This is a genomic window from Pseudomonas fragariae (ex Marin et al. 2024) (assembly GCF_059621105.1).
The window spans coordinates 792501-850171 of sequence record NZ_CM184369.1; the positions used below are offsets into that span (position 1 = coordinate 792501).

Genomic DNA, 57671 nt, shown 5'->3' on the forward strand with positions numbered 1-57671 from the left:
AAACCGGGCGATCTATCCATGGGCAGGTTGAAGGTTGGGTAACACTAACTGGAGGACCGAACCGACTACCGTTGAAAAGTTAGCGGATGACCTGTGGATCGGAGTGAAAGGCTAATCAAGCTCGGAGATAGCTGGTTCTCCTCGAAAGCTATTTAGGTAGCGCCTCATGTATCACTGTAGGGGGTAGAGCACTGTTTCGGCTAGGGGGTCATCCCGACTTACCAAACCGATGCAAACTCCGAATACCTACAAGTGCCGAGCATGGGAGACACACGGCGGGTGCTAACGTCCGTCGTGAAAAGGGAAACAACCCAGACCGTCAGCTAAGGTCCCAAAGTCATGGTTAAGTGGGAAACGATGTGGGAAGGCTTAGACAGCTAGGAGGTTGGCTTAGAAGCAGCCACCCTTTAAAGAAAGCGTAATAGCTCACTAGTCGAGTCGGCCTGCGCGGAAGATGTAACGGGGCTCAAACCATGCACCGAAGCTACGGGTATCATCTTAGGATGATGCGGTAGAGGAGCGTTCTGTAAGCCTGTGAAGGTGAGTTGAGAAGCTTGCTGGAGGTATCAGAAGTGCGAATGCTGACATGAGTAACGACAATGGGTGTGAAAAACACCCACGCCGAAAGACCAAGGTTTCCTGCGCAACGTTAATCGACGCAGGGTTAGTCGGTCCCTAAGGCGAGGCTGAAAAGCGTAGTCGATGGAAAACAGGTTAATATTCCTGTACTTCTGGTTATTGCGATGGAGGGACGGAGAAGGCTAGGCCAGCCTGGCGTTGGTTGTCCAGGTTTAAGGTGGTAGGCTGAGATCTTAGGTAAATCCGGGATCTTAAGGCCGAGAGCTGATGACGAGTGTTCTTTTAGAACACGAAGTGGTTGATGCCATGCTTCCAAGAAAAGCTTCTAAGCTTCAGGTAACCAGGAACCGTACCCCAAACCGACACAGGTGGTTGGGTAGAGAATACCAAGGCGCTTGAGAGAACTCGGGTGAAGGAACTAGGCAAAATGGCACCGTAACTTCGGGAGAAGGTGCGCCGGTGGAGGTGAAGCATTTACTGCGTAAGCCCCTGCCGGTCGAAGATACCAGGCCGCTGCGACTGTTTATTAAAAACACAGCACTCTGCAAACACGAAAGTGGACGTATAGGGTGTGACGCCTGCCCGGTGCCGGAAGGTTAATTGATGGGGTTAGCGCAAGCGAAGCTCTTGATCGAAGCCCCGGTAAACGGCGGCCGTAACTATAACGGTCCTAAGGTAGCGAAATTCCTTGTCGGGTAAGTTCCGACCTGCACGAATGGCGTAACGATGGCGGCGCTGTCTCCACCCGAGACTCAGTGAAATTGAAATCGCTGTGAAGATGCAGTGTATCCGCGGCTAGACGGAAAGACCCCGTGAACCTTTACTATAGCTTTGCACTGGACTTTGAATTTGCTTGTGTAGGATAGGTGGGAGGCTTTGAAGCGTGGACGCCAGTCTGCGTGGAGCCAACCTTGAAATACCACCCTGGCAACTTTGAGGTTCTAACTCAGGTCCGTTATCCGGATCGAGGACAGTGTATGGTGGGTAGTTTGACTGGGGCGGTCTCCTCCTAAAGAGTAACGGAGGAGTACGAAGGTGCGCTCAGACCGGTCGGAAATCGGTCGTAGAGTATAAAGGCAAAAGCGCGCTTGACTGCGAGACAGACACGTCGAGCAGGTACGAAAGTAGGTCTTAGTGATCCGGTGGTTCTGTATGGAAGGGCCATCGCTCAACGGATAAAAGGTACTCCGGGGATAACAGGCTGATACCGCCCAAGAGTTCATATCGACGGCGGTGTTTGGCACCTCGATGTCGGCTCATCACATCCTGGGGCTGAAGCCGGTCCCAAGGGTATGGCTGTTCGCCATTTAAAGTGGTACGCGAGCTGGGTTTAGAACGTCGTGAGACAGTTCGGTCCCTATCTGCCGTGGACGTTTGAGATTTGAGAGGGGCTGCTCCTAGTACGAGAGGACCGGAGTGGACGAACCTCTGGTGTTCCGGTTGTCACGCCAGTGGCATTGCCGGGTAGCTATGTTCGGAAAAGATAACCGCTGAAAGCATCTAAGCGGGAAACTTGCCTCAAGATGAGATCTCACTGGAACTTTGAGTTCCCTGAAGGGCCGTCGAAGACTACGACGTTGATAGGTTGGGTGTGTAAGCGCTGTGAGGCGTTGAGCTAACCAATACTAATTGCCCGTGAGGCTTGACCATATAACACCCAAGCAATTTGCGTCGAATGACCAGATTGCGGTGACTGTGAAGATGACACGAACCGAAAGTTTGCGTCACGAATGACACCTGAAACAGCTTGATATCACATACCCGATTTGCTGAAGCGCGCCTCAGGGCACGACTCGGTACCCGAATTTCTTGACGACCATAGAGCATTGGAACCACCTGATCCCATCCCGAACTCAGTAGTGAAACGATGTATCGCCGATGGTAGTGTGGGGTTTCCCCATGTGAGAGTAGGTCATCGTCAAGATTGAATTCCAGAAACCCTCTTCGCTTACGCGTTGAGGGTTTTTGTTTGTCTGGGGTTCCAGAAACCTCTGTCTTCTCCTGAACTCATAACTCCACCTCTCCGGCAGTCATCCAGACCCACGTGCTTATGGCAATCCGGCGCGCTTGCCCTTATGGTTCGGCATCAGGTTCCACGCACCCGTCAAGGAAGCAAGCATGTCCGTTACAACCTCTCTGAGTGCAGGCTTCATGGTGGTTCAAGGCAACCGCCCGGATGAACTGCGCAGTCTGGTTGTGTCCTGGATGCGGCGATATCCATTGGCGCCCCTGGAAAACGAGATTGCTCTGGTGCAGAGCAACGGCATTGCACAGTGGCTGAAGTTGGCCTTGGCCGAAGATGCTCAGGATGAAGATAACGGTGGCTGTGGTATCGCTGCCGCCATAGACGTCCAGTTGCCCGGCAGTTTCATGTGGACGCTGTATCGCATGGTGCTGGGTGCGGATGAGATCCCCCAGACGTCCTTGCTCGACAAGACCCCTTTGACCTGGCGCTTGATGCGCTTGTTGCCGTCGCTGATGAATCAGCCGCACTTCGAGCCGCTGCAGCGCTTCCTGACCGACGACACTGATCTGCGCAAGCGCTATCAATTGTCCGAACGCCTGTCCGATCTGTTCGACCAATATCAGGTTTACCGGGCTGACTGGCTGCAAGACTGGGCCGCTGGCCGCCATCAATTGCGCGACGTACGAGGTCAGTCCAGGCCATTGTCAGCCGCCAATTGCTGGCAAGCCGAACTGTGGCGCGCGCTGCTGGATGATGTCGGGGCTGAAGGGATGTCGCAGAGCCGTGCAGGCGTGCATCAGCGCTTCATCGAGCGCATCGGCAACATGACCGAAGCGCCACCGGGCTTGCCGGCACGGGTCATCGTTTTCGGCATTTCGTCACTGCCGGCACAAGCGCTCGAGGCGTTGGCAGGGCTGGCCAGATTCAGTCAGGTTCTGCTCTGTGTGCACAATCCGTGTCGTCACCACTGGACCGATATCGTCGCCGACAAGGACCTGTTGCGTCACCAGTACAAGCGTCAGGCGCGCAAGAGCGGCATGCCGATGGTCCTCGACCCGCAAGCGCTGCATCAGCATGCTCACCCCTTGCTCGCGGCTTGGGGCAAGCAGGGACGTGATTACATCAACCTGCTGGACAGCCATGACGACCCACGCAGCTACCGTTCCTCGTTCAAGGACGAGCGCATTGATCTGTTCAGTGACGCGGAGCCCACCACACTGCTGAACCAGTTGCAGGACGATATCCTCGAGCTGCGTCCGCTGGATGAAACCCGTGAGCTGTGGCCGGCAGTCAATCCTTCTGAGGACCGTTCGATCCGCTTCCATGTGGCTCACAGCGCGCAGCGCGAAGTAGAGGTGCTGCATGACCAGCTACTGGCGAGATTCAGCAAAGACCCTGGCCTGCGCCCGCGTGACGTGATTGTCATGGTCCCGGATATCGACAGCTATGCCCCGCACATACGAGCAGTATTCGGGCAGATCGAGCGCGAAGATCGTCGCTTCATCCCCTTTACGCTGGCTGACCAGGGCCAGCGCGGCCGCGAGCCGTTGCTGATTGCTGTCGAGCACCTGCTCAAACTCCCGGACAGCCGTTTCCCGGTCAGCGAGATTCTCGACCTGCTGGACGTTCCAGCCTTGCGCGCACGCTTCAGGATTCAGGAGCGTGACCTGCCAACACTGCATCGCTGGATAGAGGGCGCGGGCATTCGTTGGGGGCTGAATGCTCAACAGCGTGCCGGTCTGGGTCTGCCGGATGCTCTTGAGCAGAACAGCTGGCATTTCGGCCTGCGTCGCATGTTGCTGGGGTACGCGGTGGGTGCCGGCGCGGCTTACGACGGCATCGAACCCTACGATGAGATCGGCGGGCTTGATGCGGCGTTGATCGGTCCGCTGGTCGCGTTGATTGACGCCCTTCAGGTTGCCCACACAGAGTTGTCGACACCCACCACTCCGGAAGCGTGGGGTGCCCGCCTGCAATCGCTGCTGCAGTTGTTCTTTCTCGCCGACAGCGAGCATGACGACTACCTGCTTGCCCAGCTGGAAACACTGCGCGAGAACTGGCTGGAAACCTGTGCAACGGTAAGACTGACCGATGAGCTGCCGCTGACCGTTGTGCGTGAGGCCTGGCTGGCCGGGCTCGATCAAGGGCGCCTGTCCCAGCGTTTTCTGGCGGGCTCGGTCAACTTCTGCACGCTGATGCCCATGCGCGCCATCCCGTTCAAAGTGGTCTGCCTGTTAGGCATGAACGACGGCGATTACCCGCGTGCGCAACCGCCGCTGGATTTCGATCTGATGGGCAGCGATTACCGACCCGGCGACCGCTCCCGGCGTGAAGACGATCGCTATCTGTTGCTGGAAGCCTTGCTCTCGGCCAGAGACCAGCTGTACGTCAGTTGGGTTGGCCATAGCATTCGTGACAACAGCGAGCGTCCAGCTTCGGTGCTCATCGGTCAGCTGCGCGATCACCTCGCCAGTGGCTGGAAGCTGGCCGGCGAGACCGATCCGGACGGTAAACACGATGATCAGCGCTTGCTGAAAGCCCTGACTGTGAATCACCCGTTGCAACCCTTCAGCGCCAATTACTTCCACGTCGGCACAGGTTATTTCAGCTTCGCCCGCGAGTGGCGCCTGCTGCATGAAACCGACCTTCAGGTGCCCGTGCCTCAAGCGCTGCCGGCTCATGAACAGGAAGAACCGCTGTCCATTGCGCAGTTACAGGATTTCCTGAGAAACCCGGTAAAGCACTTTTTCAGTCAGCGCCTGAAGATCTATTTCGAGGTGGCTGAAGCGCCGCTCGCCGATGAGGAACCGTTCGTGCTCGATGCCCTTGAGCGTTACGGCCTCAGTGAAAGCCTGCTCAGCGCAGCGATGGTTTCCCCTGACGGTATGGATGCCGCCCTGAAAACCCAGGCGCTGAAACTGCAAGCCAGTGGACTGCTGCCGCTCGCGGGCTTCGGCACCTTGATGCAGAGCGAGCTGATCGAGCCGCTGCCTGACGTACTCAGGCGCTACCACGATCTGTTGACCCTCTGGCCCGAGACCCTGAGCAGCGCTTTACCGATCGGCTTCAGCCATGCGGGTGTGAGCATCGACGGCTGGCTGGGCGGGCTGCACCGTAACGCCCGCGGCGAGCTATTGCTGGTCACCGCCATTCCCAACAGCATCGGCTCGAAAAAGACCCGCAAGTGGCACCGGCTGATTCGGCCGTGGGTCAATCACCTGGTGGCGTGCGCCTGCGACCTGCCGTTGAGCACGGCACTGGTCGCCAGTGATGAAACCCTGATGCTGGAGCCGCTGGACAAGGCGAGTGCCGTCACCACGCTCAATCACTTGCTGACGGCCTGGCTGCACGGCATGCAGGAACCCCTTCCGGTCGCGGTCAAAACCGCCTTCGCCTGGTTGGGCCAGCCTGCCGACAAAGCCGAAGCGGCTGCCCGCAAAGCCTACGAAGGTGACGGACAGACCAGCGATGGCGAGCGTCGCGAAAGCACGGCACTGGCTCGGCAGTTCCCGGACTTTGACGCACTGATCGACAGTGAAGAATTTGCAGGCTGGTGCGAGACGCTCTACAAACCGATTTACGACGCGCCCTGGCAATCGTTGTCCGGCGGGGAGGGCGGCGCATGAGTGAGCAATCCCTTTCTCTCGCGCTGCGCTTCCCACTGCGCGGCAGCCAGTTGATCGAGGCCAGCGCCGGGACCGGCAAGACCTTCACCATCTCCGCCTTGTACTTGCGTCTGGTGCTCGGCCACGGTACCGAGCAGTGTGGCTTTGGTCGTGAACTGCTGCCGCCGCAGATCCTTGTGGTGACCTTTACCGACGCCGCGACCAAGGAACTGCGTGACAGAATTCGTACCCGGCTGGCGGAGGCTGCACGCTTCTTTCGTGACGAGATCCCTTCCCCCGATGGCCTGATTGCCGAGCTGCGTGAACAGTTTGAAGCGTCGCTATGGCCTGCCTGTGCCAGCCGTCTGGACATCGCCGCGCAGTGGATGGACGAGGCCGCGGTCTCGACCATCCACAGTTGGTGCCAGCGCATGTTGCGCGAGCACGCATTCGACAGCGGCAGTCTGTTCACCCAGACGCTGGAAACCGACCACAGCGATTTGCTCGGCGAAGTCCTGCGCGATTACTGGCGGCGCTTCTGCTACCCCATGAGCGGCGACGCGTTGACCTGGGTGCGGGAAAACCTCAGCGGCCCCGCGGCGTTGCTGCCGCGTGTGCGAGGTCTGTTCGGACGCGATCGCAGCCCACTCACCCAGGAACCGGCCGAACTGATCGCGGCGTCATTGCAAGAGCGCCGGGCAGCGCTTGCCGCGCTGAAAGCGCCGTGGGCCGTTTGGTCCGACGAGTTGTATGCGCTGTGTCAGGACGCGGTCGCTCGCAAGGCAGTCGATGGCCGCAAAATGCAGGAGCGCTATTTCAAGCCCTGGTTCGAAAAGCTCGCCGCCTGGGCCGCTGACGACACACAGGAAGCGCTGGATCTGGGCACCGGTTTCACTCGTCTGACCCCCGACGGCATTGCCGAAGCCTGGAAGGGCGATCCACCTGCGCACCCGGCCTTCGAGGCCATGGCACAGCTGAAGGCGGCGCTCGATGGCTTGCCCAAACCGGACGCTGCCGTGTTGCAGCATGCGGCGCAGTGGGTCAGTGTCCGCTTTGAAGAAGAGAAGCGTCGCCGCGCCGAGATGGGCTTTGATGACATGCTGCTCAGGCTCGACGCGGCCCTGCATGCCGCTGGCGGCGAGCGTCTGGCCACCCTGATTCGCGAGCAGTTTCCGGTGGCGTTGATCGACGAATTCCAGGACACCGACCCGGTCCAGTACCGGATCTTCGACAGCATCTATCGTCTCGAGGCCAACGATGAGCAGACCGGGCTGTTCCTGATCGGTGACCCGAAACAGGCGATCTATGCCTTTCGCGGCGCCGATATCTACACCTACCTGCGTGCCCGGCAGGCTACCGATGGCCGTTGGCATACGCTGGACACCAACTACCGCTCCAGTCATGCGATGGTCGAGTCGGTCAACCACGTCTTCACGCGGGCAGAGCAACGTGAGCAAGGTCGCGGTGCGTTCCTGTTTCGTGATGAGCACGGCAATCAGGTGCCGTTCTCCGATGCGCTGGCCCAAGGCCGCAAAGAGACGCTGCACGTCGACGGTGCACCCCTGACGGCGCTGACGGTCTGGCACCTGCAAAGTGACCAGCCGGTGTCCGGCGTGGTTTATCGTCAGCAGTTGGCAGCCAGTTGCGCGAGCGAGATCGTGCGTCTGCTCAATGCCGGTCAGCAGGGTAGTGCCGGTTTCGTCACGCCCGACAGCACACTGCGCGGGCTGCGTCCGGCCGACATTGCGATTCTGGTCCGCGACGGCAAGGAAGCGCAGGCGGTGCGTCAGCAACTGAACGCGCGGGGTGTGCGCAGCGTGTACCTGTCCGACAAGGATTCCGTGTTTGCCGCTCAGGAAGCCCACGATCTGCTGTCCTGGCTCAAGGCCTGTGCCGAGCCGGACTCCGAGCGCACGCTGCGTGCCGCGCTGGCGTGTATCACGCTGGACCTGCCGCTGGCCGAGCTGGAACGCCTGAATCAGGACGAGCTGGCATGGGAGCGGCGCGTCATGCAGTTTCGTGGCTATCGCGCCATATGGCGCAGCCAGGGCGTGTTGCCGATGCTGCGTCGTCTGCTGCACGACTTTGCCCTGCCACAGACCTTGATGACCCGCAACGACGGTGAGCGAGTACTCACCAACCTACTGCACCTGTCTGAACTGCTGCAGCAGGCCGCCGCCGAACTGGATGGCGAACAGGCGCTGATCCGTCATCTGGGCGACCACCTGGCACTTTCCGGCCAGGCCGGCGAAGAGCAGATCCTGCGCCTGGAAAGCGACGAGCAACTGGTCAAGGTGGTCACCATCCACAAGTCCAAGGGCCTGCAGTACCCGCTGGTGTTCCTGCCGTTCATTTGCTCCTCGAAACCGGTGGACGGCAGTCGCTTGCCGCTGCAGTTTCATGACGCCGACGGCAAGTCGCAGATCAGCCTGCAGCCTACCGAGGCGCTGATTCAGCAAGCTGATGACGAACGTCTGGCCGAAGACCTGCGTTTGCTCTACGTCGCACTGACCCGATCGGAACATGCCTGCTGGCTGGGCGTCGCCGACCTCAAGCGCGGCAATGCCAACACCTCGATGCTGCACCGTTCCGCGCTGGGTTACCTGCTGGGCGGTGGCGCAGCGCTGGCCGAGTCCGCGGAGTTGAACATCTGGTTGCGTGATCTGGCCCAGGGGTGTGGCGCAATTGCCTTGCAGCCTGTTCCGGAGCCCACGGACGAGCGCTTCAGTGCGCCGCGCAACGCAGCGGCGCTGGTCAAGCTGCTGGTGCCCAAACGCCGCGCTGCCGAGAACTGGTGGATTGCGTCCTACAGTGCCCTGCGTATCGGCGACACGGTGACGGCCGGTGCCGATGAATCGCCTGACAGCCCGCAGGCACAGAAACTGTTCGACGACGAGCGTCTGGACCCCGAAGCCCCGCGCGACATCCTGACCAGCGGCGGCGATATCCATCGTTTTCCGCGTGGCCCCAATCCCGGCACCTTTCTGCACGGGCTGCTCGAATGGGCTGGCAACGAAGGTTTTGCAAATACCGCGCACGCGCCGGACAAACTGCAGGACGCCGTCGCCCGTCGCTGTAATCGGCGCGGTTGGGCGGGCTGGATCAATACCCTGAGCGATTGGCTGCAGCACCTGCTGAACATGCCGCTGCGCCTGTCGCCTGATGCCGCACCGGTGGCCTTGGGCGAGCTGGATCAGCCCAATCAGTACCGTGTGGAAATGGAATTCTGGTTCGCCAGCAATAACGTCAACGTCGCGCAAATGGACGCCCTCGTGCGCCGCTTCACCCACGACAACGCGCCGCGTGCTGCGACCGAGACGGTCTCGCTCAACGGCATGTTCAAGGGCTTTATCGACCTGACGTTCGAACACGAAGGCCGGTATTACGTGGCGGACTACAAGTCCAACTGGCTGGGCAGCGACGACAGTGCGTACACCCCGCTGGCCATGGAAACCGCCATTCTCGACAACCGCTACGACCTGCAATACGTCCTGTACCTGCTGGCTCTGCACCGCCAGCTCAAGACGCGGATGGCCGACTACGATTACGACCAGCACATGGGCGGCGCGCTGTACCTGTTCCTGCGCGGTAGTCGTTCGGCCTCTCAGGGCGCGTATTTCGCCCGTCCGCCACGTGAGCTGATCGAAAGTCTGGACCTGCTGTTTCAGGGCAAACCGATAGCGCATGACCTGCCGGGAGCATTGGCATGAGCCGCTCGTTCGATGATCTGTTGCCTACCGCACTGGACGACATCAGCCTCGCTGAGTTGAGCCCGCTGACGCGTGTCAGCGATCTGCTGATCCTGCTCGAACGTTGGGTCGAGCGCGGCTGGTTGCGTGCTCTGGACAAGGCGTTCGTCGCGTTCCTCAGTGACCTCGATCCGCAGGCCGATCCGTTGGTACTGGTGGCAGCAGCGCTGACCAGCCATCAGCTCGGCCACGGTCACGTCTGCCTTGATCTGTACGAGACCCTCAAAGAACCGGACTTCGCCCTGTCACTGCCACCTGAAGGCGATCAGCAGAGCGCGCCGATGCTGCTGCCCTCACAACTTCTGGCAGCACTGGATGGCGCCGCCTGGTGCCAGGCGCTGGCAGCCAGCATGCTGGTCGCCGAGGTGGGCGATTTAAGTGCCGAAGCGCGACAAAAGCCATTGGTGCTGGCCGAGCGGCGTCTGTACCTGCGTCGCTACTGGACTTACGAACGGCGTATTGCTGCCGCCTTGCGTCAGCGCCTGGCCCAGCGTGAAACACCGCCGGAGGGTCTGCCGCAGCGGCTCGACGCATTGTTCGGCCCGGCCGATTCTTCGCCACAAGCCGTCATCGACTGGCAGAAACTTGCCTGCGCACTGGCGACCCGCAAGGGCTTCAGCATCATCACCGGCGGCCCCGGCACCGGCAAAACCACCACGGTGGTGCGCCTGCTGGCTTTGTTGCAGGCACCGGCGGTACAGAGTGGCCAGCCGCTGCGCATCCGTCTCGCGGCACCCACCGGCAAGGCGGCGGCACGTCTGACCGAGTCCATCAGCCAACAGGTGCAGAGCCTGGACGTCAGTGACGACGTACGCCAGAAAATCCCCAGCGAGGTGACCACCGTCCACCGCCTGCTGGGCAGTCGCCCCGGTACCCGGCACTTCCGCCACCATGCGGGTAATTTACTGCCGCTGGATGTGCTGGTGGTTGATGAAGCCTCCATGATCGACCTGGAAATGATGGCTAACCTGCTCGACGCACTGCCTGCGCATGCACGCATGGTTCTGCTGGGTGACAAGGACCAGCTGGCATCCGTTGAGGCGGGGGCGGTACTCGGGGATTTGTGCCGCGACGCCGAAGAAGGTTTCTACAGCCCCGACACCCAGGCCTGGCTGGAAGCCGTCAGCGGCGAAGACCTCGGCAAGGGCGGTTTGCGCCAGGGCGATGCGCAGCAGCATCCGTTGGCCCAGCAAGTGGTGATGCTGCGCCACTCACGTCGTTTCGGCCAAGGCAGCGGTATCGGCCAGTTGGCCCGGCTGGTCAACCAGCAACAGGACCAACAGGCCCGCGCGCTGCTGTCGGCGGGCAGTCACGACGACCTGTTCGCCTTGGCTCTCAAGGGCGAGCAGGACCTCAAGTTCGAACGCCTGGTGCTCGACGGTCTTGGCAGGGGCGAGCAAGGTCCGCAGGGTTACCGGCATTACCTGAACGTACTCGCCGCCGAGCGGCCCGCCGACGATTCGGCACTGGACGACGCGTGCTGGACCCGCTGGGCGCGCTCGGTACTCAGCGCCTTCGACGCCTTTCAACTGCTGTGTGCCGTGCGCAAAGGCCCGTGGGGGGTGGAGGGTTTGAACCAGCGCATCACGCACGCGCTGTTCAGCGCGAAGCTGATCGAAAGCGAACAGCAATGGTACGAAGGTCGCCCGGTGCTGATGACCCACAACGACTATGGCCTCGGCCTGATGAACGGCGACATCGGCATCACCTTGCGCCTGCCTGAGCGCGACGGCGAGGGCAAACAGGTGTTGCGCGTCGCCTTCCCCCGCAACGACGGCAGCGAAGGCGTACGCTTCGTCCTGCCCAGCCGCCTCAACGAGGTCGAAACCGTGTACGCCATGACCGTACACAAATCCCAGGGCTCGGAATTCGCCCACACCGCCCTGATCCTGCCCGAAGCGCTCAACCCGGTACTGACCAAGGAGCTCATCTACACCGGCATCACCCGCGCCAAGCACTGGTTCAGCCTCATCGAACCGCGCCAGGGCATCTTCGAAGAAGCCCTGCGCCGCAAGGTCAAACGTCTGAGTGGGCTGATGTTGGGGCTTTGATCACGTCCGGGCTGTCTGGCGATTCGTTACCGTGCATTGCAGGTACGAAGTCGAGCGCCATAATCCCTATGCGCTTCAACCGGGTTCAAGGGTCAATTGAAAAGGCCAGGGTGTAACTGCATGACGGCGGATAACGCGTGTGCTGTGGTTCTGCGAGACCGGGGAGTGCTGGAGATTCTGGCATTCGAGCATCCGTTGGCGGGCCTGCAATTGGTGAAGGGCAGTGTGGAACCAGGCGAGTCAACTTGCGCGGCTGCTGTGCGGGAGTTAATGGAGGAGGCCGGGATTCAAGCGACAGCAAAGCGAAACCTGGGTGAGTGGCACTCCACCATAACGGGACATATCTGGGCATTTCATGAATGTCAGGTGGCTCAAGACCTTCCCGATAGCTGGGTGCATTTTGCAGAGGATGATGGAGGACACGATTTCAGATTCTTCTGGCATCCGCTGATGAGTGAGCCGTCTGACAGATGGCATCATATTTTCAAGGATGCCTTGAGCTTTCTCAGGGAGACCGTTACTTGAGTCTGGGTATGGGTCAGCTCTTCTTTAGATGCCGGGAGTGTTTTCTGTGTTTACTCATTGGCTGTGCCGAGTTTGACGTGGCGCGGGTAGCACGCCTCAGGGCTGGAAGGGGTCTGGTCGCCCCGGACACTGTTTCAGACGAGCAGTGACGTCAGGGGCTGTCTTGGCGATGTCAATCTTACCGCTCCCATCAAGATAAATATCCAACATGCTCCACCGTTTTGGTGTGATGTCGATGCACCGTGGCGGGGTCTTATCAGCCCACCAATCGAACATCATAAAGAAATCCTCGTCGGGCAAAATATGACCGGTGTCACCGGTTGTCTCGCCGGGCAGCAAGTCCCGTCGTAAGATTGAATGCTGCGTATTGAGTACGTAATGAAATCCTTTTGAGCCATCGGCTGAGTAATAAATGACGACCCTTGGCAGTGCTAAATACCATCCAGCGATCAGGAGGCAAGCAAAGCCTATAATCCATCGCGCTAGGTAGAAATTTTTCTCACTTGCAGACATGCGGTTGGACCCCTGTCGCCCAGTCGCTTATAGGTACGGCCAACACTTTGTCCATAACGATCTTTCCGGTAAGGCCGCCGTTTGGATATTCCTTGTACAGATTCATCCCTATCATGATCGAAACCCTATCGGGGGTGTCATCCCATGCACGCATACCCTCAACGCCCTCAGTCCTTCGCGGGCCATCAAATCTCTTAGGGTCTTTTATGAGACGCCAAGTGTCTGACCCAATCTGCTCAATACCCGCACCGTCCAGTAACACACTTTCAGAAAACCTACCTGCCACGCCAACGTAACCGTAATGAACGTTTGACCAGATATCATAGAAATATTCGTACTCTCCTTGCTTTTGCCATATCCCACCGAAGAGTTTCGCCAATATTGGCTTGTGGTCCCATGGCCTGTCTTGGCCGACACGCTCAGTCCAAATGGCAAACGCTTTGGTCTTTTTCACCAGTGCCATAGTGTAAAAATCCGGCCCTTGGCCGAGTCGCAGGTAAAATGGCAGTGCAGCGTATTTACGTGTTTCCTCATCAGGATCAAAGCTGTTCAGTTCTTGTATCTGTAGCACTTCTGGGCTGTTGATGTTGGCGTTCATCTCTCCAGCAATATAAGTCGCCAGCTCTTCCATCCTGTCAGGGTGTTTGCAAACAACAGGTTCCGCTTTTGACTCAGGCTGCGCATCTGACTTCTTACCGGCTGCCTCAGGATCTACCAAAGCATTCGCCGCCAAGGCTTTCTCCGTGAGCTTCGGGTCAGCCAGCAAGGTCGCCATCTTCTCGTCGTCCACGGAGCCGTCTGGCCGGAAGGCCCCCAGCGCCATGAAATTGATAATGGTCGCGCCACCAGCGTCACCCATGACGAAGCCGCCACCAACATTGCTTGAGCCGGTGATGATTGTCCCGCCGTGACTGGTGGGGCTTCCCAAGTGGGCCATGGGACGGCCATTCACCAGAATGGAAGGAAAGCCTGCAGTGATGACCGCGCCACACCCGCAGGTATCCCCCACACGTGCCGCGCCCATGCCGTTGATGTTGACGTCACCGGATGCAGAAGCGATAGGCGTTGTACCGTGACCCGGCAATGGGCAGGCGTGCTTGTCGCCCAATCGGGCTGAAGAAATCATTGCATGCCGTCCTTGCGTCTTTGATCCGTAGACAACCAGCGTTTAGTTGACGCGTGGCAGGCTACCGGAGGCGCAAAAGGCGGTATGTAGGGGAAATCTTAGTTTTGTGAAGGACCTTGAGAATCTGATCGAAAAGTCGGGGTCACCTCAATGGGAGCGAACTAGCATAAGCTCCGTGCTCAGCTTGAAATCACTTTTGACATAGCATGGCTCAATGTTTAGCTTCCTCGATTCTTTCCCAAACGCAGGAGCGATGAATGTCTTTATGGACAAAGATACCCAGTTGGCTCGATATCGAGGCTTATGCAGAACGCCTATTTCGTAAGGGCGACCTCGGGGTACGCGAAAGGGGCATGAATCCTCTCAGCCCACCAAGCTCCATAAATATACTTAGTATCGATCTGATCTATCGCCGAGTCAGGTGTGTCCGTCAAGCATGTGATTTAGGCGAAAAAGAGGCCACCAACAGCATCCTCAAACGCTTTTCTGACCTTGATATTCGAAGCATCATCGACGAAATGATCAGCACAGTGGTCGACATGGCGATGATCATTATCGGCAGCGCTTTAACCGGCGCCACAATAGGTGGAGGAGTCGGATTACTTGCTGGGGGCGTCGGCGCCTTCCCAGGCGCAACGGCAGGAGCACTGATTGGAGTGCAAGCGGGAACGTGGATTCTTGGAGTACTGGGGCTGGCCTCGATTGCTGAATTCTTTACGGAAGGCCTTAAGCCTATAGCTACTGGCTATATTCGTGGGGTTTCTACCGCTTGGAACGGCCCTAGGGAGCGAACCGGTAATCCGTTAAGCTCCTTTTCCGACGACACCATGTCAGCACAACAAGGTGCGTGGGATATTGCACGCTCCCATGAGGCCGTAGTGATTCTCTTGCTAAGCGCCATCGTTGCTTATCTGACGCGAGGTCGTGGAAACCTAAGTGTACTCGCAACTGAGATGCGAGGAAGCGAGCGAGGTGCAAAGCTTGGCCAATGGATGCTAAAGCATGAAGACGCATTGAAAAAACACCCTGACCTACAAACGGCAGAACCTCGCAGAGGCGCACTTGGGCCGCAAGAACCACCACCGAACAGCCCATCTGCAAAAGACAAAGAACCGCCCAAGGGCAAGCCAAATACTATGCCGCGCCATGAGGTAGAATGCTTCAAGGCAGACAAGATGCCGGCCTCCAAAGTTGGAGAGTTCGAGCGACAGTTGAAGGGACAGGAGGACGGGCTGAATCGGCTGACGGTTGAGGAATACTTAAAAAATATAGCTAACCCCGTTAAACGCGATGCTATGGCGGCAAAGAAAGCCCGTACGGACTTAAAAGATACTTTACAAGAACGGTTTCAGAGGGAATTTCAAAAAGAGATGAGCCCTCTAGACGCGGAGGAAGCTGCAATTAAAAAGGCCAGGGAAACGATGGCAAGTCTCGCAGGTCTTCACAATCCTGACCTAACAGCTGGCGGGAAGGACATCATCGCGGATTTCGGAGACAGACAAGTTAACTCCAGCATTGGCCCTCAGTGGAGACCAAAAATCCAAAACCTCAAAGCGGCTGCTGAAAAAGTGCCAGAAACTATGCGAGATTCAACTTTCCTCAATGTTAAATTACATAAGTGTTGACTAAAGGAGATATTCGTGGATAAGGTATTTGCTAGGTTCTTAGAGAAGTTTGGTGGCCCTGTCGATCGCCAAGAAGTGCCAGCATCAAGTATTGAGCGCTATAGGGGCAAACTGCCTAGTCAGCTTCTGGAATACTGGACTGAGCACGGCTGGTGCGGATACGGTGACGGGATTTTTTGGATAGTAAACCCGCAAGAATATGAAGGAGTAGTAGCTTCTTGGCTTGAGGGAACTAAATTTGAAAAGCGCGACAATTATCATCTGATTGCACGTGGGGCGTTCGGCGATCTTTATCTATGGGGCGAAAAAACGGGATTTTCGCTGAAGATAACCAGTGTCTTCTCTCGATGCGTGATCCATGACTTTGAAATTACAACCGAAGAAATGAACAGAGAGCTACAAGGTTTTTTGTTGTCCAGAAATGTGGACTCTAACGATCTGGAAGATTTGTTCAAACCGGCAAGAAGACAGCTTGGTACGCTACGCCATGATGAAATGTATGGTTTTGTTCCAGCATTAATGCTTGGCGGATCGGCATCCCTTGATCATATTGAGAAACTAAAAGCAGTGGAGCATTTAATACTGCTTTCCCAGCTTGCAGAGCTTCAGCCTTATCGCTTTTGAGGTATTCATGCGGGCATGTCTTTAGCGTATTCAAGTCTCGCCGCCAAAAATAATAGCCTCCTTTATCGGGGGCTTTGTTTTCTGCTGGAAATATAATGAAAGAGGCTGTGTACAGAGAGGTGGCGTGAGACATGGAGCGTGGGGAAACTGGGTTTCAAGCGAGAGTTGTTAACCATTTCCTGTCACAAGTCCTGTACCAACAACTGTCACAAACCGTCGGCCAACGCCTGTCTACCTCGCTACGATACGGCCACCTGATCCCTTGAAAATCTGTCACTGAAGGAAGCGAATAGCGCGGTTTTCCCCCAACAAAAACCCCTTATTCAACTCCGTCACCTCCCGAATGTAATCCCACAGCAACGTGATCCGCTTCAACTTGCGCAGGTCCTCCCGGCAGTACATCCAGAATTGACGAGTGATGTTCACTTCCTCCCTCAGCACGGGCAGCAGCCGTGGGTCTTGAGCGGCGAGGAAGCATGGCAGGATGGCCAGTGCGCGGCCCTGCAGGGCGGCGGTGTATTGGGCGATGACGCTGGTACTGCGCAGTTGTGCCTGGGCGTTGGGCAGCAGGTTGCTCATGTACAGCAGCTCGGAGCTGAACGCCAGGTCGTCGACGTAGCTGATGAAAACGTGCTCGCTCAGGTCTGCCTTGTGTTCGATGGGCGAGTGGTTGTCGAGGTAGGCCTGGGTCGCGTACAGGCCCAAGCTGTAATCGCAGAGCTTGCAACACACGTAAGGACCGTGTTCGGGGCGTTCCAGGGCGATGACGATATCCGCCTCGCGTTTCGACAGGCTGATGAAGTGCGGCAGCGGCAGGATGTCCAGCGAAATGCTCGGGTAGCTGTCGAGAAAGTGGCTCAGTTGCGGGGTGATGAAGAAGCTGCCGAAGCCTTCGGTGCAGCCCATGCGGACATGCCCGGATAACGCGACGCTGGACCCGGAAACCTGCTCGCAGGCCATGTGCAGTGTGCTTTCGATGGATTCTGCATAGCCCAGCAGGCGCTGACCTTCGGCGGTCATGATGAAGCCGTTGTTGCGCGATTTCTCGAACAGCAGTGTGCCCAGCGAGGTTTCCAGCGAGTTGATGCGCCGCGACACGGTGGTGTAGTCGACGCCCAGGCGGCGGGCCGCGCTGCTGACTTTTCGGGTGCGTGCCACCTCGAGGAAAAACTTCAGGTCATCCCAGTTCAACAGCCCCAGGGAGGTGATGTTTTTTTGCATGTTGACCCTGCTTTTATCTGCGTTCTTGTTAGAAGTTTGCACATCTATACTCCAAAGCACGCCCTCTGACCAATTCAAAAACAAGACTGCCGGGAGGCCACGATCATCCTTCTGCACAGGCTGTGGATGCGTGGTTTGCTGAAGGGAGAATCGCTGAAATGAATGCCTCACTGAACCCCACGACGACCTCGATTGCTCGCGTGAAACTGCTGATCAACGGCGAGTGGATCGACTCGCAAAGCAGCGAATGGCAAGACATCGTCAACCCGGCCACTCAGGAAATCCTCGCCCAGGTGCCATTCGCCACGGCCAGTGAAGTGGACGCCGCCGTCGCAGCCGCGCACGCGGCCTATCGAACCTGGCGGGAAACACCCATCGGTGTGCGTATGCGCATCATGCTCAAGTTGCAGGCGCTGATCCGCGAGCACTCCAAACGTATTGCGGCGGTACTCAGTGCCGAGCAGGGCAAGACGCTGGCCGATGCCGAGGGCGATATCTTTCGGGGACTGGAAGTGGTCGAGCACGCCTGTTCGATCGGCACGCTGCAAATGGGCGAGTTTGCCGAGAACGTCGCCAGCGGCGTCGACACCTACACGCTGCGCCAGCCGATCGGTGTGTGCGCCGGGATCACGCCGTTCAACTTCCCGGCGATGATTCCGCTGTGGATGTTTCCGATGGCGATCGCCTGCGGCAATACATTCGTGCTCAAGCCTTCCGAGCAGGATCCGCTGTCGACCCTGTTGCTGGTCGAACTGGCGATCGAGGCGGGGGTGCCGCCCGGTGTGCTCAATGTGGTGCATGGTGGCAAGGAGGTGGTGGACGCGATCTGCACGCACAAGGACATCAAGGCTGTTTCCTTCGTCGGTTCGACGGCGGTCGGCACGCATGTCTACGATCTGGCCGGTCGGCATGGCAAGCGGGTGCAGGCAATGATGGGCGCGAAGAATCATGCCGTGGTGCTACCTGATGCCAACCGTGAGCAAACGCTGAACGCGCTGGTGGGCGCAGGTTTTGGTGCGGCGGGTCAGCGGTGCATGGCGACCTCTGTGGTGGTGCTGGTCGGCGCGTCGAAACAGTGGCTGCCCGACCTCAAGGCGCGGGCGCAGACTCTCAAGGTCAATGCCGGCCAGGAACCGGGCACCGACATCGGGCCGGTGATTTCACGACGGGCCAAACAACGCATTCTGGACCTGATCGAGAGCGGTGTGCGTGAAGGCGCGACGCTGGAACTGGATGGTCGGGAGGTTTCGGTGCCGGGTTACGAGGGCGGCAACTTCGTGGGGCCGACCTTGTTCTCGGGCGTCACCACCGACATGCAGATCTACACCCAGGAGATTTTCGGGCCGGTGCTGGTGGTGCTGGAGGTCGATACCCTCGATGAGGCTATCGCGCTGGTCAACGCCAACCCGTTCGGCAACGGCACCGGGCTGTTCACCCAGAGCGGCGCGGCGGCGCGCAAGTTCCAAAGCGAGATCGATGTCGGGCAGGTCGGGATCAATATTCCAATTCCCGTGCCGGTGCCGTTTTTCAGTTTTACCGGCTCGCGGGGTTCCAAACTGGGCGATCTGGGCCCGTACGGCAAACAGGTGGTGCAGTTCTACACTCAGACCAAGACCGTCACCAGCCGCTGGTTCGATGACGACAGCGTCAACGATGGCGTGAACACCACGATCAATCTGCGCTGAGCGCTGGCGGTCAATTCGCCCGGGAGAACAACCATGAACATCGCATTTATCGGTCTGGGCAATATGGGCGCGCCCATGGCCCGCAACCTGATCAGAGCCGGTCACGCCTTGCAGGTGTTCGACCTCAACAAGAGCGTACTGGCTGAATTCGCCGAGCTGGGCGCACAGGTCAGCGATTCACCCGCACAGGCGGCCCAAGGCACTGAACTGGTCGTCACCATGCTGCCCGCCGCGGCGCACGTGCGCAGCGTGTACCTGAATGACGACGGCGTTTTGAAGGGGATCTCGCCCGGAGTTCCGGCGGTTGATTGCAGCACCATCGACCCGCAGACCATTCGCGACATCGCCGCGGTCGCTGCGCAGCAAGGCGTGGTGTTGGGCGATGCGCCGGTGTCGGGCGGCACCGGTGGGGCGCAGGCCGGTACGTTGACCTTCATGGTCGGAGGCTCTGCCGGTCATTTCGCTGTGCTCAAACCAGTGCTGGAACAGATGGGCCGCAACATCGTGCATTGTGGTGACGTGGGCACCGGCCAGATCGCCAAGATCTGCAACAACATGCTGCTGGCGATTTCCATGATCGGCGTGGCCGAGTCCATGGCCTTGGGCAATGCGCTGGGTATCGACACCGAAGTGCTGGCCGGCATCATCAATACCTCGACCGGTCGTTGCTGGAGTTCCGAGGCCTATAACCCGTGGCCCGGCATCGTCGAAAGCGCGCCCGCGTCACGCGGTTACAGCGGCGGCTTTGGCGCCGAACTGATGCTCAAGGACCTGGGTCTGGCAACCGAGGCCGCGCGCTCGGCGCATCAACCGGTCATCCTCGGCGCAGTGGCGCAACAGCTGTACCAGGCGATGAGCCTGCGTGGCGATGGCGGCAAGGATTTCTCGGCGATCATTGAGGGGTATCGCCCGAAAGCGTAGGTGTCGCACGTGTCGGGGATAAGCGGGGCGTTAATGTGTATCCGGTTTTTACAGTAGGAAAACGTGGCAGAACCGGATACTTTGGACTTCGTCAGACCCGCGCCGGGATGCTCGGTACGCTTCGACGAGAAGTGCCGCATCCCTCGTCTAGAGGCTGGCGCTTCACATCAAACGTCCCTGACCCAGAAAAAGAAGAGATCGACCATGAAGTTCGAACCCCTCGCCAGATCGTTGATCGCGACGGCATTGATTGTCGCGTATTCCCCCACATTCGCCGCGTCACAAGCCCCGGTCGCAGCCGAAAACGGCATGGTCGTCACGGCTCAGCACCTGGCTACCCACGTGGGTGTCGATGTACTCAAGGCTGGTGGTAATGCGGTCGATGCGGCCGTAGCGGTTGGCTACGCGCTGGCGGTGGTCTATCCCGCTGCCGGCAACCTCGGCGGTGGCGGGTTCATGACCATTCAGCTGGCCGACGGGCGCAAGACCTTCCTCGACTTCCGTGAAAAGGCGCCGTTGGCCGCGACTGCGAACATGTACCTGGACAAGGACGGCAAGGTCATCCCTGATCTGAGTGCCAAGGGCCATCTGGCCGTCGGCGTGCCTGGCACCGTGTCCGGTATGGAAATGGCCCTCAGCAAGTACGGCACCCGCAAGCGTGAAGAAGTTATCGCGCCGGCAATCAAGCTCGCCGAGGACGGTTTTGTGCTGGGCCAGGGCGATGTCGACATGCTGTCGAGCGCCACGGATGTGTTCAAGGCGGACATGGCCGATTCCGGGTCGATCTTCCTCGACAAGGGCGAGCCGATGCAGGTCGGTCAGAAGCTGGTGCAGAAAGACCTGGCCAAGACCCTCAAGGAAGTGTCCGAGAAGGGCAGCGACGGTTTCTACAAGGGCTGGGTTGCCAAGGCACTGGTCGATTCCAGCCAGGCCGGCAAGGGCATCATCACCCAGGCTGACCTCGACCATTACAAGACCCGCGAGCTGGCTCCGGTCGAATGTGACTACCGTGGCTACCACGTGGTCTCGGCACCGCCTCCGAGCTCCGGTGGTGTGGTCATCTGCCAGATTCTGAACATCCTCGAAGGCTACCCGATGAAAGAGCTGGGCTTCCGCTCGGCGCAGGGCATGCATTATCAGATCGAGGCCATGCGTCACGCCTACGCAGACCGCAACAGCTACCTGGGCGACCCGGACTTCGTCAAGAATCCGGTCGAGCACCTGCTGGACGTCAAGTATGCCGCCAAGCTGCGCGCTGCCATCGATCCGCAAAAGGCCGGTGACTCGAACAAGATCAAACCCGGCGTCGCGCCCCATGAAGGCAGCAACACCACCCACTATTCGATTGTCGACAAATGGGGCAATGCGGTTTCGGTGACCTACACCCTGAACAACTGGTTCGGCGCGGGCGTCATGGCCAGCAAGACCGGCGTGATCCTCAACGACGAAATGGATGACTTCACCGTCAAGGTCGGCGTGCCCAACATGTACGGACTGGTGCAGGGCGAAGCCAACGCCATCGCACCGGGCAAGACGCCGCTGTCGTCGATGAGCCCGACCATTGTCACCAAGGACGGCAAGGCAGTGATGGTCGTCGGCACGCCGGGCGGCAGCCGCATCATTACCGCCACGCTGCTGACCATGCTCAATGTCATCGACTACGGCATGAACATTCAGGAAGCGGTGGACGCGCCGCGTTTCCACCAGCAATGGCAGCCTGAGGAAACCAACATCGATACCTTCGCGGTCAGCCCTGACACGCTGAAGATTCTCCAGAGCTGGGGTCAAAAGTTCGCAGGTCCGCAGCCGCTCAATCATGTGGCGGCGATTCTGGTGGGCGCGCCTTCGCTGGGTGGCAAACCGGTCGGTAACAACCGCTTCTACGGCGCCAACGACCCGCGTCGCAACACTGGGTTGTCGCTCGGCTATTGAGTCACGCTGCCAGTCACGCCACGGCCCTAAGCTTCAGGGTCGTGGCGTTTTGCGTTCTGAGGTCTGCTCAGTTACGCACCCAGCGCTGCCTGCTCCAGCCGCTCAAGGCGTCGACGGCGAACACCAGTATCAGCATCGCCAGAATCACGGTGCTGGCCTGCGCTTCCTGAAACAGGCTGAGGCTGACATACAGCATCTGCCCCAGACCGCCCGCGCCGACAAAACCCAGTACGCTGGCCATGCGAATGTTGTTCTCCCAGCGATACAGCGTATACGCCAGCAGTTGTGGCCAGAGGTTGGGCAGGGTGCCGTAGCTGAACGCCTGCCAGGCGCTGCCGCCCTGCAGACGAATCGCTGCAGCGGGTTGCGGCGCGGTATTTTCCAGCGCCTCGGCAAACAGACGGCCCAGAACGCCCGTGGTGTGCAGCGCCAGTGCCAGCGTGCCGGCATTGGGGCCGAGCCCGGCGGCCAGCACCATCAACACGGCCCACACCAGTTCCGGAATGGCGCGCAGCGCATTGAGCAGCAGGCGACTCAGGCTGCGCAGGAACCAGCCGAAGCGTCCGGCTGCGGGCAGGGCCAGGAGCAAACCTGCAATGGCGGCCAGCAAGGTGCCGAGTGCAGACATGGCCAGGGTTTCCAGGGCGCCCTGGCCGATTGCCTGCAGATGAGGGTCGCTCAGGTCAGGGCTCATGAAGCGCAACGCGTAACGGCCCATCTGCGTCAGGTTGTCGTGGCTGCCCAGGGTGAACAGGTCGAGGCCGAGGTACACAAACGATGCGATCACTGCTGCGATCAGCGCCAGCACCAGCAGCAGATTGCCTGCGCGCTTCATGTGAACTGCCTGCGCAGCAAACGGCTGAGCTGGTCGGCGAGCAGCACCAGCAGCAGGAAGGTCAGCAGCATGCTCGCCACTTCGTCACCGGCGAACATGCGCATCGACAGGTCGATCTGCTGACCCAGTCCGCCTGCGCCGACGAAGCCCATGACCACCGAAGCGCGCACGGCGCACTCCCAGCGGTACACGGTGTAGGAGGTCAGTTCGGCTGCCGCGTTGGGCAGGATGCCGTAAGCCAGTGCGGCCAGGCGACCGCTGCCTGCCTGGAGCAGCGCGTGGGCCGGGCGTTGGTCCACCGATTCGAAAATCTCCGCGTACACCTTGCCAAGCATGCCTGCATAGGTGATGGCGATGGCCAGCACGCCCGCCGTAGGGCCCAGGCCGACCGCGCGCACGAACAACAGCGCCCAGACGATTTCCGGCACGCTGCGCAGAAAGATCAACACCCCGCGTGCCGGCCAGCGCAGGCACTGGCCTGGCCAGCCGGGGCGGCCGCCGCGTGAGGCGGCCGACAGCGACAATGCCTGGCTGGCGAGCAGGCTTGCCGGAACGGCCAGCAGCAGCGCAAGGGCTATGCCGGCTGTGGCGATCGCCAGGGTTTGCAGCGTCGCATCCAGCAGCAGCCCGAGGAATTCCGCAGAGTGCGCCACCGGCCAGAACCCGGCGAGAAAGCTGCCCATCGTCCGCGCATTATCGGCTTGCAGCAGTACCAGCGGATTCAGTTCGGCCAGACGAATGCCCGGCCAGAGCAGGGCGACCGCCAGCAACGTCAGCAACAGGCGCGGCGTTGCCGCCGGGTCGCGCTGATCCCGACTCAGCATCGCGGCGTCCAGCGTGTTTCAGCCGCATCCGAAACCGCCTGAGGGCTGAGTTGTTCGTTGGCATACAGCGTGTCGAGATGCTCCCGGCCGACCTCGCTGGCGGCGAGGTCGAAGTGAATGCGCCCGTCGCGCACCCCGATGATTCGCGGAAAATGCGCCAGCGCCAGTTCCACCGCATGCAGGCTGGCGACCAGCGTCACGTTGTGCTCGATGGCGTGCTGACACAGCAGCGCCAGGGTGTGATCGGCGAGGCGCGGGTCCATCGCCGAAACCGGCTCGTCGGCCAGCAGCAGGTCGGGTTGCTGATACAAGGCGCGGGCAATGCCGACACGTTGCAGCTGTCCGCCGGACAACTGCTGGCAACGCTCGAACAATTTGTCCGCCAGGTCCAGACGCGCCAGCACCTCGCGGGCGCCGCTGATGTCGAGTGGATGCAGCAGGTTCAGCAGGCTTTTGCCCAGCCCCCACTGACCAAGCCTGCCCGCCGACACCGCAGTCACCACTCGCTGGCGCGCCGGCAACGGCGGTGCCTGATGAATCAGCGCAATGCGGCTGCGCAGGCGCTGGCGTCGTGTGCTGGAGAGCTGCCAGGGATCAGTCCCCAGCACCTGCAGTTGCCCGGCACTGGGCGGCAGAGCGCTGGCCAGCAGGTTGAGCAGCGTGGTCTTGCCCGCACCGGACGGCCCGATGATCGCTACCCGTTCGCCACGAGCGATGCTCAGGTCCAGGCCGCGCAACGCCAGTGTGCCGTCGCTGTGGCGCAGCTCGATGGCGGACAGACGCAGGGTCATTTCAGCAGGTCGGCAGCGCGTGCGGCTTCTTCGATGCCTTTGTAGTTCTCTGGCTTGGTTTCGATGAAGCGGCTGGCGGCCTGAAGATCGAGGATCGCCTTCTGCTCCGGGTTGGCCGGGTCGAGGTCGAGGAAAGCCTGTTTGATCTTCGCTGCCAGTGCCGGGTCGAGGCTGCCGCGTACGGTCCAGTTGTAGTCGAAATAAGCCGGTGTGGTCTGGAAGACATGAACCTTGTTGGTGTCGACCTTGCCGCTGGCGACCAGCTTGTCCCACACGCTGGCATTGAGCACGCCTGCATCGACCTTGCCCGCCTGAACCCACGCGGCGGTTGCGTCATGCGCGCCGGAATAGGCGACGCGGCTGAAGAACGTTTCCGGCTTGATGTTTTCCTTGAGCATGAAATAGCGCGGCATCAGGCTGCCGGATGTCGACGACACCGAGCCGAAGGCAAAGGTCTTGCCCTTGAGGTCTGCCAGGGTTTTCACGTTCGGATCGGAGGTGATGAATTTGCTGGTGAACCTGGCGTCCTGCTCACGCTGTACCAGTGGCACCGCATTACCGGTCTTGAGGTTGACCTGAACGAAGGTGAAACCGCCCAGCCAGGCCATGTCGAGCCGGTCAGTGGCCAGCGCTTCGACCACTGCCGGGTAATCCGCGACCGGAACGAACTCGACCTTCATGCCCAGCCGTTGCTCCAGATAAGCTCCCAGCGGCTTGAACTTGCGCAGCAGTTCGGTGGGCGCTTCGTCGGGAATGGCCGAGACGCGCAGGGTGTCGGCAGCGTGGCTGGTCAGGGCGGAGAAGGACAGGGCAAGGCCGGCGGCGAGCGCCAGGGTACGCTTGAGCATGGGGGTTCTCCGGTTCAATAGCGGAAAAAGGATAGCCTGAAGCCCGCGTGCACGAGCAGGCGGCGCTTCACAGGATTCGGTGATGATGCGCGGGGATTATAAGAGGCATGGCGAGAAAGGCCAGTTCGGCAGATTCATCGCCCGAATGCGCGACCGGCGCACGACGCGGTTTGCGCTGATAAGGGAACAGCCCCTAGACTCCACAGCCTGTTTCCCGGTAACCGAGAGTGTCGCGATGAATGAGCCAATCCGCCTGACCCAGTACAGTCACGGAGCAGGGTGTGGCTGCAAGATTTCCCCCAAGGTGCTGGACGTGATCCTCGCTGGCAGCGGCGCTCAGAACCTTGACCCCAGACTCTGGGTTGGCAATGCCTCGCGTGATGACGCGGCGGTCTATGCGCTGGATGACGAGCGCGGCGTGGTCTCGACCACGGACTTCTTCATGCCCATCGTCGATGACCCGTTCGACTTCGGCCGTATCGCCGCGACCAATGCCATCAGCGACATCTATGCGATGGGCGGCGACCCGCTGATGGCCATCGCCATTCTCGGCTGGCCGGTCAACATCCTGCCGCCAGAGGTCGCACGTGAAGTCATTCGCGGTGGTCGTGCCGTCTGCGATGCTGCCGGTATTCCGCTGGCGGGCGGGCATTCCATCGATGCGCCGGAGCCGATCTTCGGTCTGGCGGTGACCGGCGTGGTGCAGAAAAAGCACATGAAACGCAACGACACTGCCCTGGCGGGGAGCACCTTGTACCTGACCAAGCCTCTGGGCATCGGCATCCTCACCACGGCCGAGAAAAAATCGAAGTTGCGCGATGAGGACATCGGTCTGGCGCGTGACTGGATGTGTACCCTGAACAAGCCGGGCAGCCGGTTCGGCAAGCTCGACGGGGTGCAGGCAATGACCGACGTCACCGGCTTCGGCCTGCTCGGGCATCTGGTTGAAATGGCTGACGGCGCAGGTCTGACCGCACGTCTGGACTACGCTGCTGTACCGCGTCTGCCCGGCGTCGAGCACTACATTGCCGAGGGCTGTGTGCCGGGCGGTACATTGCGCAATTTTGAAAGTTACGGCGACAGGATCGGCGCACTGAGCGATGCCCAGCGTGATCTGTTGTGTGATCCGCAGACCAGCGGTGGTCTGTTGGTCGCGGTCAGCCCTGAAGGTGAAGCCGAGTTTCTGATCGTGGCCGCCGAACTGGGGCTGCTGCTTACCCCTATCGGCACCTTGCATGAGCGACAGACCCACGCCGTCGAGGTGTTCTGATGGCCGACAACAGCAGCGACTACCGTGCACTGTTTCTCAACGACGTGCCGATGATGGACGCTCGGGCTCCGGTGGAGTTTTCCAAGGGGGCTTTCCCTGGCGTGATCAACCTGCCGCTGATGAATGACATCGAGCGGCAAAAGGTCGGCACCTGCTACAAGCAACACGGTCAGGACGCCGCTATCCAGCTCGGGCATCAATTGGTCTGCGGTCAGGTCAAGGATGAACGCGTCAATGCGTGGATCGAGTTCGCTAAAGCCAATCCGGACGGCTACCTGTACTGCTTTCGCGGCGGGCTGCGCTCGCAGACCGTGCAGCGCTGGCTGAAGGATGCCGGGGTCGACTACCCGCGGGTTCTTGGCGGCTACAAGGCGATGCGCACGTTCCTGCTGGATACCCTGCACGAGGCGGTGAGCGAATGCAGTATCGTCGTGCTCGGCGGGATGACAGGCACGGGCAAGACCGAAGTATTGACGCAACTGCGCAATAGCGTGGACCTGGAAGGCATCGCCAATCACCGGGGCTCCAGCTTCGGCAAGCGTGCCACCGGGCAGCCGGCGCAGATCGACTTCGAGAACCGCCTGGCCATCGACCTGCTCAAGAAGCGCGCAGCCGGTATCGAGCAATTCGTTGTGGAAGATGAAAGCCGTCTGGTTGGCAGTTGCAACGTGCCGCTGGAACTGCACCAGGCGATGCAGGGCTGCCCGATGGTCTGGCTGGAAGACAGCTTCGAGAACCGCGTCGAGCGCATTCTCGAGGACTACGTGATCAACCTCTGCGCAGAGTTCATCACCGTCAAGGGCGAAGAGCAGGGCTTTGGCCTGTTTGCCGAGCGTTTGTTGCAAAGCCTGAACAACATTCACAAACGTCTGGGCGGCGAGCGTCATCAGCGCCTGTCGGACCTGATGCAGGCGGCGCTGGAAGAACAGCAGCGTAGCGGTGCGGTTGACCTGCACAGAGGCTGGATCGAAGGGCTGCTCGGCGAATATTACGACCCGATGTACGCTTACCAGCGCGAACACAAAGCGGCGCGTATCGAATTCGCAGGTGATCAAGCGCAAGTGCTGGCCTATCTGCGCGAGCGCTCTGAGCAACGTTAAGCCTCAACCTCTATCCATCTGGCAAGGGACGCCATGCACTCGATCCTCGATTTCTATCAAACGCTGGGCTGGGGCCTTTCGGCGCTGGTGATCGGCACCTTTCTGCTGGCCGGAACGGTCAAGGGTGTCATCGGCCTGGGCTTGCCCACGGTGGCAATGGGGTTGCTGGGGCTGGCCATGCTGCCGGCGCAGGCTGCGGCGTTGCTGATCATCCCGTCGACATTCACCAACGTCTGGCAACTGGCGACGGGTGGGAGCCTGCGGCCTTTGCTGAAGCGGCTATGGCCGATGCTGAGCATGATTTTCATCGGCACGCTGGCCGGGGCGTTCTGGCTGGGCATGAGTGGCGGTCATTCAATGACCCGCGCGTTGGGTGGCGCGTTGTTTCTCTACGCACTGAGCGGGTTATTCCTGCCGACCTTCAGGGTTGCCGCCGCTGCCGAGCGCTGGCTGGGCCCGCTGTGCGGCTTGATTACCGGGGTGATCGCGTCGGCCACCGGGGTGTTCGTGATTCCCGTGGTGCCTTATTTGCAGGCGCTGGGCCTTGAGCGCGACCAACTGGTCCAGGCGCTGGGGTTGTCCTTCACCGTCTCGACGCTGGCGCTGGCGGCGGGGTTGTCGTGGAACGGCGCGCTGGGCGGCGCAGAGCTGGGCGCCTCCACGCTGGCGCTGATTCCGGCCCTGTTGGGCATGCTGCTGGGGCAATGGCTGCGCCAGCGAATCAGCGCGTTGCTGTTCAAGCGTGTGTTCTTTATCGGCATGGGCCTGTTGGGGCTGCACCTGCTCATAAAAGGCTGATCAGTCATGCGTTGTATCGCGGGCATGCGCGACTTGCACTGAGGATTCAGTGTTTTCCGGATTTCATGCAGGAGAGGATGAAGGATTGCGCGCTGACTGCCATTTGCCGAGCCCGTCGCTGGACGGGCTTTTGACTGCTGCGAATGTCAGTGCGTGCGGGCGACCGCAAACTCGCTCAGTTCGACCAGTGCGTCGCGGTACTCGCTGGGCGGCAGCGCGTCCAGGCAGGCAATGGCGCGGGCCGCGTAGTCGCGGGCCAGCTGTGCGGTGTAATCGAGGGCACCGGCGCTTTCCACTGCATTGCGGATGCTTTCCAGATCTTCCAGACCACCTTTCTGGATCGCCTGACGAACCAGCGCGGCCTGTTCCGGGCTGCCTTCACGCATGGTGTAGATCAGCGGCAGGGTCGGCTTGCCTTCGGCGAGGTCGTCACCGACGTTCTTGCCCAGTGTCTCGGCATCGCCACGGTAGTCGAGCAGGTCATCCACTAGCTGGAAGGCCACACCCAGATGGTCGCCGAACGTGCGCAGTGCTTCGCTCTGTTCCTGGGGGGCGTTGCACAGGGCAGCGGCACTGTGGGTCGAGGCTTCGAACAGCATGGCTGTCTTGCCGCGAATCACTTCCATGTAGGTTTCTTCGGTGGTGCTGGCGTCACGAATCTTCGAGAGCTGCAACACTTCGCCTTCGGCGATGATGCGGGTTGCCTTGGACAAAATCTTCATGACTTCCATCGAGCCCAGCTCGACCATCATTTCGAACGAGCGCGAATAAAGGAAGTCGCCCACCAATACGCTGGGCGCATTGCCCCAGAGCGCGTTGGCGGTGGAACGACCACGACGCATGCCGGACATGTCGACCACGTCGTCATGCAGCAGGGTCGCGGTGTGCAGGAATTCGATGGTGGCGGCGAGCAGGCGAACATCATCGCCTTCGCGACCCAGTGCCTTGCCACACAGCAGCACCAGCAACGGGCGCAGGCGCTTGCCACCTGCCGACGTGATGTAATCACCGATTTTCGAGACCAGCGGTACGCGCGACGTCAGTTGCTTTTTGATGATAAGGTCAACGGCACTAAAGTCGTCCGCCACCGCGCGGTAGAAGGCTTGGGGTTGCATCAGCGACAGGTGCTCCGGATAGGTTGCGCCGCATGCTAGGTCGCGGGGTAGAGCGTGTCAAGGTATGACGAGCCGCCTCTTGCAACACGCGAATGCCTTGCGTACAATCGCGCACCCTAACTTTCCTGGGCAGCACCTGCCTTACGCAATGCAGACGGGCCGTTCCAGCCCCATGCAGCCATGCCAGCCGATACTCTTCTTATAAAGAGCTGGGTGAGCAGGATTTTCGGAGAAATACCATGTACGCAGTAATTGTTACCGGTGGCAAGCAGTACAAAGTCGCCCCAGGTGAATACCTGAAAATTGAAAAACTGGAAATCGCTACTGGCGAATCCGTCACGTTTGACCGCGTTCTGCTGGTTGGCAATGGCGACGACGTCAATATCGGTGCTCCCGTTGTTGCTGGCGCTACCGTTGTGGCTGAAGTGGTTTCGCAAGGTCGTCACGATAAGGTTCGTATCATCAAGTTCCGTCGTCGTAAGCACCACATGAAGCGTATGGGCCACCGCCAGTGGTACACCGAGATCAAAATTACAGGTATTCAGGCTTAATTCAGCCTAATCCTCAACTGGAGAATTGACTCATGGCTCACAAAAAAGCTGGTGGTAGTACCCGTAACGGGCGCGACTCAGAAGCCAAACGCCTTGGCGTGAAGATGTATGGCGGCCAGGCTATCATCCCTGGCAACATCATCGTGCGTCAGCGCGGCACCCAATTCCACGCTGGCTACGGCGTTGGCATGGGTAAAGATCACACCCTGTTCGCGAAAGTGGAAGGCGTGATCAAGTTTCAGGTCAAGGGCGCCTTCGGTCGCCGCTACGTGAGCATCGTTCCGAAGACTGAAGTCTCCGCAGCGTAATCACGCAGTAGCTTAAGAGCCCTGTCTTGCGACGGGGCTTTTTTGTTTGTAGAGGTAGAGAGGCAGGTGAGTCTCTTGCAAAACTGTTTGTGCGGGCTGTTGTGATGTTGACCCATGGGGTCGCTGGTTTCTGATCGGTATCGCAACGCTCATTTTTGCAAGAGTCTTATGTAATTTATGTGGTTCTGCTCGTCCCTGTGGCGGGAGGCGTGCGTTATGAAATTTGTAGATGAAGTATCCATTCGAGTAAAAGCCGGTGATGGCGGCAACGGTTGCATGAGCTTCCGTCGCGAAAAATTCATTGAAAACGGTGGTCCCAACGGCGGTGATGGTGGTGATGGCGGCTCGATCTTCATGGTCGCCGACGTCAACCTGAACACGCTGGTCGACTACCGTTACACCCGCCACTTCGACGCCGAGCGCGGCTCCAACGGTGGCAGCGCCGACTGCACCGGTCGCAAGGGTGAAGAGCTGGTGCTGCGTGTGCCGGTCGGGACCACCATCATTGACGCCACTACTCAGGAAATCATCGGTGACCTGACCAAGGACGGTCAGCGCCTGATGGTGGCGCAGGGCGGCTGGCACGGTCTGGGTAACACCCGATTCAAGTCCAGTACCAACCGCGCTCCGCGCCAGACCACGCCGGGCAAGCCGGGTGATCAGCGTGATCTCAAGCTCGAGCTGAAAGTGCTGGCCGACGTCGGCCTGCTCGGTCTGCCAAATGCGGGCAAGAGTACCTTCATCCGTTCGGTGTCTGCGGCCAAGCCAAAGGTTGCCGACTATCCGTTCACCACGCTGGTGCCGAACCTGGGCGTGGTCAGTGTCGATCGCTGGAAAAGCTTTGTGGTTGCCGACATTCCAGGTCTGATCGAGGGTGCATCCGACGGCGCAGGCTTGGGGATTCGCTTCCTCAAGCACCTGGCGCGTACCCGTCTGTTGCTGCACCTCGTCGATATGGCGCCACTGGATGAAAGCAGTGCTCCGGATGCGGCTGAAGTGATCGTCAACGAGCTGGAGAAATTCAGCCCGTCGCTGGCCGAGCGTGATCGCTGGCTGGTGCTGAACAAGTGCGATCAGATTCTCGAAGAGGAGCAGGAAGCACGCAAGCAGGAGATCGTCGATCGTCTGGAGTGGACCGGCCCGGTTTACGTGATCTCTGCCATTGCCAAAGAAGGCACCGAGCAGCTGACCCGCGACATCATGCGTTACCTTGAAGAGCGCAGCCAGCGTATCGCCGAAGAGCCTGGTTACGCCGAAGAGCTGGCCGAGCTCGATCAGCGCATCGAAGACGAAGCCCGTGCCCAGTTGCAGGCACTGGACGATCAGCGTGCCCTGCGTCGCAGCGGCGTGAAGAGCGTGCATGACATCGGTGACGATGACTGGGATGAAGAAGATGTGGACGATGAAGATGGTCCGGAAATCATTTACGTCCGTGACTGATCGCTTGAAGTAAACTTGAACGCCGCTACGATTGTTAGCGGCGTTTTTGTATCCCGAATTTGAAAATCTCTGGCTAGGGTTGGAAAAAGATGCGCAGCAAAGTGACGGGCGCCCAGCGCTGGGTTGTGAAGATTGGCAGTGCCTTGCTGACGGCGGATGGCAAGGGTCTGGATCGCAACGCCATGGGTGTTTGGGTGGAGCAGATGGTGGCGCTGCACGAGGCGGGTGTCGAGCTGGTACTGGTGTCTTCCGGGGCGGTGGCTGCCGGCATGAGCCGTCTTGGCTGGACGGCCCGACCCAGCGCCATGCATGAGCTTCAGGCTGCTGCGGCGATTGGTCAGATGGGCTTGGTGCAGGCGTGGGAATCGAGCTTCGCCGAGCATGGCCGACATACCGCGCAGATCCTTCTGACTCACGATGACCTGTCGGACCGCAAGCGCTACCTGAATGCCCGTAGCACCCTGCGCACGCTGGTCGAGCTTGGGGTTGTGCCGGTCATCAATGAAAACGACACAGTGGTCACCGACGAAATCCGTTTTGGCGATAACGACACGCTGGCGGCGCTGGTTGCCAATCTGGTCGAAGCTGATCTGCTGGTCATCCTGACCGACCGTGACGGCATGTTCGACGCCGATCCGCGCAACAACCCGAAGGCGCAGCTGATTTACGAAGCGCGTGCCGATGATCCGGCGCTGGATGCAGTGGCCGGTGGTACCGGCGGTGCGCTGGGTCGCGGCGGCATGCAGACCAAGTTGCGTGCAGCGCGACTGGCGGCACGTTCCGGTGCGCATACCGTCATCGTCGGCGGGCGCATCGAGCGCGTTCTGGCGCGGCTCAAGGGTGGTGAGCGGTTGGGTACGCTGCTGTCCCCGGAGCGCGGCATGCTCGCAGCACGCAAGCAGTGGCTGGCAGGTCATCTGCAGACCCGCGGTACGCTGGTGCTGGATGATGGCGCTGTTGCGGCGCTGGCCAGGGATCAGAAAAGCCTGCTGCCGGTGGGCGTCAAACTGGTCCAGGGCAGCTTCCGGCGCGGCGAGATGGTGGTATGCGTCGCCCAGGACGGTCGCGAGATCGCTCGTGGGCTGAGTAACTACAGTGCCATCGAAGCCCAGAAAATCATTGGTCACTCTTCCGAATCCATCGTGCGCGAGCTGGGCTATATGGCCGAGCCCGAGCTGATTCATCGGGATAACCTGATCCTCGTCTGACTCAAGGCTGCAAAAGGAATCGTTGATGCGCTTCATGAAAGGTTTATTGGCGGCCGCGTTGCTGGTGCCGGTGCTGGTCTCGGCCGAAGAGATCGGTCAGGTGTCGACCGTGTTCAAGATGGTCGGGCCCAACGATCGAATCGTGGTCGAGGCGTTTGATGATCCCAAGGTGGATGGGGTGACGTGCTACCTGTCACGCGCCAAGACGGGCGGTGTGAGGGGTGGTCTGGGATTGGCCGAAGACCGTGCCGAGGCGTCCATCGCCTGTCGCCAGGTCGGGGCGATCCGCTTCAAGGAAACCCTCAAGGACGGCGACGAGGTGTTCAAGGAGCGTACTTCGCTGGTCTTCAAGACCATGCAGGTGGTGCGTTTCTTCGACAAGAAGCGCAATGCACTGGTGTACCTGGTCTACAGCGACCGGGTCATCGAAGGCAGCCCGCAGAATGCCGTGACCGCCATTCCGATCCTGCCATGGACAACCGCGCCTGCGCCTTGAGTCTGTAGCAGGATAGTTACAGGCTTATCGTTTCTCACGCTCCAGCGTGGGAATGCCCTTCGTGACGCTCTGCGTCACAGCTCTGCGCCGCGCTGCACATTGATGTTTCCCGCTACTTTCCAGCAGGCAATAAAAAACCGACCCTGAGATCGGTTTTTTAACAAGCGGGTCGCTTAGGCTGCAGCAGCAAGGCTCAGAGCCTTGATGTGACCGTTCAGACGACCTTTATGGCGAGCAGCCTTGTTCTTGTGGATGATGCCTTTATCGGCCATACGGTCGATAACAGGAACAGCCAGAACATAAGCGGCTTGCGCTTTTTCTGCGTCTTTTGCGTCGATGGCTTTAACTACATTCTTGATGTAGGTACGAACCATGGAACGCAGGCTGGCGTTGTGGCTGCGACGCTTCTCAGCCTGTTTTGCACGTTTTTTGGCGGAAGGTGTGTTGGCCACCGTCGAGCTCCTCGAAAGACTTTGTGAAATAGCAAACAAAATAGGCCGCGAATCATGCCGATGAGTTGAAGTCTTGTCAAGGGCAGTTAAGGTGTTCCGCTGAGTGGTTGCTACATTTGACTGGAGGATTTATTTCCGGCCTGTGACCTGTAAACTCGCGGCCTTTGCTTCGGGCGTTTTTGCGGCGCGAAGTATTGCATAAATGGCTGGCTTTATCGCCCATCCTTTGCCGAGGCGCACAACTCTTTCAATGAATCTACTCAAGTCACTCGCCGCCGTCAGCTCTATCACCATGGTTTCCCGGGTTTTGGGCTTTGTACGCGACACCATCATCGCGCGCACTTTCGGTGCCGGAATGGCCACGGATGCGTTCTTCATTGCCTTCAAACTGCCCAATCTGCTGCGCCGTATTTTTGCCGAGGGTGCCTTTTCCCAGGCATTCGTGCCGATCCTGGCCGAATACAAGAGCCAGCAGGGCGAGGAGGCGACGCGTACCTTCATTTCCTATGTCACCGGGTTGCTGACCCTGGCGCTGGCGCTGGTGACGCTGCTAGGGGTGATCTTTGCGCCCTGGGTGATCTGGGCCACCGCGCCGGGCTTTGTCGATACCCCGGAGAAATTCGCGCTCACCTCGGATCTGCTGCGGGTGACCTTTCCTTATATATTGCTGATCTCCCTGTCCTCGATGGCCGGTGCGATCCTCAATACCTGGAACCGCTTCTCGGTGCCGGCGTTCGTGCCCACGCTGCTCAACGTCAGCATGATTTTCTTCGCGCTGTTCCTGACGCCGTATTTCGATCCGCCGGTCATGGCGCTGGGCTGGGCGGTTCTGGTCGGCGGTCTGCTGCAACTGCTTTACCAGCTGCCGCACCTGAAAAAGATCGGCATGCTGGTGCTGCCGCGTCTGAATCTGCGCGACACCGGGGTCTGGCGGGTAATGAAGCAGATGCTGCCCGCCATCCTTGGCGTTTCTGTCAGTCAGATTTCTCTGATCATCAACACGATCTTTGCCTCGTTCCTCGTCGCCGGCTCGGTGTCATGGATGTACTACGCCGACCGCCTGATGGAGCTGCCTTCCGGCGTGCTGGGTGTGGCGTTGGGTACGATTCTGCTGCCTATACTGTCCAAAACCTACGCGCAGCGGGATCGCCAGGAATACTCGCGGATTCTCGACTGGGGGCTGCGGCTGTGTTTCGTGCTGGTGCTGCCTTGCACCCTGGCGCTGGGGCTGCTCGCCGAACCGTTGACCGTTTCGTTGTTTCAGTATGGTAAATTCGACGCACTCGACGCGGCCATGACCCAGCGTGCGTTGGTCGCCTATTCGGTCGGGTTGCTGGGGATCATCCTGATCAAGGTGCTGGCCCCCGGCTTTTATGCTCAACAAAATATCCGCACCCCGGTGAAAATCGCGATCTTCACCCTCATAGTGACTCAATTGCTCAACCTGGCCTTTATCGTGCCCTTGCAGCATGCCGGTCTGGCGCTGGCGATCAGTGTGGGGGCGTGCATCAATGCCGGGTTGCTGTTCTGGCAGTTGCGCAAGCAGGATCTGTTTCAGCCGCAGCCTGGCTGGATGAAGTTCCTGTTCAAGCTGGTGATTGCCGTCGCGGTGATGTCGGCGGTGCTGCTGGGGCTCATGCATGTCATGCCGGCGTGGGACGAAGGTCACATGCTGGAGCGTTTTCTGCGTCTGGGTGCGCTGGTTGCCGCCGGCGTCGTGACCTATTTCGCCATGCTTCTTTTATTAGGCTTCCGCCTCAGGGATTTCGCCCGCAAAGCCATTATGTAGGGCGCGTCGCAGGGGTTGACCTTCGGTTTTTGTCGCCACACGCCGAGAACCTTCATCCGGTCTTGGTGTGTTGCCTGTCGTCCACGGCCGTGTGTGGTTATAATCGGCCACTTTATGAGCAAGAAGTGCGTTATGCAGCTGGTTAGAGGCCTTCACAACCTGCGCCCCGAACATCGGGGCTGCGTCGCCACGATTGGCAATTTCGACGGCGTTCATCGCGGCCACCAGGCTATCCTGGCGCGTCTGCGCGAGCGTGCCGTCGAATTGGGTGTGCCCAGTTGTGTGGTGATCTTCGAGCCGCAGCCGCGTGAGTTCTTTGCGCCCGACATAGCGCCGGCCCGTCTGGCCCGTCTGCGTGACAAGCTCGAGCTGCTGAGTGCCGAAGGCGTTGACCGGGTACTTTGCCTGTCCTTCAATCAGCGTCTGTGCAAGCTCAGCGCGGCGAGTTTCGTCGAGACCGTGCTGATCGACGGTCTCGGTGTCCAGCACCTCGAAGTGGGCGACGATTTTCGTTTCGGCTTCGACCGGGTCGGTGACTTCGACTTCCTGCAACAGGCCGGCACAACGTATGGTTTTACCGTAGAAGCGGCGCAGACCGTTGAAATAGATGGCATCCGGGTCAGCAGCACCAAGGTGCGCAAGGCGCTGGCTGCGTCGGACTTTGCCCTGGCCGAGCGCATGCTCGGTCGTCCGTTCCAGATAGCCGGGCGGGTATTGCACGGCCAGAAGCTGGCCCGTCAGTTGGGTACGCCCACCGCCAACGTGCAACTCAAGCGTCGTCGTGTACCGCTGAGCGGGGTCTATCTGGTCAGCACCGAGATCGATGGCAAAGCCTGGCCGGGGGTCGCCAACATCGGCGTACGCCCGACGGTAACGGGTGATGGCAGTGCCCACCTTGAAGTGCATCTTCTGGATTTTGCCGGCGATCTTTATGACCGGCGTTTGACGGTGGCTTTCCACCACAAGCTGCGTGATGAGCAGCGTTTCGCCTCACTGGAGGCGCTCAAGACGGCGATCAATGCGGACGTCGCCGCCGCCCGTGCCCATTGGCATGGCTAACCGCTAAACAAGAGCCTGAAATGACTGACTATAAAGCCACGCTAAACCTTCCGGACACCGCCTTCCCTATGAAGGCCGGCCTGCCCCAGCGCGAGCCGCAAACTCTGCAGCGCTGGGACAGCATTGGCCTGTACCAGAAGCTGCGCGAGATTGGCAAGGATCGTCCCAAGTTCGTTCTGCACGACGGTCCTCCGTACGCCAACGGCAATATTCACATCGGTCATGCGGTCAACAAGATTCTCAAGGACATGATCCTGCGTTCCAAGACCCTGGCGGGCTTCGATGCCCCGTATGTGCCGGGCTGGGACTGCCATGGTCTGCCGATCGAGCACAAGGTCGAAGTGACCCACGGCAAGAACCTCTCCGCCGACCGTACGCGTGAGCTGTGCCGTGCCTATGCGTCCGAGCAGATCGAAGGCCAGAAGTCCGAATTCATCCGTCTGGGCGTGCTCGGCGACTGGAGCAACCCGTACCTGACCATGAACTTCGCCAACGAAGCCGGAGAAATCCGCGCGCTGGCCGAGATGGTCAAGGGCGGTTTCGTCTTCAAGGGCCTCAAACCGGTCAACTGGTGTTTCGATTGCGGCTCGGCACTGGCTGAAGCCGAAGTCGAGTATCAGGACAAGAAGTCCTCGACCATCGACGTGGCGTTCCCGATCGCCGACGAAGCGAAACTGGCAGCCGCTTTCGGCGTGCCGTCGCTGGGCAAGCCTGCGTCCATCGTGATCTGGACCACCACACCGTGGACGATCCCGGCCAACCAGGCGCTGAATGTCCATCCGGAATTCGAATACGCACTGGTCGACGTTGGCGACAAACTGCTGGTGCTGGCTGCCGAACTGGTCGAGAGCTGTCTGGCCCGTTACAAGCTGGAAGGCACCGTCATCGCGACCACCACCGGTCAGGCGCTTGAGCTGATCAACTTCCGCCATCCGTTCTACGACCGCCTGTCGCCAGTCTATCTGGCTGACTACGTCGAGCTGGGTGCGGGCACGGGCATCGTTCACTGCTCGCCTGCCTATGGCGTAGACGACTTCACTATCTGCAAACAGTATGGCCTGAGCAACGACGACATCATCAGCCCGGTGCAGAGCAACGGTGTGTATGTCGAGTCGCTGGAGTTCTTTGGTGGCCAGTTCATCTTCAAGGCCAACCAGAACATCATCGACAAGCTGGTCGAAGTCGGCAGCCTGATGGACACCGAAACCATCAGCCACAGTTACATGCATTGCTGGCGCCATAAGTCGCCCTTGATCTACCGCGCTACCGCGCAGTGGTTCGTGGGCATGGACAAGCAGCCTGAGAGCGGCGAGACCCTGCGCAAGCGTGCGGTCAAGGCTATCGAAGACACTGAATTCGTTCCGGCATGGGGGCAGGCGCGCCTGCACTCGATGATTGCCAACCGTCCTGACTGGTGCATCTCGCGTCAGCGCAACTGGGGCGTGCCGATTCCGTTCTTCCTGCACAAGGAAAGCGGCGACCTGCACCCACGTACCGTCGAACTGATGGAAGAAGTGGCGCAGCGTGTCGAGAAAGAGGGCATCGAGGCCTGGTTCAAACTCGACGCCAGCGAGTTGCTCGGTGACGAAGCCGGCAAGTACGACAAGATCTCCGACACCCTGGACGTCTGGTTCGACTCGGGCACCACGCACTGGCATGTGCTGCGCGGTTCGCACCCGATGGGCCATGAAAGCGGTCCGCGTGCCGACCTGTACCTGGAAGGCTCGGACCAGCATCGCGGCTGGTTCCACTCCTCACTGCTGACCGGCTGCATGCTGGACGATCATGCACCGTATCGCGAGCTGCTGACCCACGGGTTCGTGGTCGACGAGAACGGCCGCAAGATGTCCAAATCGCTGAACAACGTGGTAGCGCCGCAGAAGGTCAACGACTCGCTGGGTGCCGACATCATGCGCCTGTGGGTATCGGCGACCGATTATTCCGGCGAGATGGCGGTTTCCGACCAGATCCTGCAGCGTAGCGCCGACGCCTATCGTCGTATCCGCAACACTGCACGCTTCCTGCTCTCCAATCTGACCGGCTTCAACCCGGCGACCGACATCCTGCCTGCCGAGGAAATGCTCGCGCTGGACCGTTGGGCCGTGGATCGCACCCTGTTGCTGCAACGCGAGCTGCAAGAGCATTACGGCGAATACCGCTTCTGGAACGTGTACTCGAAGATCCACAACTTCTGCGTGCAGGAGCTGGGTGGCTTCTACCTCGACATCATCAAGGATCGTCAGTACACCACGGCGGCCAACAGCACTGCGCGTCGTTCGTGCCAGACGGCACTGTTCCACATCTCCGAAGCGCTGGTGCGCTGGATCGCGCCGATCCTGGCGTTCACCGCCGACGAGCTGTGGCAGTTCCTGCCTGGCGAGCGCAATGAATCGGTGATGCTCAACACCTGGTACGAAGGCCTGACCGAAATGCCTGCCGACTTCGACATGGACCGCGCCTACTGGGAGCGGATCATGGCGGTGAAGACCTCGGTCAACAAGGAAATGGAAAACCTGCGCGCTGCCAAGGCCATTGGCGGCAACCTGCAGGCCGAAGTGACCCTGTATGCCGAGGAGTCGCTGGTGGCTGACCTGTCGAAGCTGAGCAACGAGCTGCGCTTCGTGCTGATCACCTCGACAGCCAGTGTGGCACCGTTCGCATCCGCGCCAGCCGATGCCGTGGTCACCGAAGTTGCCGGTCTGAAGCTGAAAGTGCTCAAGTCCAGTCATGCCAAGTGCGCCCGTTGCTGGCATCACCGCGAGGATGTAGGGGTGAATCCCGAGCATCCGGAAATCTGCGGCCGTTGCGTAGACAACATCAGCGGTGCAGGCGAGGTCCGTCACTATGCCTAACGCCTCGTTTGGCCGTCTGGCCTGGCTGTGGTTGAGCGTGCTGGTTCTGGTCATTGACCAGGCCAGCAAGTATTACTTCGAGAACGCGTTGAGCCTGTATCAGCAGATCATCGTGATTCCCGACCTGTTCAGCTGGACCCTGGCCTACAACACCGGGGCCGCCTTCAGTTTTCTGGCTGACGGTGCCGGCTGGCAGCGCTGGTTGTTCGCCCTGATCGCAGTGGTGGTCAGCGCTGTGCTGGTCGTCTGGCTCAAGCGTCTGGGGCGTGATGACACGTGGCTGGCCGTTGCACTGGCGCTGGTATTGGGCGGCGCATTGGGCAACCTCTACGACCGTATCGTGCTGGGCCACGTGATCGACTTCATTCTGGTTCACTGGCAGAACCGCTGGTACTTCCCGGCCTTCAACGTCGCCGACAGCGCGATCAGCGTCGGCGCAATCATGCTGGCGCTGGACATGTTCAAGAGCAAGAAAACCGGAGAGACCGTCAATGACTGAGCAACCTTCGACTCAAGGCTCGTCTGACGAGCTGCGCATCGGTCAGAATACGCAGGTCACTCTGCACTTCGCCCTGCGTCTGGAAAACGGCGATACCGTCGACAGCACTTTCGAAAAGGCTCCGGCCACGTTCAAGGTCGGTGACGGCAACCTGCTGCCTGGCTTCGAAATGGCGATTTTCGGTTTCAAGGCGGGCGATAAAAAGACCGTCGAGATTCTGCCGGAAAACGCCTTTGGTCAGCCCAACCCACAAAACGTGCAGATCATGCCACGCTCGCAGTTCGTGGGCATGGAACTGTCCGAAGGGTTGCTGGTGATCTTCAATGACGCCGCCAATACCGAGTTGCCAGGCGTGGTGAAAGCGTTCGATGACGAGCAGGTCACCATCGACTTCAATCACCCGCTGGCAGGCAAGACTCTGAGCTTTGAAGTGGAAATCTTCGAAGTGAAGGCGATTCTGGCTTCCTGACCTTCGCCGTCAAGCCCGGCCCAGGCCGGGCTACCCCGTACCAATCATGAGGCACCGCATGCAAATCAAACTCGCCAACCCCCGCGGCTTTTGTGCCGGAGTGGACCGCGCGATCGAAATCGTCAATCGCGCTCTGGAAGTGTTTGGTCCGCCGATTTATGTGCGCCATGAAGTCGTTCACAACAAATTTGTCGTCGAAGACCTGCGCTCTCGCGGTGCGATCTTCGTCGAAGAGCTGGATCAGGTGCCGGATGACGTCATCGTTATCTTCAGCGCCCACGGTGTTTCCCAGGCTGTGCGTACCGAGGCGGCAGGCCGTGGTCTGAAAGTGTTCGATGCTACCTGTCCGCTGGTGACCAAGGTGCATATCGAGGTCGCCCGTTACAGCCGTGATGGCCGCGAGTGCATCCTGATCGGCCACGCCGGTCACCCTGAAGTCGAAGGCACCATGGGCCAGTACGACGCCGCCAACGGCGGTGCGATCTATCTGGTCGAGGACGAAGAGGATGTTGCCAGCCTGCAGGTGCGCAACCCTGAAGCCCTGGCCTTCGTCACCCAGACCACCTTGTCCATGGATGACACCAGCCGGGTGATCGATGCCTTGCGCACGCGCTTCCCGGCCATTGGCGGGCCGCGCAAGGATGACATCTGCTACGCCACGCAAAACCGTCAGGACGCGGTCAAGCAACTGGCCGACGAATGCGATGTGGTGTTGGTGGTGGGCAGCCCGAACAGCTCCAACTCCAATCGCCTGCGCGAGCTGGCCGAGCGCATGGCGACTCCGGCGTACCTCATCGACGGCGCCGAAGACATGCAACGGGGCTGGTTCGACGGTGTAGAGCGTATCGGCATCACTGCGGGCGCTTCGGCCCCCGAAGTGCTGGTGCGCGGCGTGATCCAGCAATTGCAGGCCTGGGGCGCGACCGGTGCGGATGAGCTTGCCGGCCGCGAGGAGAACATCACCTTCTCCATGCCCAAGGAACTGCGCGTCAAGTCGCTGCTCTGAGGCTATTCAGCCACACAGCGCTGCATCGATTTTCGTGTCCTCGACCCTCACGCGCCCGGCCGGTGCGACTATCACTCGATAGTTGCTCACCGGCTGGTCTGCGGCACATACGTGCAACGTCCTGGCGGTCCTGCGCCGCAACGTCCCCAGACCGTTGAAACTGATTTCCTCTACACGCTTGCGGTTATCGACCACTCGCGCTGTGCCACCATTGGCGCGATCTATCAGCACCGGATCGTTTTCGTCGGGACCTTTGCCATCTGCGTCGAGTATGATCCGCCAGCCGTTGCTCCAGTCGTTCTCGATGGCATGAAGCGTAACGATCTGATTGCGTGTGATTGCGGTCGCTCTCGCCGAGCGAATGCCGCTGGCCAGCTCCCGGGCGGTTGCAAGCCCGCGGCTGGAATCGATGAGTTCCTTGAAAGACGGGGTTGCGACGTTGGCGAGGATGGCCACCAGTGCAACGACGATCAATAATTCGATCAGTGTGAATCCTGCATGCTTCATATGCCTTCCTCCCTGGAAACCGCCGTTTCAACGCACTGCGGGCGTTCGTCGTGGCAAAACAACCGTACGTCCCGCTATGGATTTTCCCGCGGCGTTGCTGCCTTATAGTCGTAACGTCTAGGAGACACCCAATGCGTCATATAGCCAAGGGATTCAGCCTCATCGAAGTGTTAGTCACTGTGTCCCTGGTGGGCATCCTGGCGGCTATCGCTATCCCGAATTTCACCAGCTCCATCCAGAGCAACAAGGCCGATACCGAACTCAGCGATTTGCAGCGGGCGCTCAACTATGCGCGACTCGAGGCGATAAACAGGGGAGTGGCGGTGCGTATAGCGCCGACCAGCGGGACGGCGTGGACCAGCGAATTGCAGGTGTATCTGGTTTCCGATACTCAGACGACGCCTACGGCGCTGCGAAAAGTGGCGGCCATGAGCAGCGGTGCCACGCTGGTGGCCGATAACAATGCCACGGCAATTGATTTCAACAACCTGGGCGCGCTCATTGCCCCGGCTGCGGCGGTGACCATGACCTACACCCGAGGCACCATTAGCAAAACCATAAAGGTCTGTCTGACCGGTCGGATCACCCTGGGTGGAGGCTGCTGATGGCTGGTGAAACCCGATATCGCCAGACCGGCATGACCCTGATCGAGGTGCTGGTCTCGGTATTGATTCTGGCCATCGGCCTGCTGGGCGCGGCGGCCATCCAGCTCAACGCGCTCAAATACACCGACAGCTCGGCCATGACCAGTCAGGCAAGCTTCATTGCCTACGACATGATGGATCGTATCCGCGCCAATGTTGATGGTAATGCCAGTGCCAATGGGGCGACCAATGTGCTGGCGACTTATGCCTTGGCGAATCTGGATGCGGCACCTGCGGCCAACCCGAACGATGCCAGAGCGCAGGATCTGTCTGATTTCAGAAGCAACATCATCAACTTTGCAGGCCAGAGCGGCACGGGCAGCATCACTGTCAGTAATGCTCCGGAAGTGACCATCATCATTGGCTGGAGCGATAACCGCGCTGCGGGTGCGAGTAATCAGGCAACAGGAAGCCCTGCGGCAACTCCGGTACCTCGGAGCTTTCAACTGACCTCCCGAGTCGGGGTCAACCCATGAGAAAGCTTTCCAGAGGCTTCGGCCTGGTCGAAATCATGGTGGCGCTGGTCCTGGGACTGGTGGTCAGTCTCGGTATCGTGCAGATATTCACGGCGGCCAGAGGCACCTACCAGAGCCAGAATGCCGCAGCGCGGATGCAGGAGGATGCGCGTTTCCTGCTGAGCAAACTGATTCAGGAAATCAGGATGACCGGCATGTATGGCTGCCTGAGCTTCAAAAACTACACGCCTGTATCTCCTGCTATCCCGTGGCCGATCGCACTGGATACTCCAATTCTCTGGGATAATCCGAGCAGGACGCTGACGCTGGTGACTGCCGATGTAGGGACCACAGGCAGTACGCCCACCTGGACCATCGTTTCAGACTGTCAGTCCAAGACGCAGCTTTACGCCAGTACTCGTGCGCCGGCTACGGGGGAGACGGCCTTTCCGTTGCGGCAGTTGGTCTACACGCTCAGCGGAACAGACTTGACCATAAAATATGGCTCGGACGGCACTCCGCAGCCGCTGTTGCAGAACGTCGCGGACTTCAGTGTTTCTTTCGGCATGACGGGTAACCCGATGTCCTATACCACGGCTGTTACCAAGGCCAACGCCGACGCTGTGCGCAGTGTGCGTATCAGCCTGACGCTGCAGGATGGGCAGAACGGCATCGTAAAGTCTCAAAAGTACAATGTTGTCGCTTACTTGCGTAATCGCTTTTGAACGGGCCGGGCATGAACAGGATCGTGCGATTCAAATCGATACAGGCTTTCCCTGCACGGCAGGGCGGTATGGTGTTGCTGGTCAGTCTGGTGTTTCTGCTGCTGCTCACTCTGCTGGGTATCTCTTCCATGCAGAACGCCACGCTGCAGGAAAAGATGGCGGGCAGCGTCACCCTGCGCAATCAATCCTTCCAGAAGGCCGAAGCGGCATTAAGGTTGGGAGAGTCTTCGATCAAGATGACGGGCTTTACCATGGCCAAGTGTACAACTGCATCTTGTGCACCGCCTGCGGAATCCACTTCTTTGACGACGGCTGGGGTAGGCGCATCCGGGGTTAATTGGATCGCTGCGGCAGGCGGTTTCTACGGTATACAGAATCTGGGGACCACTGCAACACCTGTGAATCGGCCACCGATCTGTACCGGAACAGTAACGCTCTATCGCGTGACATCAGTCGCTATTCAAGGCACGTCGCGCACGGTGCTGGAGAGTATTTATGCCAATTGCTGAGAAACTCCGTCGCAGCCTGAAGTATCTCGGCGGTGCGCTTTTGGCTTTTTATGCCCTTACGCCCGTGTATGCGTTTACGCCAGCACAAGTACCTTTGCTCAGTGCGTCGGCCGTGCCGCCTAACCTGATGCTGCTGGTGGATAACTCCGGGAGTATGTACAACATCATCTGGGCAGCCGGCTTTGATCCGACGGTGACCAATCGTCCGTCGATTATCTATGCGCAGCCAGGGTCATGCGGTTTTCTTAACTGCAGAGGCGTTTCCATTCAGGGCGACGATACGCTTTCGCTGGACTCTGCCGGGCCCTACACGTGCAGAAGCGATTACACCTACGTTGCGCGTGACAACGTGGGTTACTGCCTGAAGTTGCCCGATCCGGCCGGTAACGAGAGCACCACTCGCTACACTGCAGATTACCTTTCTTATCTGGTTGACTTGACGCGGGCCGCCAACACTACTACCAAAGACTTCACCGTCAACAACATCATTCCCAACGATTACCGTATCAACGTCGCGCGCAACGTTTCATTGAAGCTGGTTGAAAACAACAAATCCCTGAGAATCGGTCTGGCCGGGTTCAACCCGCCGACCAACGCTGACCCCGGGCGTGGAGGGAAGATTTCCAGACCTGTTGCAGACCTGTCCCCTGTTGCCAGTAACCCTTACAACAACGGCGGTGTCAGCCAGCGTGATGCAAACGACAATGTTACCGCCCTCAATACGGCCATCAATGCACTGCGAGGCGACTCCAATACGCCGTTGGCTGAAACGTACTATGAGATAACCCGCTACTTTCGGGGCATGACTCCGTTTTACGGCTATAACGGTGCACCGGAAACCTACACCAGCCCAATACAGTACCGCTGCCAGAAAAACTTTGGCGTGGTGATTACTGACGGCTTGCCGACGTACGATCGAACGTTCCCGAGCAACGATCCGGAGGATGTACTCAATACCTCCCGCTCGCTGCCCAATTGGGACTTGAATGCGGCCAATGACGGGGCCAATCTTAATGGTGATGGTGAGGGCGATACGCTTTATCTGGACGACCTCGCCAAGTTCGCCTATGACATCGACATGCGAAGAGCGAGCAGTACACCTGCCACTGACCTGACCAAGAAAAGTTGGGATACAGACGGCTTCTCTCAACAGAACATGACTACCTACACCATTGGTTTCACAGCCGCCAACCAGATGCTGATAGACGCTGCCGACAATAATCACGGGCACGGCAAGTATTTCCAGACCAATGACAGTGCCGGTTTGAACAACGCCTTGAACCTCGCATTGAGCGATATCTATGCCAAGGCCGGTTCGGGCGGCGGTGGCGTGGCAAACTCGTCCACCCTTCAGGCGGGCAGCCGCTTCTATCAGACGCTTTATGACCCGACGGACTGGCATGGCACGATCAAGGCTTACAATCTGGACGCTACGACAGGAGCGCTGAGCGCCCCTGTCTGGACCACTGATACCACGATCACCAGCAGCACCAAGGCGCCTGTTTTCGAGTCATGGAGCACAGCGGCGACACCGACGAAAATCACCCTGGATTTTCTGAATTTCACGCAGGCGCAACGCGATGCCTTTACCGCTACGCTGCCCACCGGAGTGACCGGCGCGGAGGTTATTGCCTGGGCCAAAGGCACGGCCAATGCCAAGCTTCGTACTCGTGCCACACTCTTGGGCGATATCGTCAATTCATCATTGGGGGCCGGGCTGCCGACAGAGAAGACGGCGTCTGATTTGCTCGGCGACACCACTTACACGACGTACCTTTCTGCCAAGTCCAGCAACATGAGTTCCAGTCTGCTGGCCAACGCCAACGATGGCTTCTTCAACGTGATCGACGCCAGCTCCGGTGCGCGTAAATACGCGTATATGCCGTCTACGTCTCTGAGTTCATTGGCGACCATTTCATCCTCTTCCTACGGTTCCGGCGTTCACCGTTTTACGGTGGATGGTCAGATTGCAGTCTTCGATACGCAGGCATCCGCAGGGAGTGTATGGCGCACGGTGGCGTATTCCGGGCTGGGCGCTGGCGGCAAGGCTTTTTTTGCGATCAAGCTTTTCGAAGGTTCGGCAGACAGCATCGGGGCATTGTGGGAGGTCAAGGCTCCCGACACTTCAGACACCAACAACAAGTTCAACAACCTTGGATACACCTACTCCAAGCCGGATGTAGCGCGTATGGCCGATGGCACCGGGATCGTTGTCGTTGGCAATGGTTATGGCAGTTTTACCGGGAGGGCGTCCCTGTATGTACTCAACGCCAACACCGGACAGTTCATTGCCGAAATTCCGACTCCGGTCATTGGCAGCGAAACGGATAACGGGTTGTCTTCGGTGAAACTTCGGGTCAATTCGCAGAATGTCGTTCAAGCAGCCTATGCGGGCGATCTCAAGGGCCGCCTATGGAAGTTCGACATGAGCGGGGCCGCAGCATCCAGCTGGAAAGTCGCTTTCAATGGCTCACCCCTGTTCACTGCACCTCAAGGGGCCAGTCAGTCGATTACCGTTCAGCCCTTGTTGCTGGACCATCCACTCAACGGCAAGATCGTGTATTTCGGCACCGGGAAATTCAGCGAAACCGCGGACAAGCAGACCAGCTCGTTGCAGGATTTCTATGCCATCTGGGATGGCGACAACGGTTCAGGCAACATCGTTGAGGCCAATCTGCAGCCTCAGGCCATTAACGGGACGGTAGTCGGAAGTGGCAATACGTATTACACCACGACTTCCAATGATGTGGATTGGGGCACCAAGAAAGGCTGGTACCTGCCGTTGGCAACCACGGCCCCTTATGTCGGCGAGCGGATTATCTATCCGGCACAAACCTCTCGCGGTCGTATCATCTTCACCACGGCAGCCGTCAACTCTACCGACCCCTGCGAAAGCACCGGGACCGGGCGCTTGTTCGAGCTGAACGCCGCGACTGGCAGCATGCTTAATTACCAGGTACTGGACACCAATAATGACGGCGATATCAACTCTTCGGATTTGATCATTGGCGGTCTCGGTATCGGTACTGGTATCCCGGTAGTGGCTTCTATCGTTGCCGGTACCAATGGGGCCAACGATAACAAGTACGTGATTGACTCCAGCGGCGGCACGCCCACCAAGATTAATGAGAAGGGCGGCAGTGCGAACGTCTTCCAACGCATCATGTGGCGACAAATCCAATAGGGAAACTAGACATGCGAGCGACATCCAGGGGCTTTACGTTGATCGAACTCATGATCGTCGTGGCGATTGTCGGTATTCTGGCCGCCATCGCGTACCCCAGTTACACCGAGTACGTGAAACGCACTCAGCGTTCGGCAATTGCCAGTCTGCTGTCCGAGCAAACCCAGGCGCTGGAGCGGTTTTACTCACGAGCGACCCCCCAGCCCACTTACATGGGGGCCAACGTGAGCTTAGGCAATACGTACTACAAGATAACGTCGACCCTCACTGCCACCGACTTCACCCTGACAGCTGACCCTATCGGAGGCACGCTGATGGCTGGCGACAAGTGCGGCAGTTTCGTGATTACTAACACCGGAGCGCGTACCAACACGGGCGCAACCAGCGGTGTCACTGTCAAAGACTGCTGGGGCCGCTAAACCGTTTCCTTGTCACGAGACCAAGATGTCCAAGCAAAAAATAGTCATTGTCGGCGGTGGCGTCATAGGTCTGTTGACCGCCTTCAATCTGGCCTCCGAGCAGGTCAGCGTCGTGCTGCTGGATCGTTCGGGCGTTGGCCAGGAGTCTTCCTGGGCGGGCGGCGGGATTGTTTCGCCGCTTTACCCGTGGCGCTACAGCCCGGCGGTCACCGCGCTGGCGCACTGGTCGCAGGACTTCTACCCGCACCTCGCCGAGCGTTTGCTCGCACAGACAGGTATCGATCCTGAAGTGCACAGGACCGGCCTGTACTGGCTCGATCTTGATGACGAGCAGTCTGCGCTTGAATGGGCTGTCCGCGAAAAACGTCCGTTGAACCGCGTGGATATCTCGGCGGTAAATGATGCCGTGCCGGTGCTGGGTGAGGGCTATTCGCGGGCGATCTATATGGCCGATGTGGCCAACGTACGTAATCCCCGCCTGGTCAAATCGCTCAAGGCCGCCTTGCTGGCATTGTCCAATGTCGAGATTCGCGAGCAGTGTGAAGTCAGCGGCTTTACCCGTGAAGGCAGCAGGATTTCGGGTGTGCAGACACCAGCAGGGGATATCACCGGTGATCGGGTGATTCTGGCGGCGGGTGCGTGGAGCGGCGAGTTGCTCAAGACTCTGGGGCTGGAGCTGCCGGTCGAGCCGGTAAAAGGCCAGATGATTCTCTACAAGTGCGCATCGGACTTTCTGTCGAGCATGGTGCTGGCGAAAGGGCGCTACGCTATCCCGCGTCGTGACGGGCATATCCTGATCGGCAGTACTCTTGAGCACGAAGGTTTCGACAAAACCACCACGCAGGCCGCATTGGAAAGTTTGAAGGCGTCGGCCGTCGAATTGATTCCGCCATTGGCCCATGCCGAGCCGGTCGCCCAGTGGGCAGGCCTGCGCCCTGGCTCGCCTGAGGGCATCCCGTTCATCGGACCGCTGGACGGTTTTGACGGCCTGTGGCTCAACTGCGGGCATTACCGCAACGGCCTGGTGCTGGCTCCGGCGTCCTGCCAGTTGATCACTGACCTGCTGCTGGAGCGCGAGCCGATCATCGATCCGGCACCCTACGCGCCGACTGGTCGCCTCGCAGGCTAGTCATCCTGTCGGTCACGCGGAGCGTGGGGCGCGACGATGTTCTCGCGCGCACCTATCGTTCCGCACGCTCTAGTGGAATGCCTTTCGTGACGCTATGCGTCGCACGGTTTTTGCCGCGCAACGCATTCAATCCAGGCCCAGCTTCTTCAGGCGATAGCGCAGTGACCTGAACGACAAACTGAGCCTTTCTGCTGCAGCGGTGCGGTTCCAGCGGGTTTCTTCCAGTGCCTGCAGGATGAGCTGGCGTTCGATGCTTTCCAGGTAGTCTTCAAGGTTGTCGATGTCGGCCAGGCTCGGCCCGTCGCTCTCCTGAGGGCTGGCGGACTCTGTCAGGCGCAGGTCGCTGGCGTGGATTTCGTCGTTCTCGCACAGCGTGTAAGCGCGCTCCAGCATGTTTTCCAGTTCGCGCACGTTACCGGGGAAGCGGTAGCTCTTCAGCGTTTCCAGCGCCTGCGCGTTCAGGCGCGCGACGGGTTGTGCGCCGTTCCCGGCAAGGCGCTTGAGCACGCTGGCTGCCAGTTGGTCGATATCCTCACGCCGCTCGCGCAACGAGGGCACGCGCACTTCGATCACGTTCAATCGGTAATACAGATCCTGACGGAACCGACCGGCCGCGACCTCTGCATTCAGGTTCTTGTGGGTGGCGCACAGAATGCGCACGTCGACGATCTGCTCTTGCTGGCCGCCGACGCTGCGGATGGATTTTTCCTGAATGGCGCGCAGCAGTTTGACCTGCATGGCCAGCGGCAGGTCTGCGACTTCATCGAGAAACAGCGTCCCGGTGTGCGCCGCCTGAAACAGACCAGGCTTGTCTTCGTGGGCACCGCTAAAGCTGCCTTTGCGATGACCGAAGAATTCGCTTTCCATGAGTTCGGAAGGAATGGCGCCGCAGTTCACCGGTATGAAAGGTTTGTCGATGCGCGGACCCTGCTCGTGGATCAGCCTCGCTACAAGCTCCTTGCCGCTGCCCGACTCACCGCTGATGTAGATCGGCGCCTGGCTGCGGGCCAGCTTGCCGATCTGACTGCGCAAGGTACGCATTGCCAGCGAGTCGCCCAGCAGGCGGTTGTCGATGCTGCGCGTGGGTTGCGCGCCGGGCAGGCTCAGCGCGCTATTGACCAGCTCGCGCAACCTGCCCAGGTCGACCGGCTTGGTCACAAAGTCGAAAGCTCCGGCCTTCAGCGCGTGGATCGCGGTGTCCAGGTTGCCGTGGGCAGTGATCATCGCCACCGGCACGTGGGGGTAGCCGTGCTGTATGTGTTGCACCAGCTCAAGGCCATTGCCGTCCGGCAGACGCATGTCGGTCAGGCACATGTCGAACGGTTCGCGGGCCAGCCAGTCGTGGGCTTCGGCAACGTTACGCGCACTACGGGTGTCGAGTTTCATGCGTCCCAGCGTGATCTCCAGGAGTTCGCGAATATCCGGCTCATCATCGACTATCAGGATTTTTTGCCGTTGGCTCATGCTCAGCTCGTCTTGAACGGGTGGGCGAAGGTAATGCGCAGGCAACTGCCACCCGTGGGGCGGGGCGCGTATTCCAAATGCGCCTGATTGCTTTCGCACAGTTCACGTGACAGATATAGACCAAGGCCGGTGCCTTTGCTCTCTGTGGTGAAAAACGGTTCGAACATCTTGCTCAGGTGTTGCTCGCTGACCCCCGGCCCGTCGTCCAGCACTTCCAGCGTAGGCAAATCGCTTCTCGGTTCATTGTGCAGTTTCAGCCAGACCTGCGCTGACGGATGATTTTTGCCGCTGTAGCGCAGGCCGTTCTGCAACAGGTTGGTCATGATTTGCGTCAGCTGTCCAGAATCCATGCGGGTTGTCAGCGTGCCGGGGCTTATGTCGACATGAATCGACTGATTGGGCGCAGCGGAACTGCGAAATTCAGCGACAAAGTGTTCCAGCCAGGTTTTCAGATCGAGCAGTTCGGGTTGCGCTTCGCGTCTGCGTGACAACTGCAGGACATTTTCGATGACCCTATCAATGCGTCCCGACTGCTCATGAATGATCTGCCCCAAGCGTCGATCCGCTGCACTGAGCTCTTCCGATTCATTAAGCAACTGCGCCGCATGACTGACGGCGCCCAGCGGGTTGCGTATCTCATGGGCAATCCCGGCGGTCAGGCGCCCCAGCGCGGCAAGCTTGAGCTGCTGCGCCTGATGGGCGATCTGCGACAGGTCTTCGAGAAAAACCAGCGTCTGACGCTGATCGCCACGGTTGAGTGTGGCAAAGCTCGGTTGCAGCACCAGCCCGACGGGGGCGGTGGTGATGCTGCGCGGCACCATGATCGGGTTGACGAGCCACTGGCGCAGGCGTTCGACCAGTTGTGGCGAGCAGGTGTCGATGATCTGGCCGACCAGTTGTTCCTGGCCCAGCAGGTTCAAGGCCCCCTGATTGGCCAGCAGCACCTGATGGTTGGCATCCAGCACCAGAATGCCGGTACGCATGCGTTGCAGGATCAGCGCGTTGAGTGCTTCAAGGCTGTCGACATCCGCCGCGCGCTGTTCGGCCAGCACCTCGCTCACCTGCATGCGCGCTGTCAGCGCCTGCACCAGCAGGGCGGCGGCGAAGCATAAGGCGCCCAGCGAGCCAGCCTGCACGTAGTCGTTGGAAACCGAGGGGGTGCCGAAGCTGATGTAGAACGTCAGGTAGATGATGCCGATGGCCGAAACCGCAGCGATCAACAAGCCGATACGGCCGCGCAGCAACACGTTGCTGATCGCCACCGAGGCAATCAACAGGTTGCCGATACCGCTGGAAGGCCCGCCGGCTGCGTAGAACAGTGCGGAGAGCATGATCGCGTCGGTCATCGCCAGGCCGAAAAACTGTGCCTGACGGCTGGGGCGTTCCAGCAGCACGACGACCAGAATGTTGAACACCAGATACAACCAGCAGCCCGAGCGGAACAGGTTCGGGTTGGCCAGTTGCAGCAGCTCGGTTTCCAGGCTGCTGGAAATCAACAGAACCAGTACAACGCCGATGGTCAGTCGGTAGAGGTGGTACAGCCGTAGAATCCGCTGTGCCTGCGGGCTGACAAGGGACGGTGAGTCAGCGGTCACGTGCCGCGGGGCCTTGCAGTCGGTGTGCTTCGCTGCAATACCATTGCTGTGCCTGGCTCAGCGCACGATCCTGCGGCAGATGAACGCCACACTGCGCGCATCGCACCATGGGGGTAGACGCCAGTTCAGGCGGCTCGGCGCGGGGTTTCGGCTTGGGGGGATTGATCAGACGCTTGACGAACCAGACCACCGCCGCGATCAACGCGACCCACATAAGTAAGCGAATCATGACTACCAGCTTAGTGATTGACGATGGCGCAGTGTAGCCAAGCCGCGAGCGGGCGCACAGTGGCAAAATTGATGCACAAAAAAAGAGACCCGAACAGACTGTGTGAAAACGCACTGAAGGCAAGCCCAACAAACGCCCCGACTTGTTCGGGGCGTTTGTTTTTGTGTGGGCAACAGTCGAAAAAAAGCTTTTCAGCCCATTAGCGCCATCAATTGGCGGGCTCCGAGTACGCTAATCGCTCGCTTGAGGTTGTAAGCATTCACCGCCAAGGCCATTTCCGCTTTTGCTCCCTCCAACTGGCGCAGCAGGAAGCGACCATTCCCCAACAGCCATTGCTTGAGATTGCCGAAAGGATGCTCAACGATGGATCTTCGACTGGCCATCATTTGCGGATGCGCGAGCATTCGCTGCTCCATTCGCTCAAAGGCTGCCTCATGGGCATGGCGTGAGACATAGCGGCGTTGAGCGCCAGTGCATCGGGATTTGAGTGGGCAGGCGGCGCAGTCGCTGACATGTGCCTGATAGATCCGATCGCCCCTGTTGCGCTGCTTGAGCGTCAACCATTTGCCCGCCGGGCACTGATAGCGATCGTGTTCGGCTTCGTAGGTAAAGTCTTTGCGCTCAAAGAGTTCCTCACCGCCTGGGTTGACCGTGCGATTGGGCGGCACATAGACCGTTATCCCAGCCTCCTCGCCGTCCTGAGTCACTTCATGGTGCAGAATCAGGCAATGTGCGGCGTCCACGGCGGTTTGTACGTTGTAGGCCACACGTGGCCCTTTGGGCGTACGCATCATTCGGGCATCGCTTTCATGGGTGTTGAACTGCTCCAGGCCCATCGAGCTCATCAACGCTTGGCAGCTCTGATTGTCGTGCTGCCGAACTTCAAGCTGCGCCAGTGCTGTTTTGATCGCGCCGCGATCAATCACCTCTCCAGCCTCGGCCTTGTCGGCCTCATCCAGCTCCGCCAGATACTGAGCTATGCGCTTGTCCAGCTTTTCTTCCTGACGCTTGAGTTGTTTGAGGTTCATGTGACGCCGCGAGGAAGCGACAGCCTGAAACTTACTGCCATCGATGGCCACCAAGTCGCCTGCGATCAGACCCGCCATGCGGCAGAATCGAACGAAGGCGCGACACGTCGCCACAAAGGCAAGTTTGTTGTTTTTACGAAAGTCGGCGATGGTCTTGAAATCGGGTTTGAGTCGGTTAATCAGCCACATCACTTCGATATTGCGCTGACACTCGGCTTCAAGACGCCGCGATGAGCGAATCCGCTGGAAATAGCCGTAGAGGTACAGCTTGAGCTGATCGGCGGGGTCATAGGACGGGCGACCGGTGTTCTTGGGAAGCGCTTTATCAAAACCCAGTTGCACCAAATCCAGCTTGGCGACGTATAGGTCTATGACCCGAACGAGGTGATCCTCAGGGATCAACTCTTCCAGCGAGACCGGGAATAGACTGGTCTGGCTGCGAGACTCTCCTTGGATGTAGGCCATAACGAAAAATGCTCCGTACCTTTCGATACGGAGCATTTTCTTTGACCGCTGCAAAGATTGCTAGGTTTTCACACAGTCTGCGAAGGCCTCTTTTTTCATGCGCTGAGGATCAGTCGAACAGACCCAGGGTCATGTAGCTGAACCACGAACGGCTCTTGGTGCCTTTCGCTTCGGCGTCTTTTTCCGCCTGTTCGTCCAGCTCTGCCTGATTCTCCGGCAGCAGCTCTTTCGGAATGGAGTCCTTGGCGTCCTGGTACTGCTTCTTCATGTCCTGATCGGCACGGGTCTGGCCCGGTGGCAGCGGTGCGCTACCGTCGATCAGGCCAAGGGTCGCTTTCGACAGCCATGAGCGGTTATCGGCTTCTGCTTCACGCGGGGTGAACTTGCCGTCAGCCAGTTGCGGGTGGTTCGGGTAGTTGGTCTTCAGCACTTCCAGGCTGGTGGCAGCCAGGTCGTCAAGGTGCAGACGCTGATAAGACTCGACCATCACTGCCAGACCGTCGCCGACCGAAGGCGTCTCCTGGAAGTTTTCCACTACGTAACGGCCACGGTTGGCGGCGGCGACGTAGGCCTGACGGGTCAGGTAGTAGTCGGCTACGTGGATTTCGTAGGACGCCAGCAGGTTGCGCAGGTAAATCATGCGCTGCTTGGCGTCAGGCGCATAGCGACTGTTCGGAAAGCGGCTGGTCAGCTGGGCGAACTCGTTGAACGAGTCGCGGGCAGCACCCGGGTCACGTTTGGTCTGGTCCAGCGGCAGGAAGCGCGCCAGAAGGCCCACGTCCTGGTCGAAGGAGGTCAGGCCCTTCATGTAATACGCGTAGTCGACGTTCGGGTGCTGCGGATGCAGGCGGATGAAACGCTCGGCAGCGGATTTGGCTGCTTCGGGTTCACCGTTTTTGTAGTTCGAGTAGATCAACTCGAGCTGGGCCTGATCGGCGTAGCGACCGAACGGATAGCGAGATTCCAGCGCCTTGAGCTTCTCAGTGGCACTGTTATAGCTGTTATTTCCCAGGTCGGCCTGCGCCTGCTGGTACAGCTCGACTTCGCTGAGGTTTTCGTCGATGACTTCCTTCGACGAACAGGCCGCAGTCAATGCGAGGATGGCGATCAGCAGCAGGTGTTTCACTTGCATGGCGGCTTGCGTCCCTATAACGGCCTGCTGTCTTGGGCGGGGCCGTCCTGTTATGATGAGCGCCCCGCGATACCGGCGGGACAAAAGACGCCGTATTTAACCACAAGCGCGCTGCCGAAACCAAAGGCTAGCCGCCACCTAGTCTGGTCATGTCCGAAAATATAGAACTTCGCGCAGAGGTGCCGTCCGAATTGGGCGGTCAACGCCTCGATCAAGTCGCCGCACAATTATTCGCTGAGCACTCGCGCTCGCGCCTTTCCGCCTGGATCAAGGACGGCCGCCTGACTGTGGACGGAGGCGTTCTGCGCCCTCGCGACATCGTGCACGGTGGCGCTGTTCTCGAGCTGATTGCCGAGCAGGAGGCCCAGGGTGAATGGGTCGCTCAGGACATCGAGCTCGACATCATCTATGAAGACGACCAGATCCTCGTCATCAACAAGCCTGCCGGGCTGGTGGTGCATCCGGCTGCCGGTCATGCCGATGGCACGCTGCTCAACGCCCTGCTGCACCATGTGCCGGACATCATCAATGTTCCGCGTGCCGGCATCGTGCATCGTCTGGACAAGGACACCACCGGTCTGATGGTGGTCGCCAAGACCATTCAGGCACAGACCCAACTGGTTACCCAGTTGCAGAGTCGCAGTGTCAGCCGCATCTACGAGTGCATCGTGATCGGCGTGGTGACCGCAGGCGGCAAGATCGACGCACCGATCGGCCGTCACGGCCAGCAGCGTCAGCGCATGGCGGTGATGGAAGGCGGCAAGCAGGCGGTCAGTCATTACCGCGTGCTGGAGCGCTTCCGTTCGCACACCCATGTGCGGGTCAAGCTTGAAACCGGGCGTACCCACCAGATTCGCGTACACATGGCGCACATCAACTACCCGTTGGTCGGCGACCCGGCCTATGGCGGTCGTTTCCGTATCCCGCCAGCGGCCAGCCTGACCATGGTCGATTCGCTCAAGACCTTCCCGCGGCAGGCGTTGCATGCCCGCTTCCTGGAGCTGGATCATCCGACCACCGGTAAGCGCATGAGCTGGGAATCGCCATTGCCGGACGATTTCGTCTGGTTGCTGTCCTTGCTCAAGCAGGATCGCGAGGCGTTCATCGGGTGAATGACTGGCTGATACCTGACTGGCCTGCGCCAGCACAGATCAAGTCCTGCGTTACCACTCGCTCGGGTGGGGTCAGCCTGGCCCCGTTCGACAGCTTCAATCTGGGCGATCACGTCGATGACAGCCCGCAGGCCGTGGCGACCAATCGCCAGCGCCTGACCTCCAGTCTCAGGGCTCAGCCCGCCTGGTTGAAGCAGGTGCACGGCGTAGACGTCGTACCTGCCGATCCATCCCGCGTCGTTGAAGCCGATGCCAGCTGGACGAGCACGCCTGGCGTGGCCTGCACCATCATGACCGCCGATTGCCTGCCCGCGCTGTTCTGTCGTCGTGACGGTACGCGGGTAGCAGCAGCGCACGCTGGCTGGCGCGGGCTGGCGGCCGGGGTGCTGGAAGCGACGGCCAACAGCCTGCAGAGTGCTGCCGAAGACATCATGGTCTGGTTAGGACCGGCCATCGGCCAGCCGTCGTTCGAAGTCGGCCCCGAGGTGCGCGAGGCCTTTACCGCCAGCCACCCGCAGACAGCCGCTGCGTTTGTCGCCAGTTCGAATCCTGATCGTTTCATGGCCGACATCTACGCGCTCGCCCGGTTACGACTGGCAGCCCAAGGTATCTCTGCCGTGTACGGCGGCGGGCTGGATACCTTCACCGACCCGCGCTTCTTTTCCTACCGCCGCGCCGCGCGCACTGGCCGCTTCGCTTCGCTGATCTGGATCGAACACGCCTGATTGCCGGGCTGTTTTGCACAAGCCAGCTAGGCTTGCCTGAACACTCGTCTGATCTGTATCAACCCCGGCCCGCTTGAAACGCGCAGAATCGTCCGCATCTAACTGGCTATTCAGCAGGTTTTCTTTATAGGTGTGTTCATTGCTCCGGCCTGCATTAAAGGAAGGTGACAAATGCGTATCGACAGATTGACCAGTAAATTACAGTTAGCGTTATCCGATTCCCAGTCGCTGGCCGTTGGCCTCGACCATCCCGCCATCGAACCTGCGCACTTGATGCAGGCGCTGCTTGAGCAGCAGGGCGGTTCCATCAAGCCTCTGCTGTTGCAGGTAGGCTTCGACATCAACAGCCTGCGCAAGGAACTGAGTGCAGAGCTGGACCGCCTGCCAAAAATCCAGAACCCGACCGGCGACGTCAACATGTCGCAGGATCTGGCGCGCCTGCTCAATCAGGCTGACCGTCTGGCGCAGCAGAAAGGCGACCAGTTCATTTCCAGCGAGCTGGTGCTGCTCGCGGCAA

The 57671-nt window shown here is 59.5% G+C and carries 48 protein-coding genes and 2 rRNA genes (2 of these 50 cut by a window edge); 35 read left to right on the forward strand and 15 right to left on the reverse strand.

Annotation, left to right across the window (positions count from 1 at the left end; all coding sequences use genetic code 11):
• The 6 genes from AC54XV_RS03495 to AC54XV_RS03520 form a co-directional block, all read left to right on the forward strand.
• Positions 1-2229 (forward strand): 23S ribosomal RNA (locus AC54XV_RS03495); it begins 665 nt to the left of the window's first position.
• 158 nt (positions 2230-2387) lie between these two features.
• Positions 2388-2503: ribosomal RNA gene (gene rrf, locus AC54XV_RS03500) — 5S ribosomal RNA — on the forward strand.
• A gap of 194 nt (positions 2504-2697) precedes the next feature.
• Positions 2698-6171 (forward strand): exodeoxyribonuclease V subunit gamma, encoded by a 3474-nt coding sequence (gene recC, locus AC54XV_RS03505; protein WP_496717883.1) that lies wholly within the window; start codon positions 2698-2700, stop codon positions 6169-6171.
• On the forward strand, positions 6168-9860 hold the full coding sequence (gene recB, locus AC54XV_RS03510; RefSeq protein WP_496717885.1) for an exodeoxyribonuclease V subunit beta: 3693 nt from the start codon (positions 6168-6170) through the stop codon (positions 9858-9860). Before recC ends, recB begins: the two co-directional genes overlap by 4 nt.
• Positions 9857-11950: an exodeoxyribonuclease V subunit alpha gene (gene recD / locus AC54XV_RS03515; protein ID WP_024660304.1), complete on the forward strand. Its 2094-nt coding sequence runs from the start codon at positions 9857-9859 to the stop codon at positions 11948-11950. Before recB ends, recD begins: the two co-directional genes overlap by 4 nt.
• A 120-nt stretch (positions 11951-12070) precedes the next feature.
• Positions 12071-12475: an NUDIX hydrolase gene (locus tag AC54XV_RS03520; RefSeq protein WP_496717887.1), complete on the forward strand. Its 405-nt coding sequence runs from the start codon at positions 12071-12073 to the stop codon at positions 12473-12475.
• 96 nt (positions 12476-12571) lie between these two features.
• On the opposite strand, the gene AC54XV_RS03525 is transcribed toward AC54XV_RS03520, so the two are convergent.
• Together AC54XV_RS03525 and AC54XV_RS03530 are read right to left on the reverse strand one after the other, a co-directional pair.
• A complete protein-coding gene (locus tag AC54XV_RS03525) occupies positions 12572-12988 on the reverse strand; it encodes a hypothetical protein (protein WP_032654659.1) in 417 nt (138 codons plus the stop codon).
• The gene (locus AC54XV_RS03530; RefSeq protein ID WP_060400909.1) at positions 12975-14114 is read right to left on the reverse strand and encodes a polymorphic toxin type 44 domain-containing protein; all 1140 of its coding nucleotides are present in this window, start codon (positions 14112-14114) and stop codon (positions 12975-12977) included. The genes AC54XV_RS03525 and AC54XV_RS03530 overlap by 14 nt, the downstream gene beginning before the upstream one ends.
• 257 nt (positions 14115-14371) lie before the next feature.
• Here AC54XV_RS03530 and AC54XV_RS03535 point away from each other — a divergent pair, with 257 nt between their 5' ends.
• Together AC54XV_RS03535 and AC54XV_RS03540 are read left to right on the forward strand one after the other, a co-directional pair.
• The gene (locus AC54XV_RS03535; protein WP_011266569.1) at positions 14372-15739 is read left to right on the forward strand and encodes a DUF6861 domain-containing protein; all 1368 of its coding nucleotides are present in this window, start codon (positions 14372-14374) and stop codon (positions 15737-15739) included.
• 15 nt (positions 15740-15754) lie between these two features.
• Complete coding sequence (locus AC54XV_RS03540; RefSeq protein ID WP_011266570.1) at positions 15755-16363, forward strand: GAD-like domain-containing protein; 609 nt, start codon at positions 15755-15757, stop codon at positions 16361-16363.
• A gap of 273 nt (positions 16364-16636) precedes the next feature.
• Here the strand turns inward: AC54XV_RS03540 and AC54XV_RS03545 are convergent, their stop codons facing one another.
• The gene (locus AC54XV_RS03545) at positions 16637-17584 is read right to left on the reverse strand and encodes a LysR family transcriptional regulator (protein ID WP_003403558.1); all 948 of its coding nucleotides are present in this window, start codon (positions 17582-17584) and stop codon (positions 16637-16639) included.
• Between the two features lie 158 nt (positions 17585-17742).
• Here AC54XV_RS03545 and AC54XV_RS03550 point away from each other — a divergent pair, with 158 nt between their 5' ends.
• The 3 genes from AC54XV_RS03550 (at position 17743) to ggt (ending at position 22122) form a co-directional block, all read left to right on the forward strand.
• Positions 17743-19269, forward strand: coding sequence for a CoA-acylating methylmalonate-semialdehyde dehydrogenase (locus AC54XV_RS03550; protein WP_058822800.1), 1527 nt, complete (start codon positions 17743-17745; stop codon positions 19267-19269).
• Positions 19270-19302: 33 nt separating this feature from the next.
• Positions 19303-20190: a 3-hydroxyisobutyrate dehydrogenase gene (gene mmsB, locus AC54XV_RS03555; RefSeq protein ID WP_496717891.1), complete on the forward strand. Its 888-nt coding sequence runs from the start codon at positions 19303-19305 to the stop codon at positions 20188-20190.
• Positions 20191-20394: 204 nt separating this feature from the next.
• Positions 20395-22122, forward strand: coding sequence for a gamma-glutamyltransferase (ggt, locus tag AC54XV_RS03560; protein ID WP_011266573.1), 1728 nt, complete (start codon positions 20395-20397; stop codon positions 22120-22122).
• Between the two features lie 67 nt (positions 22123-22189).
• Here the strand turns inward: ggt and phnE are convergent, their stop codons facing one another.
• From phnE to AC54XV_RS03580, 4 genes are read right to left on the reverse strand one after another with little or no spacing between them, the layout of a single operon-like run.
• The gene (phnE, locus tag AC54XV_RS03565; RefSeq protein WP_011266574.1) at positions 22190-22957 is read right to left on the reverse strand and encodes a phosphonate ABC transporter, permease protein PhnE; all 768 of its coding nucleotides are present in this window, start codon (positions 22955-22957) and stop codon (positions 22190-22192) included.
• Positions 22954-23781, reverse strand: coding sequence for a PhnE/PtxC family ABC transporter permease (locus AC54XV_RS03570; protein ID WP_003403550.1), 828 nt, complete (start codon positions 23779-23781; stop codon positions 22954-22956). Before AC54XV_RS03570 ends, phnE begins: the two co-directional genes overlap by 4 nt.
• On the reverse strand, positions 23775-24572 hold the full coding sequence (locus AC54XV_RS03575; RefSeq protein WP_024639436.1) for a phosphonate ABC transporter ATP-binding protein: 798 nt from the start codon (positions 24570-24572) through the stop codon (positions 23775-23777). The genes AC54XV_RS03570 and AC54XV_RS03575 overlap by 7 nt, the downstream gene beginning before the upstream one ends.
• Positions 24569-25420, reverse strand: a complete 852-nt coding sequence (locus AC54XV_RS03580; RefSeq protein ID WP_003403547.1) for a putative selenate ABC transporter substrate-binding protein — start codon at positions 25418-25420, stop codon at positions 24569-24571. Before AC54XV_RS03580 ends, AC54XV_RS03575 begins: the two co-directional genes overlap by 4 nt.
• 235 nt (positions 25421-25655) lie before the next feature.
• On the opposite strand from AC54XV_RS03580, the gene selD reads away from it, so the two are divergent.
• The 3 genes from selD to AC54XV_RS03595 are packed head-to-tail and all read left to right on the forward strand — an operon-like array spanning position 25656 to position 28588.
• Entirely contained in the window at positions 25656-26690 is a 1035-nt protein-coding gene (gene selD, locus AC54XV_RS03585) for a selenide, water dikinase SelD (protein WP_024660301.1), read from the forward strand.
• Positions 26690-27790: a tRNA 2-selenouridine(34) synthase MnmH gene (gene mnmH, locus AC54XV_RS03590; RefSeq protein WP_058822798.1), complete on the forward strand. Its 1101-nt coding sequence runs from the start codon at positions 26690-26692 to the stop codon at positions 27788-27790. Before selD ends, mnmH begins: the two co-directional genes overlap by 1 nt.
• A gap of 33 nt (positions 27791-27823) precedes the next feature.
• On the forward strand, positions 27824-28588 hold the full coding sequence (locus tag AC54XV_RS03595; RefSeq protein WP_496717895.1) for a sulfite exporter TauE/SafE family protein: 765 nt from the start codon (positions 27824-27826) through the stop codon (positions 28586-28588).
• A gap of 146 nt (positions 28589-28734) precedes the next feature.
• On the opposite strand, the gene AC54XV_RS03600 is transcribed toward AC54XV_RS03595, so the two are convergent.
• Complete coding sequence (locus tag AC54XV_RS03600) at positions 28735-29703, reverse strand: polyprenyl synthetase family protein (protein WP_003344609.1); 969 nt, start codon at positions 29701-29703, stop codon at positions 28735-28737.
• A gap of 239 nt (positions 29704-29942) precedes the next feature.
• Between AC54XV_RS03600 and rplU the strand changes: the two genes are divergently transcribed.
• The 5 genes from rplU (at position 29943) to AC54XV_RS03625 (ending at position 33706) form a co-directional block, all read left to right on the forward strand.
• Complete coding sequence (gene rplU / locus AC54XV_RS03605; RefSeq protein WP_002551971.1) at positions 29943-30254, forward strand: 50S ribosomal protein L21; 312 nt, start codon at positions 29943-29945, stop codon at positions 30252-30254.
• A gap of 32 nt (positions 30255-30286) precedes the next feature.
• Positions 30287-30562 carry a 50S ribosomal protein L27 gene (gene rpmA, locus AC54XV_RS03610; RefSeq protein WP_002551972.1) on the forward strand — a complete coding sequence of 92 codons (276 nt, stop codon included), beginning with the start codon at positions 30287-30289 and terminating at the stop codon, positions 30560-30562.
• Positions 30563-30778: 216 nt separating this feature from the next.
• The gene (cgtA, locus tag AC54XV_RS03615) at positions 30779-32002 is read left to right on the forward strand and encodes an Obg family GTPase CgtA (RefSeq protein ID WP_002551973.1); all 1224 of its coding nucleotides are present in this window, start codon (positions 30779-30781) and stop codon (positions 32000-32002) included.
• Between the two features lie 89 nt (positions 32003-32091).
• Entirely contained in the window at positions 32092-33210 is a 1119-nt protein-coding gene (gene proB, locus AC54XV_RS03620) for a glutamate 5-kinase (RefSeq protein ID WP_060400907.1), read from the forward strand.
• A gap of 25 nt (positions 33211-33235) precedes the next feature.
• Entirely contained in the window at positions 33236-33706 is a 471-nt protein-coding gene (locus tag AC54XV_RS03625; protein ID WP_024660299.1) for a CreA family protein, read from the forward strand.
• A 173-nt stretch (positions 33707-33879) separates the two neighbouring features.
• On the opposite strand, the gene rpsT is transcribed toward AC54XV_RS03625, so the two are convergent.
• The gene (gene rpsT / locus AC54XV_RS03630; RefSeq protein WP_003344603.1) at positions 33880-34158 is read right to left on the reverse strand and encodes a 30S ribosomal protein S20; all 279 of its coding nucleotides are present in this window, start codon (positions 34156-34158) and stop codon (positions 33880-33882) included.
• Positions 34159-34408: 250 nt separating this feature from the next.
• Here rpsT and murJ point away from each other — a divergent pair, with 250 nt between their 5' ends.
• The 6 genes from murJ (at position 34409) to ispH (ending at position 41832) form a co-directional block, all read left to right on the forward strand.
• A complete protein-coding gene (murJ, locus tag AC54XV_RS03635; protein ID WP_032661007.1) occupies positions 34409-35947 on the forward strand; it encodes a murein biosynthesis integral membrane protein MurJ in 1539 nt (512 codons plus the stop codon).
• 132 nt (positions 35948-36079) lie between these two features.
• Positions 36080-37006, forward strand: a complete 927-nt coding sequence (gene ribF / locus AC54XV_RS03640) for a bifunctional riboflavin kinase/FAD synthetase (RefSeq protein WP_058399123.1) — start codon at positions 36080-36082, stop codon at positions 37004-37006.
• 20 nt (positions 37007-37026) lie between these two features.
• Positions 37027-39858 (forward strand): isoleucine--tRNA ligase, encoded by a 2832-nt coding sequence (gene ileS, locus AC54XV_RS03645; RefSeq protein WP_032697814.1) that lies wholly within the window; start codon positions 37027-37029, stop codon positions 39856-39858.
• Positions 39851-40357 carry a signal peptidase II gene (gene lspA, locus AC54XV_RS03650; RefSeq protein WP_003403535.1) on the forward strand — a complete coding sequence of 169 codons (507 nt, stop codon included), beginning with the start codon at positions 39851-39853 and terminating at the stop codon, positions 40355-40357. The genes ileS and lspA overlap by 8 nt, the downstream gene beginning before the upstream one ends.
• Positions 40350-40826 (forward strand): FKBP-type peptidyl-prolyl cis-trans isomerase, encoded by a 477-nt coding sequence (locus tag AC54XV_RS03655; RefSeq protein WP_058399122.1) that lies wholly within the window; start codon positions 40350-40352, stop codon positions 40824-40826. The genes lspA and AC54XV_RS03655 overlap by 8 nt, the downstream gene beginning before the upstream one ends.
• 58 nt (positions 40827-40884) lie before the next feature.
• Positions 40885-41832 (forward strand): 4-hydroxy-3-methylbut-2-enyl diphosphate reductase, encoded by a 948-nt coding sequence (gene ispH, locus AC54XV_RS03660; protein ID WP_003408433.1) that lies wholly within the window; start codon positions 40885-40887, stop codon positions 41830-41832.
• Positions 41833-41838: 6 nt separating this feature from the next.
• Here ispH and AC54XV_RS03665 read toward each other — a convergent pair whose 3' ends face one another.
• Positions 41839-42339 (reverse strand): GspH/FimT family pseudopilin, encoded by a 501-nt coding sequence (locus AC54XV_RS03665; RefSeq protein ID WP_496717905.1) that lies wholly within the window; start codon positions 42337-42339, stop codon positions 41839-41841.
• A gap of 131 nt (positions 42340-42470) precedes the next feature.
• Here AC54XV_RS03665 and AC54XV_RS03670 point away from each other — a divergent pair, with 131 nt between their 5' ends.
• Genes AC54XV_RS03670 through thiO form a run of 7 tightly spaced genes read left to right on the forward strand, consistent with a single transcriptional unit; the run spans position 42471 to position 49404 of the window.
• Positions 42471-42944: a GspH/FimT family pseudopilin gene (locus AC54XV_RS03670; RefSeq protein WP_496717907.1), complete on the forward strand. Its 474-nt coding sequence runs from the start codon at positions 42471-42473 to the stop codon at positions 42942-42944.
• Positions 42944-43459: a type IV pilus modification protein PilV gene (gene pilV / locus AC54XV_RS03675; protein ID WP_003403526.1), complete on the forward strand. Its 516-nt coding sequence runs from the start codon at positions 42944-42946 to the stop codon at positions 43457-43459. The genes AC54XV_RS03670 and pilV overlap by 1 nt, the downstream gene beginning before the upstream one ends.
• Positions 43456-44163: a PilW family protein gene (locus AC54XV_RS03680; RefSeq protein WP_024641658.1), complete on the forward strand. Its 708-nt coding sequence runs from the start codon at positions 43456-43458 to the stop codon at positions 44161-44163. The genes pilV and AC54XV_RS03680 overlap by 4 nt, the downstream gene beginning before the upstream one ends.
• 11 nt (positions 44164-44174) lie before the next feature.
• Complete coding sequence (locus tag AC54XV_RS03685; protein ID WP_024641657.1) at positions 44175-44672, forward strand: pilus assembly PilX family protein; 498 nt, start codon at positions 44175-44177, stop codon at positions 44670-44672.
• Positions 44659-47856, forward strand: coding sequence for a pilus assembly protein (locus tag AC54XV_RS03690; RefSeq protein ID WP_024641656.1), 3198 nt, complete (start codon positions 44659-44661; stop codon positions 47854-47856). Before AC54XV_RS03685 ends, AC54XV_RS03690 begins: the two co-directional genes overlap by 14 nt.
• 11 nt (positions 47857-47867) lie before the next feature.
• Positions 47868-48275, forward strand: a complete 408-nt coding sequence (locus AC54XV_RS03695) for a type IV pilin protein (RefSeq protein WP_032620231.1) — start codon at positions 47868-47870, stop codon at positions 48273-48275.
• Positions 48276-48300: 25 nt separating this feature from the next.
• Entirely contained in the window at positions 48301-49404 is a 1104-nt protein-coding gene (gene thiO / locus AC54XV_RS03700; protein ID WP_058399121.1) for a glycine oxidase ThiO, read from the forward strand.
• 126 nt (positions 49405-49530) lie between these two features.
• Here thiO and AC54XV_RS03705 read toward each other — a convergent pair whose 3' ends face one another.
• From AC54XV_RS03705 to AC54XV_RS03725, 5 genes are all read right to left on the reverse strand, one after another.
• Positions 49531-50868: a sigma-54-dependent transcriptional regulator gene (locus AC54XV_RS03705; RefSeq protein WP_058399120.1), complete on the reverse strand. Its 1338-nt coding sequence runs from the start codon at positions 50866-50868 to the stop codon at positions 49531-49533.
• Positions 50869-50870: 2 nt separating this feature from the next.
• Positions 50871-52463 (reverse strand): sensor histidine kinase, encoded by a 1593-nt coding sequence (locus tag AC54XV_RS03710; RefSeq protein ID WP_058399119.1) that lies wholly within the window; start codon positions 52461-52463, stop codon positions 50871-50873.
• Entirely contained in the window at positions 52453-52692 is a 240-nt protein-coding gene (locus AC54XV_RS03715; protein ID WP_011266590.1) for a PP0621 family protein, read from the reverse strand. Before AC54XV_RS03715 ends, AC54XV_RS03710 begins: the two co-directional genes overlap by 11 nt.
• A gap of 191 nt (positions 52693-52883) precedes the next feature.
• Positions 52884-54185: a transposase gene (locus AC54XV_RS03720; protein WP_496717911.1), complete on the reverse strand. Its 1302-nt coding sequence runs from the start codon at positions 54183-54185 to the stop codon at positions 52884-52886.
• A 109-nt stretch (positions 54186-54294) separates the two neighbouring features.
• Complete coding sequence (locus AC54XV_RS03725) at positions 54295-55317, reverse strand: outer membrane protein assembly factor BamD (RefSeq protein ID WP_003371138.1); 1023 nt, start codon at positions 55315-55317, stop codon at positions 54295-54297.
• 149 nt (positions 55318-55466) lie between these two features.
• Between AC54XV_RS03725 and rluD the strand changes: the two genes are divergently transcribed.
• From rluD to clpB, 3 genes are all read left to right on the forward strand, one after another.
• Entirely contained in the window at positions 55467-56429 is a 963-nt protein-coding gene (gene rluD, locus AC54XV_RS03730) for a 23S rRNA pseudouridine(1911/1915/1917) synthase RluD (protein ID WP_002551999.1), read from the forward strand.
• Positions 56426-57154 (forward strand): peptidoglycan editing factor PgeF, encoded by a 729-nt coding sequence (gene pgeF, locus AC54XV_RS03735; protein WP_058399558.1) that lies wholly within the window; start codon positions 56426-56428, stop codon positions 57152-57154. Before rluD ends, pgeF begins: the two co-directional genes overlap by 4 nt.
• Positions 57155-57325: 171 nt before the next feature.
• On the forward strand, positions 57326-57671 hold the 5' portion of the coding sequence (clpB, locus tag AC54XV_RS03740) for an ATP-dependent chaperone ClpB (RefSeq protein ID WP_058399559.1). 2219 nt of this gene lie beyond the right edge of the window; only the first 346 of its 2565 coding nucleotides appear in the window; its start codon is at positions 57326-57328; its stop codon lies beyond the right edge, outside the window.

What these genes read in the sequence shown, in the direction of transcription:
- recC (WP_496717883.1), top strand. Translation starts at nt 2,698, where the DNA reads ATGTCCGTTACAACCTCTCTGAGTGCAGGCTTCATGGTGGTTCAAGGC.
- recB (WP_496717885.1), top strand. Translation starts at nt 6,168, where the DNA reads ATGAGTGAGCAATCCCTTTCTCTCGCGCTGCGCTTCCCACTGCGCGGC.
- recD (WP_024660304.1), top strand. Translation starts at nt 9,857, where the DNA reads ATGAGCCGCTCGTTCGATGATCTGTTGCCTACCGCACTGGACGACATC.
- AC54XV_RS03520 (WP_496717887.1), top strand. Translation starts at nt 12,071, where the DNA reads ATGACGGCGGATAACGCGTGTGCTGTGGTTCTGCGAGACCGGGGAGTG.
- AC54XV_RS03525 (WP_032654659.1), bottom strand. Translation starts at nt 12,988, where the DNA reads ATGTCTGCAAGTGAGAAAAATTTCTACCTAGCGCGATGGATTATAGGC.
- AC54XV_RS03530 (WP_060400909.1), bottom strand. Translation starts at nt 14,114, where the DNA reads ATGATTTCTTCAGCCCGATTGGGCGACAAGCACGCCTGCCCATTGCCG.
- AC54XV_RS03535 (WP_011266569.1), top strand. Translation starts at nt 14,372, where the DNA reads ATGTCTTTATGGACAAAGATACCCAGTTGGCTCGATATCGAGGCTTAT.
- AC54XV_RS03545 (WP_003403558.1), bottom strand. Translation starts at nt 17,584, where the DNA reads ATGCAAAAAAACATCACCTCCCTGGGGCTGTTGAACTGGGATGACCTG.
- AC54XV_RS03550 (WP_058822800.1), top strand. Translation starts at nt 17,743, where the DNA reads ATGAATGCCTCACTGAACCCCACGACGACCTCGATTGCTCGCGTGAAA.
- mmsB (WP_496717891.1), top strand. Translation starts at nt 19,303, where the DNA reads ATGAACATCGCATTTATCGGTCTGGGCAATATGGGCGCGCCCATGGCC.
- ggt (WP_011266573.1), top strand. Translation starts at nt 20,395, where the DNA reads ATGAAGTTCGAACCCCTCGCCAGATCGTTGATCGCGACGGCATTGATT.
- phnE (WP_011266574.1), bottom strand. Translation starts at nt 22,957, where the DNA reads ATGAAGCGCGCAGGCAATCTGCTGCTGGTGCTGGCGCTGATCGCAGCA.
- AC54XV_RS03570 (WP_003403550.1), bottom strand. Translation starts at nt 23,781, where the DNA reads ATGCTGAGTCGGGATCAGCGCGACCCGGCGGCAACGCCGCGCCTGTTG.
- AC54XV_RS03575 (WP_024639436.1), bottom strand. Translation starts at nt 24,572, where the DNA reads ATGACCCTGCGTCTGTCCGCCATCGAGCTGCGCCACAGCGACGGCACA.
- AC54XV_RS03580 (WP_003403547.1), bottom strand. Translation starts at nt 25,420, where the DNA reads ATGCTCAAGCGTACCCTGGCGCTCGCCGCCGGCCTTGCCCTGTCCTTC.
- selD (WP_024660301.1), top strand. Translation starts at nt 25,656, where the DNA reads ATGAATGAGCCAATCCGCCTGACCCAGTACAGTCACGGAGCAGGGTGT.
- mnmH (WP_058822798.1), top strand. Translation starts at nt 26,690, where the DNA reads ATGGCCGACAACAGCAGCGACTACCGTGCACTGTTTCTCAACGACGTG.
- AC54XV_RS03595 (WP_496717895.1), top strand. Translation starts at nt 27,824, where the DNA reads ATGCACTCGATCCTCGATTTCTATCAAACGCTGGGCTGGGGCCTTTCG.
- AC54XV_RS03600 (WP_003344609.1), bottom strand. Translation starts at nt 29,703, where the DNA reads ATGCAACCCCAAGCCTTCTACCGCGCGGTGGCGGACGACTTTAGTGCC.
- rplU (WP_002551971.1), top strand. Translation starts at nt 29,943, where the DNA reads ATGTACGCAGTAATTGTTACCGGTGGCAAGCAGTACAAAGTCGCCCCA.
- rpmA (WP_002551972.1), top strand. Translation starts at nt 30,287, where the DNA reads ATGGCTCACAAAAAAGCTGGTGGTAGTACCCGTAACGGGCGCGACTCA.
- cgtA (WP_002551973.1), top strand. Translation starts at nt 30,779, where the DNA reads ATGAAATTTGTAGATGAAGTATCCATTCGAGTAAAAGCCGGTGATGGC.
- proB (WP_060400907.1), top strand. Translation starts at nt 32,092, where the DNA reads ATGCGCAGCAAAGTGACGGGCGCCCAGCGCTGGGTTGTGAAGATTGGC.
- AC54XV_RS03625 (WP_024660299.1), top strand. Translation starts at nt 33,236, where the DNA reads ATGCGCTTCATGAAAGGTTTATTGGCGGCCGCGTTGCTGGTGCCGGTG.
- murJ (WP_032661007.1), top strand. Translation starts at nt 34,409, where the DNA reads ATGAATCTACTCAAGTCACTCGCCGCCGTCAGCTCTATCACCATGGTT.
- ribF (WP_058399123.1), top strand. Translation starts at nt 36,080, where the DNA reads ATGCAGCTGGTTAGAGGCCTTCACAACCTGCGCCCCGAACATCGGGGC.
- ileS (WP_032697814.1), top strand. Translation starts at nt 37,027, where the DNA reads ATGACTGACTATAAAGCCACGCTAAACCTTCCGGACACCGCCTTCCCT.
- lspA (WP_003403535.1), top strand. Translation starts at nt 39,851, where the DNA reads ATGCCTAACGCCTCGTTTGGCCGTCTGGCCTGGCTGTGGTTGAGCGTG.
- AC54XV_RS03655 (WP_058399122.1), top strand. Translation starts at nt 40,350, where the DNA reads ATGACTGAGCAACCTTCGACTCAAGGCTCGTCTGACGAGCTGCGCATC.
- ispH (WP_003408433.1), top strand. Translation starts at nt 40,885, where the DNA reads ATGCAAATCAAACTCGCCAACCCCCGCGGCTTTTGTGCCGGAGTGGAC.
- AC54XV_RS03665 (WP_496717905.1), bottom strand. Translation starts at nt 42,339, where the DNA reads ATGAAGCATGCAGGATTCACACTGATCGAATTATTGATCGTCGTTGCA.
- AC54XV_RS03670 (WP_496717907.1), top strand. Translation starts at nt 42,471, where the DNA reads ATGCGTCATATAGCCAAGGGATTCAGCCTCATCGAAGTGTTAGTCACT.
- pilV (WP_003403526.1), top strand. Translation starts at nt 42,944, where the DNA reads ATGGCTGGTGAAACCCGATATCGCCAGACCGGCATGACCCTGATCGAG.
- AC54XV_RS03680 (WP_024641658.1), top strand. Translation starts at nt 43,456, where the DNA reads ATGAGAAAGCTTTCCAGAGGCTTCGGCCTGGTCGAAATCATGGTGGCG.
- AC54XV_RS03685 (WP_024641657.1), top strand. Translation starts at nt 44,175, where the DNA reads ATGAACAGGATCGTGCGATTCAAATCGATACAGGCTTTCCCTGCACGG.
- AC54XV_RS03690 (WP_024641656.1), top strand. Translation starts at nt 44,659, where the DNA reads ATGCCAATTGCTGAGAAACTCCGTCGCAGCCTGAAGTATCTCGGCGGT.
- AC54XV_RS03695 (WP_032620231.1), top strand. Translation starts at nt 47,868, where the DNA reads ATGCGAGCGACATCCAGGGGCTTTACGTTGATCGAACTCATGATCGTC.
- thiO (WP_058399121.1), top strand. Translation starts at nt 48,301, where the DNA reads ATGTCCAAGCAAAAAATAGTCATTGTCGGCGGTGGCGTCATAGGTCTG.
- AC54XV_RS03705 (WP_058399120.1), bottom strand. Translation starts at nt 50,868, where the DNA reads ATGAGCCAACGGCAAAAAATCCTGATAGTCGATGATGAGCCGGATATT.
- AC54XV_RS03715 (WP_011266590.1), bottom strand. Translation starts at nt 52,692, where the DNA reads ATGATTCGCTTACTTATGTGGGTCGCGTTGATCGCGGCGGTGGTCTGG.
- AC54XV_RS03720 (WP_496717911.1), bottom strand. Translation starts at nt 54,185, where the DNA reads ATGGCCTACATCCAAGGAGAGTCTCGCAGCCAGACCAGTCTATTCCCG.
- AC54XV_RS03725 (WP_003371138.1), bottom strand. Translation starts at nt 55,317, where the DNA reads ATGCAAGTGAAACACCTGCTGCTGATCGCCATCCTCGCATTGACTGCG.
- rluD (WP_002551999.1), top strand. Translation starts at nt 55,467, where the DNA reads ATGTCCGAAAATATAGAACTTCGCGCAGAGGTGCCGTCCGAATTGGGC.